52 protein-coding genes and 1 tRNA gene (1 of these 53 cut by a window edge) are annotated in these 56,403 nt (G+C 68.0%); 35 read left to right on the plus strand and 18 right to left on the minus strand.

Features of this window, described 5'->3' with window-relative positions:
- On the plus strand, positions 1 to 567 hold a 567-nt coding region (locus J7I44_RS04685), incomplete at its 5' end, for an adenine phosphoribosyltransferase (protein WP_425599742.1).
- On the opposite strand, the gene J7I44_RS04690 is transcribed toward J7I44_RS04685, so the two are convergent.
- On the minus strand, positions 561 to 1,292 hold the full coding sequence (locus J7I44_RS04690) for a lysophospholipid acyltransferase family protein (RefSeq protein WP_209616588.1): 732 nt from the start codon (positions 1,290 to 1,292) through the stop codon (positions 561 to 563). The genes J7I44_RS04685 and J7I44_RS04690 overlap by 7 nt on opposite strands.
- Before the next feature lie 175 nt (positions 1,293 to 1,467).
- Here J7I44_RS04690 and clpB point away from each other — a divergent pair, with 175 nt between their 5' ends.
- Positions 1,468 to 4,059 carry an ATP-dependent chaperone ClpB gene (gene clpB, locus J7I44_RS04695; protein WP_209616590.1) on the plus strand — a complete coding sequence of 864 codons (2,592 nt, stop codon included), beginning with the start codon at positions 1,468 to 1,470 and terminating at the stop codon, positions 4,057 to 4,059.
- Positions 4,060 to 4,253: 194 nt separating this feature from the next.
- Here clpB and J7I44_RS04700 read toward each other — a convergent pair whose 3' ends face one another.
- Positions 4,254 to 6,677: a TonB-dependent receptor plug domain-containing protein gene (locus tag J7I44_RS04700; protein ID WP_209616592.1), complete on the minus strand. Its 2,424-nt coding sequence runs from the start codon at positions 6,675 to 6,677 to the stop codon at positions 4,254 to 4,256.
- Positions 6,678 to 6,914: 237 nt separating this feature from the next.
- Between J7I44_RS04700 and J7I44_RS04705 the strand changes: the two genes are divergently transcribed.
- The 20 genes from J7I44_RS04705 (at position 6,915) to J7I44_RS04800 (ending at position 24,963) form a co-directional block, all read left to right on the plus strand.
- Entirely contained in the window at positions 6,915 to 7,205 is a 291-nt protein-coding gene (locus tag J7I44_RS04705; protein WP_209616595.1) for an FmdB family zinc ribbon protein, read from the plus strand.
- A gap of 152 nt (positions 7,206 to 7,357) precedes the next feature.
- Positions 7,358 to 9,112, plus strand: a complete 1,755-nt coding sequence (gene aspS / locus J7I44_RS04710; protein ID WP_209616599.1) for an aspartate--tRNA ligase — start codon at positions 7,358 to 7,360, stop codon at positions 9,110 to 9,112.
- Positions 9,113 to 9,216: 104 nt separating this feature from the next.
- Positions 9,217 to 9,891: an alpha/beta hydrolase gene (locus J7I44_RS04715; RefSeq protein ID WP_209616604.1), complete on the plus strand. Its 675-nt coding sequence runs from the start codon at positions 9,217 to 9,219 to the stop codon at positions 9,889 to 9,891.
- Between the two features lie 122 nt (positions 9,892 to 10,013).
- Entirely contained in the window at positions 10,014 to 10,727 is a 714-nt protein-coding gene (locus J7I44_RS04720) for a YebC/PmpR family DNA-binding transcriptional regulator (RefSeq protein ID WP_209616607.1), read from the plus strand.
- An 89-nt stretch (positions 10,728 to 10,816) separates the two neighbouring features.
- Complete coding sequence (ruvC, locus tag J7I44_RS04725; RefSeq protein WP_342451869.1) at positions 10,817 to 11,368, plus strand: crossover junction endodeoxyribonuclease RuvC; 552 nt, start codon at positions 10,817 to 10,819, stop codon at positions 11,366 to 11,368.
- The gene (ruvA, locus tag J7I44_RS04730; protein WP_209616610.1) at positions 11,365 to 11,964 is read left to right on the plus strand and encodes a Holliday junction branch migration protein RuvA; all 600 of its coding nucleotides are present in this window, start codon (positions 11,365 to 11,367) and stop codon (positions 11,962 to 11,964) included. The genes ruvC and ruvA overlap by 4 nt, the downstream gene beginning before the upstream one ends.
- A gap of 25 nt (positions 11,965 to 11,989) precedes the next feature.
- The gene (locus J7I44_RS04735; protein ID WP_209616613.1) at positions 11,990 to 13,912 is read left to right on the plus strand and encodes a potassium transporter Kup; all 1,923 of its coding nucleotides are present in this window, start codon (positions 11,990 to 11,992) and stop codon (positions 13,910 to 13,912) included.
- A gap of 274 nt (positions 13,913 to 14,186) precedes the next feature.
- Positions 14,187 to 15,227 carry a Holliday junction branch migration DNA helicase RuvB gene (ruvB, locus tag J7I44_RS04740; protein ID WP_209616616.1) on the plus strand — a complete coding sequence of 347 codons (1,041 nt, stop codon included), beginning with the start codon at positions 14,187 to 14,189 and terminating at the stop codon, positions 15,225 to 15,227.
- Positions 15,228 to 15,316: 89 nt separating this feature from the next.
- Positions 15,317 to 15,727, plus strand: a complete 411-nt coding sequence (ybgC, locus tag J7I44_RS04745; RefSeq protein ID WP_209616619.1) for a tol-pal system-associated acyl-CoA thioesterase — start codon at positions 15,317 to 15,319, stop codon at positions 15,725 to 15,727.
- 48 nt (positions 15,728 to 15,775) lie between these two features.
- Entirely contained in the window at positions 15,776 to 16,462 is a 687-nt protein-coding gene (gene tolQ / locus J7I44_RS04750) for a protein TolQ (RefSeq protein WP_209616623.1), read from the plus strand.
- Between the two features lie 19 nt (positions 16,463 to 16,481).
- Positions 16,482 to 16,931, plus strand: a complete 450-nt coding sequence (gene tolR / locus J7I44_RS04755) for a protein TolR (protein ID WP_245187942.1) — start codon at positions 16,482 to 16,484, stop codon at positions 16,929 to 16,931.
- Positions 16,918 to 17,856, plus strand: coding sequence for a cell envelope integrity protein TolA (tolA, locus tag J7I44_RS04760; protein WP_209616631.1), 939 nt, complete (start codon positions 16,918 to 16,920; stop codon positions 17,854 to 17,856). The genes tolR and tolA overlap by 14 nt, the downstream gene beginning before the upstream one ends.
- A 7-nt stretch (positions 17,857 to 17,863) precedes the next feature.
- On the plus strand, positions 17,864 to 19,177 hold the full coding sequence (gene tolB / locus J7I44_RS04765) for a Tol-Pal system beta propeller repeat protein TolB (RefSeq protein ID WP_209616633.1): 1,314 nt from the start codon (positions 17,864 to 17,866) through the stop codon (positions 19,175 to 19,177).
- A 256-nt stretch (positions 19,178 to 19,433) separates the two neighbouring features.
- On the plus strand, positions 19,434 to 19,940 hold the full coding sequence (pal, locus tag J7I44_RS04770) for a peptidoglycan-associated lipoprotein Pal (RefSeq protein ID WP_209616636.1): 507 nt from the start codon (positions 19,434 to 19,436) through the stop codon (positions 19,938 to 19,940).
- A gap of 65 nt (positions 19,941 to 20,005) precedes the next feature.
- Complete coding sequence (ybgF, locus tag J7I44_RS04775; RefSeq protein WP_209616639.1) at positions 20,006 to 20,800, plus strand: tol-pal system protein YbgF; 795 nt, start codon at positions 20,006 to 20,008, stop codon at positions 20,798 to 20,800.
- A 279-nt stretch (positions 20,801 to 21,079) separates the two neighbouring features.
- A complete protein-coding gene (gene queE, locus J7I44_RS04780; protein ID WP_209616642.1) occupies positions 21,080 to 21,763 on the plus strand; it encodes a 7-carboxy-7-deazaguanine synthase QueE in 684 nt (227 codons plus the stop codon).
- Positions 21,764 to 21,936: 173 nt separating this feature from the next.
- Positions 21,937 to 22,617 carry a 7-cyano-7-deazaguanine synthase QueC gene (gene queC, locus J7I44_RS04785; RefSeq protein ID WP_209616645.1) on the plus strand — a complete coding sequence of 227 codons (681 nt, stop codon included), beginning with the start codon at positions 21,937 to 21,939 and terminating at the stop codon, positions 22,615 to 22,617.
- 139 nt (positions 22,618 to 22,756) lie between these two features.
- Positions 22,757 to 22,832, plus strand: a tRNA-Lys gene (locus tag J7I44_RS04790).
- Positions 22,833 to 22,921: 89 nt separating this feature from the next.
- Positions 22,922 to 23,947, plus strand: coding sequence for a low-specificity L-threonine aldolase (ltaE, locus tag J7I44_RS04795; protein ID WP_209616648.1), 1,026 nt, complete (start codon positions 22,922 to 22,924; stop codon positions 23,945 to 23,947).
- A 41-nt stretch (positions 23,948 to 23,988) separates the two neighbouring features.
- Positions 23,989 to 24,963 carry a glycoside hydrolase family 43 protein gene (locus J7I44_RS04800; RefSeq protein ID WP_209616651.1) on the plus strand — a complete coding sequence of 325 codons (975 nt, stop codon included), beginning with the start codon at positions 23,989 to 23,991 and terminating at the stop codon, positions 24,961 to 24,963.
- On the opposite strand, the gene J7I44_RS04805 is transcribed toward J7I44_RS04800, so the two are convergent.
- The 3 genes from J7I44_RS04805 to J7I44_RS04815 form a co-directional block, all read right to left on the minus strand.
- Entirely contained in the window at positions 24,948 to 26,225 is a 1,278-nt protein-coding gene (locus J7I44_RS04805) for a polyhydroxyalkanoate depolymerase (protein ID WP_209616654.1), read from the minus strand. The genes J7I44_RS04800 and J7I44_RS04805 overlap by 16 nt on opposite strands.
- Positions 26,226 to 26,422: 197 nt before the next feature.
- Entirely contained in the window at positions 26,423 to 27,169 is a 747-nt protein-coding gene (locus J7I44_RS04810; RefSeq protein ID WP_209616657.1) for a class I SAM-dependent methyltransferase, read from the minus strand.
- 127 nt (positions 27,170 to 27,296) lie between these two features.
- Positions 27,297 to 27,797, minus strand: coding sequence for an RDD family protein (locus tag J7I44_RS04815; protein WP_209616660.1), 501 nt, complete (start codon positions 27,795 to 27,797; stop codon positions 27,297 to 27,299).
- Between the two features lie 46 nt (positions 27,798 to 27,843).
- On the opposite strand from J7I44_RS04815, the gene xerD reads away from it, so the two are divergent.
- The 6 genes from xerD (at position 27,844) to J7I44_RS04845 (ending at position 36,895) form a co-directional block, all read left to right on the plus strand.
- A complete protein-coding gene (gene xerD / locus J7I44_RS04820; protein WP_209616663.1) occupies positions 27,844 to 28,755 on the plus strand; it encodes a site-specific tyrosine recombinase XerD in 912 nt (303 codons plus the stop codon).
- A gap of 150 nt (positions 28,756 to 28,905) precedes the next feature.
- The gene (locus tag J7I44_RS04825) at positions 28,906 to 29,700 is read left to right on the plus strand and encodes a DsbC family protein (protein ID WP_209616666.1); all 795 of its coding nucleotides are present in this window, start codon (positions 28,906 to 28,908) and stop codon (positions 29,698 to 29,700) included.
- A 137-nt stretch (positions 29,701 to 29,837) separates the two neighbouring features.
- Positions 29,838 to 33,698 (plus strand): phosphoribosylformylglycinamidine synthase, encoded by a 3,861-nt coding sequence (purL, locus tag J7I44_RS04830; protein WP_209616669.1) that lies wholly within the window; start codon positions 29,838 to 29,840, stop codon positions 33,696 to 33,698.
- 141 nt (positions 33,699 to 33,839) lie between these two features.
- The gene (locus J7I44_RS04835; RefSeq protein WP_209616672.1) at positions 33,840 to 34,535 is read left to right on the plus strand and encodes a hypothetical protein; all 696 of its coding nucleotides are present in this window, start codon (positions 33,840 to 33,842) and stop codon (positions 34,533 to 34,535) included.
- Between the two features lie 520 nt (positions 34,536 to 35,055).
- Positions 35,056 to 35,913: a glycosyltransferase family 2 protein gene (locus tag J7I44_RS04840; protein WP_209616673.1), complete on the plus strand. Its 858-nt coding sequence runs from the start codon at positions 35,056 to 35,058 to the stop codon at positions 35,911 to 35,913.
- 85 nt (positions 35,914 to 35,998) lie between these two features.
- Positions 35,999 to 36,895, plus strand: coding sequence for a DMT family transporter (locus J7I44_RS04845; RefSeq protein WP_209616676.1), 897 nt, complete (start codon positions 35,999 to 36,001; stop codon positions 36,893 to 36,895).
- A 49-nt stretch (positions 36,896 to 36,944) separates the two neighbouring features.
- On the opposite strand, the gene J7I44_RS04850 is transcribed toward J7I44_RS04845, so the two are convergent.
- Positions 36,945 to 37,139 (minus strand): YbdD/YjiX family protein, encoded by a 195-nt coding sequence (locus J7I44_RS04850; protein ID WP_209616679.1) that lies wholly within the window; start codon positions 37,137 to 37,139, stop codon positions 36,945 to 36,947.
- Positions 37,136 to 39,220, minus strand: coding sequence for a carbon starvation CstA family protein (locus J7I44_RS04855; protein WP_209616682.1), 2,085 nt, complete (start codon positions 39,218 to 39,220; stop codon positions 37,136 to 37,138). The genes J7I44_RS04850 and J7I44_RS04855 overlap by 4 nt, the downstream gene beginning before the upstream one ends.
- Before the next feature lie 258 nt (positions 39,221 to 39,478).
- Here J7I44_RS04855 and J7I44_RS04860 point away from each other — a divergent pair, with 258 nt between their 5' ends.
- From J7I44_RS04860 to J7I44_RS04885, 6 genes are all read left to right on the plus strand, one after another.
- Complete coding sequence (locus J7I44_RS04860; RefSeq protein ID WP_209616685.1) at positions 39,479 to 40,255, plus strand: DUF4197 domain-containing protein; 777 nt, start codon at positions 39,479 to 39,481, stop codon at positions 40,253 to 40,255.
- Positions 40,256 to 40,387: 132 nt separating this feature from the next.
- The gene (def, locus tag J7I44_RS04865) at positions 40,388 to 40,924 is read left to right on the plus strand and encodes a peptide deformylase (RefSeq protein ID WP_209616688.1); all 537 of its coding nucleotides are present in this window, start codon (positions 40,388 to 40,390) and stop codon (positions 40,922 to 40,924) included.
- Positions 40,925 to 41,100: 176 nt separating this feature from the next.
- Positions 41,101 to 41,865 carry a queuosine precursor transporter gene (locus tag J7I44_RS04870; RefSeq protein WP_209616692.1) on the plus strand — a complete coding sequence of 255 codons (765 nt, stop codon included), beginning with the start codon at positions 41,101 to 41,103 and terminating at the stop codon, positions 41,863 to 41,865.
- A 30-nt stretch (positions 41,866 to 41,895) separates the two neighbouring features.
- On the plus strand, positions 41,896 to 42,849 hold the full coding sequence (locus tag J7I44_RS04875) for a GGDEF domain-containing protein (protein WP_209616695.1): 954 nt from the start codon (positions 41,896 to 41,898) through the stop codon (positions 42,847 to 42,849).
- A complete protein-coding gene (locus J7I44_RS04880) occupies positions 42,842 to 44,011 on the plus strand; it encodes an acyltransferase family protein (protein ID WP_209616698.1) in 1,170 nt (389 codons plus the stop codon). Before J7I44_RS04875 ends, J7I44_RS04880 begins: the two co-directional genes overlap by 8 nt.
- Before the next feature lie 449 nt (positions 44,012 to 44,460).
- Positions 44,461 to 45,066, plus strand: a complete 606-nt coding sequence (locus tag J7I44_RS04885; protein WP_209616701.1) for a flavodoxin family protein — start codon at positions 44,461 to 44,463, stop codon at positions 45,064 to 45,066.
- 59 nt (positions 45,067 to 45,125) lie between these two features.
- Here J7I44_RS04885 and J7I44_RS04890 read toward each other — a convergent pair whose 3' ends face one another.
- The 4 genes from J7I44_RS04890 to J7I44_RS04905 all read right to left on the minus strand — a co-directional run bounded on the left by J7I44_RS04890 (position 45,126) and on the right by J7I44_RS04905 (position 47,181).
- A complete protein-coding gene (locus tag J7I44_RS04890) occupies positions 45,126 to 45,611 on the minus strand; it encodes a GNAT family N-acetyltransferase (RefSeq protein WP_209616703.1) in 486 nt (161 codons plus the stop codon).
- Between the two features lie 64 nt (positions 45,612 to 45,675).
- Positions 45,676 to 46,053 carry a DUF4087 domain-containing protein gene (locus tag J7I44_RS04895; RefSeq protein WP_209616706.1) on the minus strand — a complete coding sequence of 126 codons (378 nt, stop codon included), beginning with the start codon at positions 46,051 to 46,053 and terminating at the stop codon, positions 45,676 to 45,678.
- A gap of 453 nt (positions 46,054 to 46,506) precedes the next feature.
- The gene (locus J7I44_RS04900; protein WP_209616709.1) at positions 46,507 to 46,923 is read right to left on the minus strand and encodes a GFA family protein; all 417 of its coding nucleotides are present in this window, start codon (positions 46,921 to 46,923) and stop codon (positions 46,507 to 46,509) included.
- 96 nt (positions 46,924 to 47,019) lie between these two features.
- Complete coding sequence (locus J7I44_RS04905) at positions 47,020 to 47,181, minus strand: hypothetical protein (RefSeq protein WP_209616712.1); 162 nt, start codon at positions 47,179 to 47,181, stop codon at positions 47,020 to 47,022.
- Positions 47,182 to 47,346: 165 nt separating this feature from the next.
- On the opposite strand from J7I44_RS04905, the gene J7I44_RS04910 reads away from it, so the two are divergent.
- A complete protein-coding gene (locus J7I44_RS04910; protein ID WP_209616714.1) occupies positions 47,347 to 47,568 on the plus strand; it encodes a hypothetical protein in 222 nt (73 codons plus the stop codon).
- A 1,018-nt stretch (positions 47,569 to 48,586) separates the two neighbouring features.
- Here J7I44_RS04910 and J7I44_RS04915 read toward each other — a convergent pair.
- From J7I44_RS04915 to J7I44_RS04945, 7 genes are all read right to left on the minus strand, one after another.
- Positions 48,587 to 49,132 (minus strand): hypothetical protein, encoded by a 546-nt coding sequence (locus J7I44_RS04915; RefSeq protein WP_209616716.1) that lies wholly within the window; start codon positions 49,130 to 49,132, stop codon positions 48,587 to 48,589.
- Positions 49,133 to 49,752: 620 nt separating this feature from the next.
- Positions 49,753 to 52,005, minus strand: a complete 2,253-nt coding sequence (locus J7I44_RS04920; RefSeq protein ID WP_209616718.1) for a xanthine dehydrogenase family protein molybdopterin-binding subunit — start codon at positions 52,003 to 52,005, stop codon at positions 49,753 to 49,755.
- Positions 52,002 to 52,529, minus strand: coding sequence for a (2Fe-2S)-binding protein (locus J7I44_RS04925; protein ID WP_209616720.1), 528 nt, complete (start codon positions 52,527 to 52,529; stop codon positions 52,002 to 52,004). The genes J7I44_RS04920 and J7I44_RS04925 overlap by 4 nt, the downstream gene beginning before the upstream one ends.
- Before the next feature lie 281 nt (positions 52,530 to 52,810).
- Positions 52,811 to 54,430, minus strand: a complete 1,620-nt coding sequence (locus tag J7I44_RS04930) for a methyl-accepting chemotaxis protein (RefSeq protein WP_209616722.1) — start codon at positions 54,428 to 54,430, stop codon at positions 52,811 to 52,813.
- Between the two features lie 60 nt (positions 54,431 to 54,490).
- Complete coding sequence (locus J7I44_RS04935; protein ID WP_209616723.1) at positions 54,491 to 54,919, minus strand: hypothetical protein; 429 nt, start codon at positions 54,917 to 54,919, stop codon at positions 54,491 to 54,493.
- A 14-nt stretch (positions 54,920 to 54,933) separates the two neighbouring features.
- Positions 54,934 to 56,142: a hypothetical protein gene (locus tag J7I44_RS04940; RefSeq protein WP_209616725.1), complete on the minus strand. Its 1,209-nt coding sequence runs from the start codon at positions 56,140 to 56,142 to the stop codon at positions 54,934 to 54,936.
- A gap of 98 nt (positions 56,143 to 56,240) precedes the next feature.
- Positions 56,241 to 56,403, minus strand: partial view of an APC family permease gene (locus tag J7I44_RS04945; RefSeq protein ID WP_209616728.1) — the final stretch only. The gene runs 1,157 nt beyond the window's last position; the window shows 163 of its 1,320 coding nt (coding positions 1,158-1,320); its start codon lies beyond the right edge, outside the window; it ends in the stop codon at positions 56,241 to 56,243.

Raw genomic sequence — 56,403 nt, forward strand, 5'->3', positions numbered from 1 at the left:
TCGCGCACAAGGTGCGCTCCTGCAGCATCTACACTCCGTGGGATGACGATGGACGAATTCGAAATGCTGATCCGCGCCGTGCCCGACTTCCCGCAGCCGGGCGTCGTGTTCCGCGATGTCACGCCGCTGCTGGCCGATGCCGGTGCCTTCGCGCGCTGCATCGATGCCCTTGCCGAGCCCTGGCTGGGCGAGGGCGTGCGGGCGGTGTGCGGGATCGAGTCGCGCGGCTTCATCTTCGGCGCCGCACTCGCGCAGAAGCTCGACGCGGGCTTCGTGCCGCTGCGCAAGCCGGGCAAGCTGCCGCCGCCGGTGGTCGGCATCGACTACGCGCTGGAGTACGGCCACGACCGGCTGGAAGTGCGCTCCGATGCATTGGTGCGCGGCGAACGCGCGCTGCTGATCGACGACGTGCTCGCCACCGGCGGCACGCTGGCCGCGGCGCAGGCGCTGCTCGAACGGCTCGGCGTCGAACTGGTGGGGGCGGCCGTGGTGATCGAACTGGAGGCGCTCGCGGGCAGGGCGCGCTGGCAGGGCAAGGCGCCGCTGCGCGCGCTACTGCGCTACTGAGCAGCGCCTTCGGCCAGCAACGCGACCACCGCCTCGCGCGCCTGCCCGGCCAGCGCACTGCGCTCGTGGGGCACCAGCCCCTGGCTGGACAGCGGCTCGCCGATGCGCACCACGATGCGTCCCGGACGCACGCGAAAGCCCGCCGCCGGCAATACCCGGCCACTGCCCTCGATCGCCACCGGCACCACCGCCACGCCGGCCTCGATCGCCAACTGGAAGGCGCCGCCCTTGAATGGGCCCACACGGCCGCGGCTGCGGGTGCCTTCCGGGAACGCACAAACGCTGGCCCCACCCCGCACGACCTCGACCGCCGCACGCAGCCGGCGCGCCGAACTGCGCGCGCTGGCGCGCTCGATGAACACCATGCCCATGGCCCGTGCATACCAGCCCACGAACGGCACCTTCGCCAGCTCCTGCTTCAGCACGAAACGCAACGGCACCGGCACCGCGCGGAACAGCGCACAGACGTCGATCATCGACTGGTGATTGGCCACGATGACGTGCGGCCGCGACCAGTCGACCCGCTCCAGTCCGTGCACTTCCAGCCGCGCGCCGGCGCCGCGCAGCAGCCCGGGCGCCCAGCAGCGCGAGGCCATCCGCAGCGGCCAGTGGCGCCCGCCGGTGAGCAGGCGCACCAGCAGCGCCAGGGCAATCCAGGCGGCAGTCCAGAGCAGGGTGAACAGCAATTGCAGCGCGTTGAACAACGCCCACGCGAAGCGGCTCATACACGCGATCCGGAAGGTTTCATCACACGGCGTCCCTGCGGGCTGAACCGAAAATGATACGGGCCGGACCCCGGACTCGAACAGGTGTGCCCGCCGTCTTGAAGGCCACTGAGACGCCCCTATTTCATGCGCATCGCGGCGGGGGCCGCCCTGTGATTTCCGAAGGATCCACACCATGCGGATGGACAAACTCACCTCGCGTTTCCAGCAGGCGCTGGCCGACGCCCAGTCGCTGGCCGTGGGCCGCGACAACAACATCCTGGAACCGGCGCATGTCATGGCCGCGCTGCTCGACCAGCAGGGCGGCTCGACCGCGCCGCTGCTGACCCAGGCGCACGTCAACGTGCCGGCGCTGCGCGAGCGCGTCGGCGAGATCCTCGGCCGGCTGCCGCAGGTGCGCGGACAGGAGGGCAACATCAGCGTCGGCAACGACCTGACCCGCCTGCTCAACCTCACCGACAAGCTGGCGCAGCAGCGCGGCGACCAGTTCATCGCCAGCGAGCTGTTCGTGCTGGCGGCGCTGGAGGACAAGGGCGAGGTCGGCGCGGCGCTGAAGGCCGCCGGCGCCACCAAGGCCAACCTGGAGGCCGCGATCGAGAAGGTCCGCGGCGGCGAAAAGGTGCAGAGCGAGAACGCCGAGGACCAGCGCCAGGCGCTGGAGAAGTACTGCGTCGACCTCACCTCGCGTGCCGAGAGCGGCAAGCTCGATCCGGTGATCGGCCGCGACGAGGAGATTCGCCGCACCATCCAGGTGCTGCAGCGGCGCACCAAGAACAATCCGGTGCTGATCGGCGAGCCGGGCGTGGGCAAGACCGCGATCGTCGAGGGGCTGGCCCAGCGCATCGTCAAGGGCGAGGTGCCGGAAGGGCTGCGCGACCGCCGCGTGCTGGCGCTGGACATGGGCGCGCTTATTGCCGGCGCCAAGTTCCGCGGCGAGTTCGAAGAACGCCTCAAGGCGGTGCTGAACGACCTGGCCAAGCAGGAAGGTCGAGTGATCCTGTTCATCGACGAGCTGCACACCATGGTCGGCGCCGGCAAGGCCGAGGGCGCGATGGATGCGGGCAACATGCTCAAGCCTGCGCTCGCGCGCGGCGAGCTGCACTGCATCGGCGCCACCACGCTGGACGAGTACCGCAAGTACATCGAGAAGGACGCCGCACTGGAGCGCCGCTTCCAGAAGGTGTTCGTCGGCGAGCCGAGCGTGGAGGACACCATCGCCATCCTGCGCGGCCTCAAGGAGCGCTATGCGGTGCACCACGGCGTGGAGATCACCGACCCGGCGATCGTCGCCGCCGCCACGCTGTCCAATCGCTACATCACCGACCGCCAGCTGCCGGACAAGGCGATCGACCTGATGGACGAGGCCGCCTCGCGCATCCGCATGGAGATCGACTCCAAGCCGGAGGAACTGGATCGCCTGGAGCGGCGCCTGACGCAGCTGAAGATCCAGCGCGAGATGCTCAAGAAGGAAACCGACGAGGCGTCCAAGAAGCGCCTGGCGGACCTGGAAAGCGACATCGAGAAGCTCGAGCGCGAGTTCTCCGACCTCAACGAAGTGTGGAAGTCCGAGAAGGCCGCGCTGCAGGGCGCGACCAAGATCAAGGAGCAGATCGAGGCGGCGCGGCTGGAGCTCGAAGCGGCCCAGCGCCGGCAGGACTACGCCCGGATGAGCGAGATCCAGTACGGCCAGTTGCCGGAACTGGAAAAGCAGCTCGCCGCCGCGCAGGCGGCCGAGAAGCAGGAATTCAAGCTGGTGCAGGACCGCGTCACCGACGAGGAAATCGCTGAAGTGGTCTCGCGCTGGACCGGCATCCCCGTGTCCAAGATGCTCGAGGGCGAGCGCGAGAAGCTGCTCCAAATGGAAAGCGCGCTGCACAAGCGCGTGGTCGGCCAGGACGAGGCGGTGCGCGCGGTATCCGATGCGATCCGCCGCGCGCGCGCCGGCCTGTCCGATCCGAACCGGCCCTACGGCTCGTTCCTGTTCTTAGGTCCCACCGGCGTGGGCAAGACCGAGCTTTGCAAGGCGCTGGCCGAGTTCCTGTTCGACACGCAGGAGGCGATGGTGCGCATCGACATGAGCGAGTTCATGGAGAAGCACTCGGTCGCCCGCCTGATCGGCGCGCCCCCCGGCTACGTCGGCTACGAGGAAGGCGGTTATCTGACCGAGGCGGTGCGTCGCCGGCCGTACGCGGTGATCCTGCTGGACGAGGTGGAGAAGGCGCACCCGGACGTGTTCAACATCCTGCTGCAGGTGCTGGACGACGGCCGCCTGACCGACGGGCAAGGCCGCACGGTCGACTTCCGCAACACCGTCATCGTGATGACCTCGAACCTTGGCTCGCAGATGATCCAGGATGCGGCCGACACCGGCGGTGATCAGGAGGAGCAGTACACCAAGATGAAGGCGGCGGTGATGGGCGTGGTGCAGGCGCACTTCCGGCCCGAGTTCATCAACCGCCTGGACGAACTGGTGGTGTTCCGGCCGCTGGAGAAGGACCAGATCCGCGCCATCGCGAAGATCCAGCTGGCCTACCTGGAGAAGCGCCTGGCCGAGCGCGACCTCAGGCTGGAAATCGGCGACAACGCCCTGGCCCTGCTGGGCAACGTGGGCTTCGACCCGGTCTATGGCGCGCGGCCGCTCAAGCGGGCGATCCAGCAGCAGCTGGAGAACCCGCTGGCCAGGGAGATCCTGGAAGGGCGCTTTGCACCGGGCACCACGATCCACGTGGATGCCGAGGGCGGGCACCTGACCTTCAAGGCCACCTGACGCCGCCTGGCTCCTCTCCCCTCCGGGAAGAGGGGGCTGGGGTGAGGGGTCGATTGTCGCGAGTAGCGCTCGTCCAGCGCGTTCTGCTTTTCTCGTCTCAGGTGCCGCCTGATCGACCTTTGCCGCAAGAGTGACCCCTCACCCCAACCCTCTCCCCAGAAGGGAGAGGGGGCTGGCTCGTGGCTTCGTGCCGACTACCAGCTGTAGCGCACCTTCCCGTACACGTAGGCGCCGTTGAAACCGAACGGCGAGAACACGCTGTACGGCATCGCGCCGTTGTTGTCGCTCGCCTGGATCACCCGGTCCGGATAGCTGTCGAACACGTTGTCCGCACCTACCGTGAACATCCACCGGTCCAGCGAGTAGTTGAGCGCCAGGTCGAACAGCCACTTCGAATCGAAGGTCTGATCCAGCGCCGGGTTGGTCGAGTTGTACGAGGTGAAACTGCCGTAGCGCGTCAGCGTGCTGTCCAGGCTCCAGCGGCCGTTGGTGTAGAGCCAGTTGAAGATCAGCTTGCTGCGCGGCGTGGTGTCGGCCAGCAGACCGTACTGGTCGCGGCGGTCGATGCGCTTGAAACTCACGCCGAGCGCGTCGAGCACGGCCGGGTTCGGCCGCACGTCGGTCACTTCGTTCTTGTTGTAGTTGAAGCTGACGGTGGTGTGCAGCGAGGCGCCGTCGCCCACGTCGAAGAGGTAGCTGGCGACCAGGTCGATGCCGCGGGTGCGGGTGTTCACCGCGTTGGTGAAGTAGGAGATGCCGCTGAAATTGGTGTTGGTGATGCCATTGGCGGCGAGGTAGTCGCGCACCGCCGGCGAGGTGGTGGAAATCGTGCTGGAGAGCGTGACACGGTCGCGGATCTTGATTTGGTAGAGATCCGCGCTGAGGTCCAGTCCGTCGACCGGGCTCCACACGGCACCGAAGGTGAGGTTGCGCGATTTCTCCGGCTTCAATGGCTCGCCGCCCAGCAGCGTGGCGATGGCGCTGGTGGAGGACACCAGTCCGGTGTTGTAGATGCCTGCCGGCAGGCCCAGCGAATTGCCCTCGCCGAAGTACAGCGAGGAGGTGTAGGAGTAGTACTGCTGCGCCAGTGACGGCGCACGGAAGCCGGTCGAGGCGCTGCCGCGCAGGGCGAAGCGGTCGGTGAAGTCGAAGCGGGCGGCCAGCGCGCCGGAGGTGGTGGTGCCGAAGTCCGAGTAGTCCTCGTGGCGCACCGCGAGGGACGTGCCCAGGCGGTCGGTCAGATTGGTCTCCACGCTCACGTACTCGGCCACGTCGTGCCGGTCGTGCGAGCCGGCGTTGGCTGGCTGGTAGCCGCCGAAGCCCTGCGCGCCGCCGGAGAAACCCGACGTGCCGGTGTAGTAGGAGGGCAGGTCGCCGGCGCGGATCTGATAGCTCTGGCGCAGGTATTCGGCGCCGAAGGCGAGCGTAACGTCGTTGGGCAGCCAGCCGACTGACAGGTCCTTGGCGATGTCCACGTCCAGCGACTGCTGCGCGGCATCCAGGATGCCGTCGTGGAAGCGCGTAGGCGTGTTGCCGAAGTCGTTGAGGTAGGCGCGGTTGAGTGTGTTGAACGTTGCGTAGGACACCCGGTTGCCGCCGTAGTTGCCCGAGACGTCCCAGCGCCAGCCACCGTCGGTCTTGCCGTGGATGCCCACCACCAGCGAGCGGTCGGTGGCCCTGGCGTTCTCCAGAGGAAGATAACCGTTGGGGTAGAGCGAAGGCACCGCGTTGGCGTTGCTCAGGTTGCGGAAGAACGCCGGCGACACCGAGTCGCGCTTGCCGTAATGGCCGAAGGCGTACAGCTGCGCGCCGCCGACGTCGTACTGCCCGTTGAGCATCAGATTGCGGTCGGTCACCTCCGGATCGCCGTAGCGCTGGGTGACGCCTTCCTGTGGGCGCGTGCGGTTGGGGCCGGCGCGATTGGTGTAGTCCTGGTGGCCGGCTTGCGCGGTGAAGCGGATCCAGCCGGCATCGGACAGCGGGATGCCTGCGCTGGCCGAGCCCTGCCACTTGCGCCCGTCGCCGGCCGAGTACTGGCCGCCCGACAGCGCCACGTCCCCGCCCTCGGCGCCTTTCTTGAGCACGATGTTGATCACGCCGGCGATGGCGTCGGAGCCGTATTGCGCCGAGGCGCCGTCGCGCAATACCTCGATATGGTCGATGGCGTCGATCGGAATGGTGTTGAGGTCGACCGCCTGCGAGCCGCGGCCCAGCACGCCGTTGGTCAGGATGATCGCGCCCGGGTGCCAGCGCTTGCCGTCGACCAGCACCAGCACCTGGTCGGGCGACAGGCCGCGCAGCTGCGCGGGCCGCTGCGAATCGGCGGTATCGGCGGCGGAGGGGCGTGGGAAGGTCAGCGAGGGAATCACGCGAGCCAGCGCGGTGGAGAGCTCGGTGGTGCCGGTCTGCTTGAGCAGTTGCGCCGAAACCACGTCCACCGGCGTGAGCGAACTGCTTTCGGTGCGGTTGTCCGCGCGCGTACCGGTGACGATCACGGTGCCCAGGTTCTTCGCGCTCTTGGTGCCCAGGGAGGTGTCCTGCGCGTGGGTTGCGGAGCAGGCGAACAGCACCGCCGCGGGGAGCAGCGCCAGGCGGAGGAAACGGTGGGGATGATTCACGGGGAACTCCTGTCACGGGTGTGGCGATGCGCAGCCGATGGTGGCATCGGGATCGACGGACGTATCGACGTCCACAGGGGCGCGCGCAGGCGTGGTGTCGCGTGGAATCCATGCGCGCCTGGAGGCAGGCTACTCCCGGCGCCACGCCCGCGCCAAGGCGCGCGGCATTGAAATCGCGACCGGCGACTCGATAATGCGCACCAGCATTTCAGGGCTGCCTGCCCGGAGTTGTCACCCATGCCGATCTACGAATTCGAATGTGCCCAGTGCGGTCACCGTTTCGACCGCCTGCAGAAACTGTCCGACCCGGACCCGTCCGCCTGCCCGTCCTGCGAGGCGCCGCGCGTGCAGCGCAAGCTGAGCGCGCCCGCGTTCCGCCTCGCCGGAAGTGGCTGGTACGAAACGGACTTCAAGAAGGATGGGGACAAGAAACGCAACCTGGCCGGTGACGGCGACGCCAAGGCGGCCGCGCCGGCGCCCGCGCCCGCCCCGGCTGCCGAGAGCAAGCCCGCCTCCAGCGGGGACTGACCCGGCGAACATCCTGCAGGAGCGCACCTGGGCGCGAACCGGACGCATCCGGTCGCTCGCAGGCGCGCGCCTGCAGGTTCGTGGCCGGCGCGGATGCTAAAATCGCCCGTTCGCACGCCTCGAACGGCGCCATCCCCGGAGTTTCCCTTCCTATGCGCACGCATTACTGCGGCCTCATCGACGAGTCGCTGGTTGGCCAGACCGTCACCCTGTGCGGCTGGGTCAACACGATCCGCCTGCAGAGCCACGTCGCCTTCATCGACCTGCGCGACCACGAGGGCATCGCCCAGGTCGTCGTGGAGCGCGAGAACGCGGATGCGTTCGCGGTGGCGGGCGAGGTCGGCAACGAATACTGCCTGAAGGTCATCGGCACGATCCGCAAGCGCCTGTCGGTCAACGACAAGCTCAAGACGGGCACGGTGGAACTGGTCGCCGACACGGTCGAGGTGCTCAATGCGGCGAAGGACCTGCCCTTCGCGATGCACGAGAATCCCAACGAGGACCTGCGGATGACCTACCGCTACCTCGACCTGCGCCGCCCGGAAATGCAGACCATGATGCGCCGGCGCATCAAGCTGGTGCAGGCGCTGCGCCGTTATCTGGACGCGCGCGGCTTCCAGGACATCGAGACGCCGATCCTGACCAAGGCCACGCCCGAGGGCGCGCGCGACTACCTGGTGCCCAGCCGCGTGCATCCGGGCCAGTTCTATGCGCTGCCGCAGTCGCCGCAGCTGTTCAAGCAGATCCTGATGATGGCCGGCTTCGACCGCTACTACCAGATCGCGCGCTGCTTCCGCGACGAGGACCTGCGCGCCGACCGCCAGCCGGAATTCACCCAGCTCGACCTGGAGTTCGCGTTCGTCGAAGAGCAGGACGTGCAGGACTTCGTCGAAGGGCTGATCCGCCACGTGTTCAAGGAAGTGGTCGACGTCGAGCTGGACGCCACGTTCCCCCGCATGACCTACGCCGAGGCGATGCGCCGCTTCGGTTCGGACAAGCCGGACCTGCGCATCGCGCTGGAACTGGTGGACGTGGCCGAGGCGCTCAAGGGCGTCGAGTTCAAGGTATTCGCCGAGCCGGCCAACGACCCGGCCGGCCGCGTGGCCGCGCTGCGCGTTCCGGGTGGCGTGGCGCTCTCGCGCAAGGACATCGACGGGCTGACCGAGTACGTCGCCCGGTACGGCGCCAAGGGGCTGGCCTGGATCAAGGTCGAGGACCGCGCCAAGGGCCGCGAGGGCATCAGCTCGCCGGTGGCCAAGTTCCTCGACGACGCGGCGCTGGAGGCCGCGCTGACCGCCACCGGTGCGCAGAGCGGCGACATCGTGTTCGTCGGCGCCGGCAAGTGGAAGACCGTGACCGACTTCATGGGGGCCTTGCGCCTGAAGGTCGGCAAGGACCGCGGCCTGGTCGAGGCGGGCTGGAAGCCGCTGTGGGTCACCGACTTCCCGATGTTCGAGTACAATGAGGAGGAGCAGCGTTACGTCGCGCTGCACCACCCGTTCACCGCGCCCAAGGTCGATGACATCGCCGACCTGAAGGCCAATGCGTCTACCGCGGTGAGCCGTGGCTACGATATGGTGCTCAATGGCAACGAGATCGGCGGCGGCTCGATCCGTATCCATCGGCCGGAGATGCAGAGCGCGGTGTTCGAGTTGCTCGGCATCGGCGCGGAGGAGGCCGAGGCCAAGTTCGGCTTCCTGCTCAAGGCGCTCAAGTTCGGCGCGCCGCCGCACGGCGGCCTGGCCTTCGGCATCGACCGTATCGCCGCGCTGATGGCCGGTACCGAGTCGATCCGCGACGTGATCGCCTTCCCCAAGACCACCAGCGCGCAGGACCTGATGACCGATGCGCCCTCGCCGGTGGCCGAGGCGCAGCTGAAGGAGCTGCACGTCAACGTCGCAGGCTGACCTGATCCCGTAGGGTGGGCTTCAGCCCACCTGGCCACCACGCCCCGCACGCCCCGAGATGGGCTTCACGTCCACCCAGCGACGTCCGGTTCGCCAGGTCTGCCATGTCCCCAGAACCGCCCGAATCCTCCATCCCGAATCCCGAATCCCGGCCCCCTGAGCAGATCGTCCTGCTGCACGGCCTGTGGATGCGCGGCTTCGCGCTGGGCCTGCTGCACAAGCGGCTGGCCGATGCCGGCTTCGCCGTCGACCGCTTCGACTACATGAGCGTGGTCTCCTCGCAGGAACGCATCGTCGAGCGCCTGCACCTGCGCATGCAGCGCTTTGCGCCCGGGCCGGTGCATCTGGTCGGCCACAGCCTGGGCGGCCTGCTGGCGTTGCAGGCCTGCCGCGAAGCGGCCGACCTGCCGCCGGGCCGGATCGTCTGCCTGGGTTCCCCGCTGCAGGGCAGTGCCGCGGCGCGCGGCTTCGCCGGCTTCGGGCAGGGTGGCGAAGCACTGCTGGGCCACAACCGCGAACTGCTCGAACACGGCATGGAGCGCTGGGACGGCACGCGCGAGGTGGGCGTCATCGCCGGGCGCGTGCCGATCGGCCTCGGGGCGATGCTCGCGCATATCGAAGGCGAGCACGATGGCACCGTGGCGGTCGCCGAGACCCGGTTGCCGGGCCTCACCGACCACTGCGTGGTCGAGACCAGCCACACCGGGCTGGTGCTTTCGGCCGATGCCGCGCACCAGGTGGTGCAGTTCCTGCAGAACGGTCGTTTTGACTCCCTGTAGGAGCGCCCTTGGGCGCGACCGCCGGGCCGGTCGCGCCCAAGGGCGCTCCTGCAGGGGGTTTGTCGGCGCGGCCACCGGTTGGAGTAAAATCGGCCGCTTGTCCATTGTTCAGGTTTCCCGCCATGGGTAGAGGCCCGTCCATCGAAGGCCGCAAGAACGCCGAAGACGCCAAGCGCGCCAAGGTGTTCACCAAGCTGATCCGCGAGATCACCGTCGCCACCCGCGCCGGCGTCGCCGACCCGGCCGCCAACCCGCGCCTGCGCGCCGCGGTGGACAAGGCGCTGTCGGCCAACATGACCAAGGACACCATCGAGCGCGCGATCAAGCGCGGCTCGGGTGCCGAGGGCGGCGGCGAGGAACTGCGCTATGAGGGCTACGGCCCGGGCGGCGTCGCGATGATCATCGAATGCTTCACCGACAACCCCACCCGCACCGTCGCCGACGTGCGCCACGCGCTGACCAGGCACGGCGGCAACCTGGGCACCTCCGGCTCGGTGGCGTTCCAGTTCACCCGTTGCGGCGAGCTGACGTTCGCCACCGGCGGTGACGAGGCGGCCGAGGAAAAGGTGCTGGAGGCGGCGCTGGAAGCCGGCGCCGACGACGTGATCAACGAGCACGGCGAGAGCACCGTGATCTGCACACCGGAAAACTTCGAAGCGGTGCAGCAGGCGCTGGCCGACGCCGGCCTGGAATCGCTGCACGCGGGCGTGGGCATGCGCGCGAACAACCGCGTGGCCGTTCCCGAGGACGTGCTCGAACCGCTGACCGACCTGCTCGAGCGCCTCGATGCGCTGGACGACGTGAGCGAGGTCTATCACAACGCGCAGCTGCCATGAGGCCGGGAATGGGGAATGGGGAATGGGAAATCGTTGGGTCGCGGAAGCGTACGCAGCGCTCCCGTGGCTGAGCGTGTGCCGGATCTGCCGTGGCTCTGAACCATTCCCCATTGACCATTCCCCATTGCCGGATCATCGGCATCGACCCCGGCAGCCAGCGCACCGGCTTCGGGATCATCGATGTCGATGCGGTGGGCAAGCTCACGCACGTGCACCACGGTGCGCTGGCGGTAGCCGGCGAGGACACCTTCCCGCTGCGCCTGAAACGCATCTTTGACGAGCTCACCCTCATCATCGGCGACCATCAGCCGGCCGAGTGCGGTATCGAACGCGTGTTCATGGCGCGCAATCCGGATTCGGCGCTGAAACTCGGCCAGGCGCGCGGCGCAGCGATCTGCGCGGTGGCGGCAAGGGGCCTGGCGGTGCACGAGTACGCGCCCACCGAGATCAAGCAGGCGGTGGTCGGCAGCGGCCGCGGCGACAAGACGCAGGTGCAGCACATGGTCGGCATCCTGCTCGGCCTGAAGGGGCCGCTGCAGCCGGACGCGGCCGACGCGCTGGCGATCGCGGTCACCCATGCGCACACGCGCGCGAGCCTCGCGCGCGTGGGCATTCCCCGTACGGCCTGGAGGCGGCGATGATCGGACGACTGCGCGGCACCCTGGTTTCCAAGCAGCCGCCCTGGCTGCTGGTGGAGGTCGGCGGCGTCGGCTACGAGCTCGAAGCGCCGATGTCGACCATCTACGACCTGCCGCAGACCGGCAAGGAAGTGACCCTGCTCACCCACTACGCGGTGAAGGAGGACAGCGTCGCGCTGTACGGCTTCCTGCGCGAGGACGAGCGCGCGCTGTTCCGCAACCTGCAGAAGGTCTCGGGCATCGGCGCGAAGATCTCGCTGGCGGTGCTGTCGGGCGTGTCCACCGCCGATTTCGCGCGACTGGTGCAGGCCGGCGACGTGGTGGCGCTGACCAAGATCCCGGGTATCGGCAAGAAGACCGCCGAGCGCATCGTGGTGGAGCTGCGCGACCGCGTGGAAGGCTTGGGCGCAAGCCTGCCGGGCGCGTCCGGCAAGGGCGCCGGCGTCCCGCTGGATCCGGCGGGAGAAGCCACCGTGGCGTTGCAGCAATTGGGCTACAAGCCTGCTGAAGTTACCCGCCTCGTGCAAAAAGTCGCCGCCGAAGGCGACGATGCCGAAGCGATCATCCGCAAGGCGCTGCGCGCCGCACTGGGCCACTAATGGCCCGGGTGCACGAGCGAGAGATATGAACGACGCAACCCGCAACGCGCCACCGCCGGCCGAGTCCGAGCCCGACGAAAAGTTGCACGGCACCAAGACGGCACTGGTCCTGGGCGCCATCGGCGTGGTGTTCGGCGACATCGGCACCAGCCCGCTGTACACGCTGGCGGAGGTGTTTCGCCCCGAGTACGGCCTGCACCCCTCCGAAAGCACCGTGCTGGGCGTGCTCTCGCTGGTCACCTGGGCGCTGATCATCGTGGTGGCGATCAAGTACGTCACGCTGGTGATGCGCGCGGACAACCGCGGCGAAGGCGGCATCATGGCGCTGATGACGCTGGCCCAGCGCGCGGTCGGCGGATCGCCGATGGCGCGGCGGGTGGTGATGCTGATGGCATTGCTCGGCGCGGCATTGTTCTTCGGCGACGGCGTGATCACACCGTCGATCTCGGTGCTTTCGGCGGTCGAGGGCCTGGAAGTGGTGGCGCCGTCGCTGGATCACTGGGTGGTGCCGCTGGCGGTGGCGGTGCTGCTGGGCCTGTTCTGGCTGCAGAAGCACGGCACGGCCAAGGTCGGCGCGCTGTTCGGGCCGGTCATGGCGATCTGGTTTCTGACCCTCGCCGTCATCGGCGTGTGGAACATCATCCAGGCGCCGGAGGTCCTCAAGGCGCTCTCGCCCTGGTACGCGGTGCGCTTCTTCGCCTCGCACGGGACCATCTCCTTCGTCGCGCTCGGTGCCGTGGTGCTGTGCGTGACCGGCGCCGAAGCGCTGTATACCGACATGGGTCACTTCGGCCGTTTCCCCATCCGCACCGCCTGGTTCTTCTTCGTGCTGCCCTCGTTGCTGCTCAACTACTACGGCCAGGGCGGATTGCTGTTGCGGGAACCGGAAGCGGCGGTCAATCCGTTCTTCCATGCGGTGCCCGAGTGGGCGGGCTATCCGATGATCGCGCTGGCTACCGCGGCGGCGGTGATCGCCTCGCAGGCGGTGATCTCCGGCGCGTTCTCGGTGACTCGCCAGGCGATCCAGCTCGGCTTCGTGCCGCGCATGCAGGTGGTGCATACCTCGCGCGAGGCGATCGGCCACATCTTCCTGCCGTGGGTGAACCGCGCGCTGATGGTGATGGTGATCCTGACCGTGGTCGGGTTTGGCTCGTCCAAGGCACTGGGCGGCGCCTACGGCATAGCGGTGACCGGCACCATGGCGATCGACACGCTGCTGGTGATGCTGGTGGCGTGGCGTCGCTGGAACTGGAGCCTGGCCGCAGTGATTCCGCTGACCATCGGCCTGCTGTGCGTGGATCTGTCGTTCTTCGGCGCCAACACGCTCAAGATCCCCGACGGCGGCTGGTTCCCGCTGGTGCTGGGCCTGTTCCTGTTCGCCGTGATGACCACCTGGCGTCGCGGCCGCGAGCTGGTGGTGCGCGAGATCAAGCAGGGCGGACTGGCGCTGGCCCCGTTCATCGAGAACATGGCCGAGCACCCGCCGCTGCGCGTGCCGGGTACGGCGGTGTTCCTCACCGCCAACCAGTACGCGGTTCCGCACGCGCTGCTGCACAACCTCAAGCACAACAAGGTGCTGCACGAGCGCAACGTCATGCTGACCGTGCAGATCCTGGAAACGCCGGTGGCCGAGGCCGACGAGCGCATCGAGATCACGCCGATGGATGGCGGCTTCTACGGGCTGGAGCTGCGCTTCGGCTTCGCGGAGGACCCCAACATCCCGCACGCGCTGTCGCTGTGCGGTCGCGAGGGGCTGACCTTCGACCTGATGGACACCACCTTCTTCCTCTCGCGCGAAACCATCGTCGCCGACGCAAGACGCCCCGGCATGGCGCTGTGGCGCGACAAGCTGTTCGCCTTCCTCGCCCGCAACGCGCTGCCGGCGACCGCCTTCTTCCAGATCCCCGGCAACCGGCTGATCGAGCTGGGCGCGCAGGTGGAGATCTGATGCTCCCCTCCCCTGGCGCAGCCAGCTGATCGAGCTGGGCGCGCAGGTGGAGATCTGAAGCTCCCTCTCCCCCGGCGCAGCCGGGGGAGAGGGTTGGGGAGAGGGGGAGGCCTTTGCTCTTTGCCCGCAGTCGTTTGCGTCCCACGGCGCAACCACGGAGTAACAACGTCCGCACGAACCGCCTTTCGCCAGGCCAGCGAAAAGCCCCCTCTCCCCGCCCCTCTCCCCCGGCTGCGCCGGGGGAGAGGGGGCAAAGCGGTGCCATAATGGCCGCATGACCGAAGCGCGCATCATCACCCCGGCCGCCCAGCTTGACGACGAGGCGCTGGAAGCCTCGATCCGCCCCAAGCGCCTGGACGAATACCTGGGCCAGCAGGCGGTGCGCGAGCAGTTGTCGATCTATATCGAGGCGGCCAGGAAGCGCGGCGGCGCGCTCGACCATGTGCTGATCTTCGGGCCGCCGGGCCTGGGCAAGACCACGCTGTCGCACGTGATCGCCAACGAGCTGGGCGTCAATGTGCGCTCGACTTCCGGGCCGGTGCTCGAGCGTGCCGGCGACCTGGCGGCACTGCTGACCAATCTCGAGAAGCACGACGTGCTGTTCGTCGACGAGATCCACCGTCTGTCGCCGGTGGTCGAGGAAGTGCTGTACCCGGCGATGGAGGACTTCCAGATCGACATCATGATCGGCGAAGGCCCGGCTGCACGTTCGATCAAGCTGGACCTGCCGCCGTTCACGCTGATCGGCGCGACCACGCGCGCCGGCCTGCTCACCGCTCCCTTGCGCGACCGTTTCGGCATCGTGCAGCGGCTGGAGTTCTACTCGCCCGAGGAGCTGACCTCGATCGTGCGGCGCTCGGCACGCATCCTGGGCATCGAGTGCGAGACCGAGGGCGCCGCGGAGATCGCCCGCCGCTCGCGCGGCACGCCGCGCATCGCCAACCGGCTGCTGCGTCGGGTTCGCGACTACGCGGAGGTCCGCGCGGGCGGCAACATCACGCTGGCGGCGGCGCAGGCGGCGATGACCATGCTGAAGGTCGACGCCGAGGGGTTCGACGACCTGGACCGGCGCATGCTCGCCACGATCATCGAGAGTTTCGACGGCGGTCCGGTCGGGGTCGAATCGCTCGCCGCGGCGCTGTCCGAGGACCGGGGCACGCTGGAGGACGTGGTCGAGCCGTACCTGATCCAGCAAGGCTTCCTGATCCGCACGGCCCGCGGACGCATGGCGTCGGCCAAGGCCTGGCGTCACATGGGCCGCAACCCGCCACCGCGGCAGGCGATGATGGGCGACATGTTCGACGGGGAAAGCTGACCTGCAAGGGTGGTGGACATGGACGCCGGTTTGATCCTGGCGCCCCCAGCACGCATGCTCTTGCGCTGGCTGACCCAAGAGCTCCCTGCATGCCCCCGACCGATCCCTTCACCTGGCCTGTCCGCGTCTACTGGGAAGACACCGACGCCGGCGGCGTGGTCTACCACGCCAGCTACCTGCGCTTCCTGGAGCGCGCCCGCAGCGAGTGGCTGCGCGCGCAGGGCGTGGACCAGCGCGCCTTCAAGGAAGCCACCGGGCTGGCGTTCCTGGTGCGCGAGATGCACCTGGACTTCCTGCGTCCGGCCCTGCTGGATGATGAATTGTCGGTGACGGTCGCCGTCAAAGAATCGCGCGCAGCCAGTATCCTGTTCAGCCAGGCGATCAGCCGGGCGGACGGCACGGAGCTGGTCCGCGCCCAGGTGCGGGTTGCCTGCGTGGACATCGGCCGCATGCGGCCGGCGCCGATCCCGGCCGACCTCATTCCCGGCCTCGCCCCCTGACGAATCACCCCGCTTTCCAAGCAGCACGCCCCGGAGAACCCCCAAGCCATGAATGGTGGATTGAACATTTTCAAGCTGGTCGCCGAGGCCAGCCTGCCCGTGCAGCTGGTCATGCTGCTGCTGCTGGTGTTCTCGTTCCTGTCCTGGGTGATCATCCTTCGCAAGTATTCGCAGATGAAGGCGGCGATGGAGAACGCCGAGGCGTTCGAGGAGCGCTTCTGGTCCGGCGGCGACCTGGCCGGCCTGTTCCGCGAGGTCAGCGGCCGCAACGCCGACAACGGCGGCATGGAGACGATCTTCGAGTCGGGCTTCCGCGAGTTCGCCCGCCAGCGCCAGCGCAAGACCTACGACGTGCGCATCGTGATGGAAGGCACCGAGCGCGCCATGCGCGTGGCCGGCACCCGCGAGATCGGCCTGCTGGAGCGCAACCTGGAGTTCCTCGCCAACGTCGGCTCGATCAGCCCGTACGTGGGCCTGTTCGGAACCGTGTGGGGCATCATGGGTGCCTTCCAGGGCCTGGGCGAGGTCAAGGACGTCACCATCGCCGTGGTCGCCCCGCACATCTCCGAGGCGCTGATCGCCACCGCCATGGGCCTGTTCGCGGCCATTCCCGCGGTGTGGGCGTACAACCGCTACGCCAACAAGGTCGAGCGCGTGGCTTCCCGCTACGAAGTCTTCCAGGAAGAGTTCTCCTCGGTCCTGCAGCGGCAGATCCAGACCGACGAAGTGGCCTGACGGGGGCAAGCCGATGGCCATGCGAAACGCCGCGCGCCACAAGCGCATGAAGCTCAAGTCCGAGATCAACGTCGTGCCGTACATCGACGTGATGCTGGTGCTGCTGATCATCTTCATGGTCACCGCCCCGATGATGAACGCCAACGTCGACGTCAACCTGCCCCAGGCCAACGCCAAGTCGCTGGCCGACAAGAAGAATCCGGTGATCGTCTCGGTCAATGCCGACGGCAACCTGTTCCTGACCCTGGAAGGCGCCAAGAAGGAGCCGGTCGACGTGGCCACCATGCAGGCCAAGGTCGGCGCCTTCGTCAAGGCCAACCCGGACATCAGCGTGCTGGTGGCCGGCGACCGCGAAGGCAAGTACGAGGGCGTCTACCAGGTGCTGGCCGACCTGCAGCAGGCCGGTGTCAGCAAGGTCGGCCTGATGAGCCAGCCGCAGGGGTCGGACGCGGGCAATGCGCGAAAATAAGGGCACCTCCACGGCGGTCCTGCTTTCCGCCGTCCTGCACCTTGGCATCGTCGGCTTCCTCGCGCTGGCGATCGTGCCGTGCTCGTTCTACGAAAGCCTGTTCAGCACCCTGCACCTGCCGGCGAGCTGGAACCCGATCACCTGTTCCAAGCCGCTGGAGCTCCAGGGCCCGGTGATCGAGGCGACGCTGATCGGCCCCACCGGCGCGCCGCCGCCGAAGGCAGAGAAGAAGGCCAAGCCGGTGCCGACCATCCCGCCGCCGCCCACGGTGACGCCGCCGGACGTCAAGACGCCGCCGCCGGAGATCAAGACCCTGCCGCCGCCGGAGCATCCGGACACGATCGACCAGGAAAAGATCGTGGCCGACGCGCTGGAAAAGGCCGAGGAGGCCAAGAAGGAGCAGGAAGAGAAGCAGCGCCAGCGCCAGGCCGAACTGGACGCCCAGGCAGCCAAGAAGAAGGAAGAGCAGAAGAAACAGCTGGACGAGCTGTTCGCCAAGATGGACGCGGCCGCCGCGGCGCGCCAGAAGGCGGAAAACCGCGCCAAGCAGGCCAAGCAGCAGCTGGAAGATCTCAAGGACGCCAAGGACGAGGGCCTGTCCGACGTGCCGCACGCGGCCCAGCGCCAGACCGGCAACAACGCCCAGAACAGCTCCCTGGCCGACCAGTATGCAGCGGCCATTCAGAATGCGGTCACGCCCAACTGGTTACGTCCGGATAACATGCCGGATGTTCCGTGCAAGGTGCATATCGTCCAGCTGGTAGGGGGCGATGTGATGAGTGCGAAGGTCGATTCGAGCTGCCCCTACGACGATGCGGGCAAGCGCTCGATCGAAAACGCCGTGCTCAGGACCAAGACCTTGCCGTACAAGGGGTTCGAGAGCGTCTTCAGCCGCGAACTGACCCTTACCTTCAGGCCGCAGTGAGACCTTCATGCCCAACTTGAAATCGCTCTTCGCCCTTGCCGTGCTGTGTCTGGCCGCCCTCGTCGCCGGACCCGCGGGTGCGCAGGCGCTCAACGTGGACATCGTCGGCGGCGTCAAGACGGCCACGCCGATCGTGGTCGTGCCATTCGCCCAGAACGGCGCACCGTTGCCGACCGACGTGGCGGACGTCATTCGCAACGATTTCAACCGCTCCGGCAAGTTCCGTGCGCTGGCCCGGAGCGAGATCGTCGAGTCGCCCTCGCGCGGCGCCGACATCAAGTTCGCCACCTGGCGGCTGCTCAAGCAGGACTACATCACCGTCGGCCGCATCAGCGACGCCGGCGGCGGCCTGCTGCGGGTGGAATACGAGCTGTGGGACGTCAACAAGCAGCAGAGCCTGCTGGCCCAGGCGTTCACCGCACCGGCCGGGGACCTGCGCGGCGTCGCCCACCAGATCGCCGACCAGATCTACGAGAAAATCACCGGCGTGCGCGGCGCGTTCTGGACCCGCATCGCCTACATCACCGCCGTGGGCCTGGGCAACAACACCACCTATTCGCTGATCGTGGCCGACTCGGACGGCTACAACCCGCAGGTGGTGGCCCGCTCGCGCGAATCGCTGCTGTCGCCTTCGTGGTCGCCGGACGGCACCAAGATCGCCTACGTCTCCTTCGAGAGCGGCAACTCGCAGGTCTACGTGCAGGACATCACCACCGGTTCGCGCCAACTGGTCGCCGCGCACAAGAAGGGCATCAACGGCGCGCCGGCCTGGTCGCCCGACGGCAGCAAGCTGGCGGTGTCGCTGTCGTTCGTGGGCAATCCCGAGATCTTCGTGATCGACATGGCTTCGCGCCATGAGACGCGTCTGACCAACAGCCTGTCGATCGATACCGAGCCGACCTGGTCGGCCGACGGGCAGAGCCTCTACTTCACCTCCGACCGCTCTGGCCGGCCGCAGATCTACCAGATGTCCGCCACCGGCGGCTCGCCCACCCGCATCAGCTTCGAGGGGCAGAATAACGCCAACGCCGACGTCAGCTTCGACGGCAAGCTGATCGCCATGGTGCAGGGCAATGGGAACGTGTATCGTATTGCCATCATGGATCGCAGTCTGGGTGGGCAGGTGCGTTTCATCTCCCCCGGCCCGATTGACGACTCCCCGAGTTTCGCACCGAACGCCAGCATGCTGTTGTACGCGGCCACGGAAGGGCGCCGCGGCGTGCTGTATGCCGTTTCGGCCGATGGCCAGGTCCGCCAGCGCCTCGTGCTGTCCGACGGGGACGTCCGCGAGCCGGCCTGGGGGCCGTACCGGAAGCGTTGAGTTTTTTGTCCGTTGGGGCGCGAAAGCGCGCCGGCGGAATGCCCATGGAATGGGCCGAAACGGCGCCTTGGCGCCATTTCGCTTAAGGCAGGGCGCAGCCGAACGCGTCCCGCCAACGGTTGCCAGGCGCGACGAGTGACTGGCCCGCGGTAGCACCAAGCGTCACACAATAAGCCGGACCACCGGCGTCACTGTCCCAACACCGCAATCGTCATTGACTGTCGGATCTCAAACCCGTTTTGAAGGAACGTCACCCATGAATAAGACCGCACGCGTCGCCCTGGTCGCCCTGCTCTGCATCGGCGCAGCCGCTTGCTCGAAGAAGCAGGAAGTCAAGCCGCAGCCCCAGCCGGAGCCGCAGCCGACGACCCAGCCGGCCCCGGAGAGCAACAAGTACACCCCGGCCGACCTCGACACCGACGCCTGCCTGCGCCAGCGCGTCGTGTACTTCGATTTCGACAAGACCGAGATCAAGCCGGAGTTCCAGCAGATCATGGCGTGCCACGCCAAGTACCTGCAGGACCGTCCGGAATCGCACGTCCGCCTGGAAGGCAACACCGACGAGCGCGGCACCCGCGAGTACAACCTGGGCCTGGGCGAGCGCCGCGGCAATGCCGTGTCCGACGCGCTGCAGGCCAACGGTGGCTCGGCCAGCCAGATCGAAGTGATCTCCTACGGCAAGGAAAAGCCGGTGTGCCGTGAGCACAACGAGGACTGCTGGAGCAAGAACCGTCGCGTCGAGATCGTCTACACGGCGAAGTAATGAAGAGCGCACTGGCTAAGCGTTTCTCGGCCAGGCTCGGCATGGCGGGCGCGTTTGCGTCCGCCATGCTCGTTGTCGCTCCGGCCTTCGCACAGAATTCCCGCCTCAGCCTCGCCGACCGCGTGTCGCGGCTGGAGCAGCAGGCGCAGGCCCAGAACCAGGGCGGTACCAGCCTGGTCAACCAGGTCCAGCAGCTGCAGTCCCAGGTGCAGCAGTTGCAGGGTCAGGTCGAGGAGCTGCAACACACCATCGGCCAGCTCGAAGAGAAGAACAAGGCGCAGTACATCGACCTCGACTCGCGGCTGGGCCGCCTCGAGGGCAACGGCGCCGGCACGAATTCCACGCCCGCAGGCAACGCCCCGGCCTCCGCCGGTTCGGCCGCCGCCACGGCGACCCCGGGCACTGCCGCGCAGACACCCCCCGCTGCACCCGCCAGCGGCAGCAGCGCGCCCGCCGCGGCGCCCGATGCCAACGCGCAGGCCGCCTACGACACCGCTTTCCAGGCGCTGCGTGGCGGTGACTACGCGCAGGCCTCGCGCGGCTTCCGCAGCTTCATCCAGAAGTATCCGGACAACACGCTTACGCCCAACGCCTGGTACTGGCTGGGCGAGTCCTACTACGTGACCATGAACTACCCGGTGGCGCTGGAAGCCTTCCAGCGGCTGCTCAGCCAGTTCCCGCAGAGCGAGAAGGCATCGGACGCACTGCTCAAGGTTGGCTACAGCCAGCTCGAGCTCAAGCAGACGGACGCCGGCAAGGCCACGCTGCAGCAGGTCACCAGCAAGTACCCCAACTCGCGCGCCGCCAGCCTGGCGCAGGAACGCCTGCGCCGACTGCAGCTGCAATCGGCGATCCGCTGAGATTTCAGAGCCTGCTCATGAGCTCCGGATGCCCCGCGCCAAAGGCTGTTTGCGCGCAGATCAGGCAAAAACGAAGGAGTGGACGTCCGTCCACGACTGAGTGATGGCGCGGGTGTGCGGGCAAACAGCCCCGGCCCGTCAGGGTTGTCATCGAGTGACCGCCATGCGGCGGCGCGTGCCTTGGCCCGCCAGCCAGGCAGGCCGGCACCACGCCCTACCACCTGACGGTCACTCGATGGCAACGCGAGGTACCCATAGATCATGAGCAGGCTCTCAAATATGGGCAGTGACACGGGCGAGGCGCCCGTCGCGCCGGCGGTGGCCGAACGCCTGCGCATCACCGAGATCTTCCACTCGATCCAGGGCGAAGCCGATGCGATCGGCTGGCGCACCGTGTTCGTTCGATTGACCGGCTGCCCGCTGCGCTGCGTCTGGTGCGACACCGAGTATTCCTTCCATGGTGGGCAGTGGCACGCGATCGACGACATCCTGGCCGAGGTGGCGCGCCACGGTGCGCACCACGTCTGCGTCACCGGCGGCGAGCCCCTGGCGCAGAAGCGTTGCCTGATCCTGCTACGTCGTCTGTGCGAGGCCGGCTATGAGGTCTCGCTGGAAACCTCCGGCGCGCTCGACGTGTCGGCGGTCGATCCGCGCGTGCGCAAGGTGATGGACCTGAAGGCACCCGACTCGGGCGAGAGCGCACGCAACCTGTGGAGCAACCTCGAGCATCTGTTGCCACACGACCAGGTCAAGATCGTCATCGCCAGCCGCGTCGACTACGAGTGGGCGCGCGACGTGGTGGCCGAGCATGCGCTCGACCGGCGCTGCATGGTGTTGTTCTCGCCGGTCCACGGCGCGGTGCAGCCGCGCGACCTGGCCGAGTGGATCATCGCCGATCGCCTGCCGGTGCGCTTCCAGCTACAGCTGCACAAGTTGCTCTGGAACGACGCAGCCGGGCACTGAATTTTTTTCTCCTTTCCCTGCGTACAGGGCGAGGTCGGGAGGGTTTCCCCCTTCGCAAGCGCGGGGCCATCCCTCCAACCCTACCCTGCAGGCAGGGGAGGGAGTTCATGCGCCGTGGCCTGTGACGCCGCGAGCGATTTCCGGCCGGTGACCGGCCGCACCAAGGAAACCCCATGTCCCAGCCCACCCCTCGCAAGGCCGTCGTGCTCGTCTCCGGCGGCATGGACTCGGCCGTCACCCTGGCCATCGCACGTGAACAGGGCTTCGCGGTCCACGCACTGAGCGTCGCCTATGGCCAGCGCCACGGCTCCGAGCTGGAGGCTGCCGAGCGGGTTGCCCGCACGATGGGCGCACTCGCGCACAAGACCGTGCAGGTCGACCTGCGCAGCATCGGTGGCTCCGCGCTGACCGCGGATATCGACGTACCCGAGCAGGGCGGCGAGGGCATTCCGGTGACCTACGTACCGGCTCGCAACACCATCATGCTGTCGATCGCACTGGGTTGGGCCGAAGTGCTCGGCGCCAACGACATCTTCTGCGGCGTGAACGCGGTCGACTATTCCGGCTATCCGGATTGCCGCCCCGCTTTCATCGACGCCTTCGAGCAGCTGGCCAACGTCGCTACCAAGGCGGGCGTGGAAGGTGCGGGACTACGCATCCACGCGCCGCTGATGCGCATGAGCAAGGCCGACATCGCACGCGAGGGTGCACGCCTGGACGTGGACTTCGCGCAGACCGTCAGCTGCTACCAGGCCGACGCCCAGGGTCGCGCCTGCGGTCATTGCGACGCCTGCCATCTCCGTGCCGAAGGCTTCCGCGCCGCGGGCCTGGCCGACCCCACCCGTTACGCCTGACGCCAACCCCCTGCAGGAGCCTTCGTGTGGGCGATGCTTTCTGGCGGACGCAACCAGAGCATCGCCACCGATGGTCCTGCAAGGTCATGCGGGATTGTGCGACCCGCACGCAAACCTTAAAATCGCCCGTTCGCTTGATGGGTCGTTAGCTCAGTTGGTAGAGCAGTAGACTTTTAATCTATTGGTCCCGAGTTCGAGTCTCGGACGACCCACCATCTTCACCCGCGCCCGTCGCGGGTTTTTTGTGCCCGCTTGCCTCGCGCCGGATCGCGCGCGAAGCTGCTTCCTTTGCCGGGAGCACAACGTGGACTGGGTCGACCTGCGCAGCGATACCGTAACCACACCCACGGCCGCGATGCGCGCGGCCATGCTGGATGTCCCGGTGGGGGACGACGTCTACGGCGAGGACCCGACCGTCAATGCCCTGCAGCAGCGCCTGGCCGACGAGCTCGGCTTCGAGGCCGCGCTGTTCGTGCCCAGTGGCACGCAATCGAACCTGCTGGCGTTGATGTCGCATTGCGAACGCGGCGACGAATACCTCGTCGGCATGGACGCGCACACCTACAAGTTCGAAGGCGGTGGTGCGGCGGTGCTCGGCTCGATCCAGCCCCAGCCGATCGTGCAGGACGCCGACGGCTCGCTTCCGCTGGACCGGGTGGCCGCCGCGATCAAGCCGGTCGATCCGCACTTCGCCCGCACGCGCCTGCTCGCGTTGGAAAATACCTGGCACGGTCGCGTGTTGCCCATGGACTACCTGGAAGCCGCACGCGAATTCGCGCGCGAACGCGGCCTCGCGTTCCACCTGGACGGCGCCCGCCTGTACAACGCGGCGGTGGCTGCGGGCGTGCCCGCGCGCGAGATCGCCCGGCACTTCGATAGCGTGTCGGTTTGCCTCTCCAAGGGGCTGGGCGCGCCGGTGGGGTCGGTGCTGGTGGGCTCGTTGGCTCTGATCGACAAGGCGCGGCGCTGGCGCAAGGTCACCGGCGGCGGCTGGCGCCAGGCCGGCATGCTGGCCGCGGCCGGCCTGCACGCCCTCGATCACCACGTCGCGCGGCTGGCCGACGACCACGCCCGCGCCGCCACCTTGGCACGGCAGCTCGACGCCGTGCCGGGCCTGCGCCTGCTCGGCCAGCACACCAACATGGTCTTCGTCGAGGTGCCGGCCGAGCGCCTGCGCGAGCTGGACGCGCATCTGCGCCAGGCTGGCATCCGCATCAGCATCGGCTACCTGCCCACGCTGCGGTTGGTGACCCACCTGGACGTCGACGACGCCGGTATCGCCCGCACGGTCGAGGCGTTTGCCCGGTTCTTCGGCGAACAGGCAGCGTGATCCGTCGGGGGGCGACGCCTCGGCTGCGGGGCAGGCTGCTGATGGCGGCCTTGCTGACCCTCCTGCCGGCCTGCCCGGCTGTTGCGGGTGAAGCGGCCGGGGGCGCACGGACGCACGCCGGCAACCCGGTCATTCCCGGCTGGTACGCGGACCCGGAGGCGGCGATCTTCGGCACGACCTACTGGATCTACCCGACCTGGTCGGACGACTACGACCGCCAGCTGTTCATCGATGCGTTTTCCTCGCCGGACCTGGTCAGCTGGACACGCCATCCGCACGTGCTCGACGTGCGCGCGATTCACTGGGCCAGACGCGCGATGTGGGGGCCGGCCGTGGTCGCCAAGGATGGGCGCTACTACCTGTTCTTTGCCGCCAACGACATCCAGAGCGACCGCGAGGTAGGCGGCATCGGCGTGGCGGTGGCCGACCATCCGCAGGGCCCGTTCCGCGACCTGCTCGGCAAGCCGCTGGTGGGCGCCTTCCACAACGGCGCGCAACCCATCGACCAGTCGGTGTTCCGCGACGACGACGGGACGTACTACCTGATCTACGGCGGCTGGAAGCACGCCAACATCGCGCGCCTGAAGGACGACTTCACCGGATTCCTGCCCTTCGCGGACGGCAGGGTGTTCAGACAGATCACGCCCGAGCATTACGTCGAGGGCCCGATGATGTTCAAGCGCGATGGCCGCTATTACCTGATGTGGTCCGAGGGCGGTTGGACTGGCCCGGACTACTCGGTGGCTTATGCGATCGGCGATTCGCCGCTGGGCCCGTTCCGCCGCATCGGCAAGATCCTCCAGCAGGACCCGTCGATTGCCACGGGCGCCGGCCACCACTCACTGCTGCACACGCCGGACGATCGCTGGTACATCGTCTACCACCGGCGCCCCAGGGGCGAAACGGCCGCCAACCACCGCGTGGTGTGCATCGATCGGCTGGAGTTCGACGCCCGCGGCCATATCCTGCCGGTGAGGATGACGCGGCAGGGCGTCGAGGCTCACCCCTTGCGCTGAGGCGCCCGGCGCGGCGGCGGTGCCGCGTGTTGACGGATGAAGTGGCGCACCTGCGGATAGACCGTTTCGCGCCACCGCCGGCCGCTGAAGATGCCGTAGTGGCCGGCGCCTTCGATCACGCGGTGCGCGCGCCGCTTCGCTGCGATGCCGGTGCACAGCGCGTGCGCCGCTTCGGTCTGGCCCAGGCCCGAGATGTCGTCCAGCTCGCCCTCGATGGTGAGCAGCGCGCTGCGCGTGATGGCGGCAGGATCGACCCGCTCGCCGGCCACGTCCCACAGGCCGCGCGGCAGCAGGCATTGCTGGAAGACCGTGCTGATCGTGTCCAGGTAATAACCCGCAGGCATGTCCAGCACGGCGTTGTATTCGTCGTAAAAGCGCCGATGGGCCTCGGCGTCGTCGAGGTCGCCGCGCAGCAGGTCGAGGTAGAAGTCCCAGTGCGAGGACAGATGCCGGCCGGGATTCATCGCGACGAAACCGGCGTGCTGCAGGAAGCCGGGATAGACCTTGCGTCCGCGCCCCGGATAGTTGGCCGGCACGGTGTGGATCAGGTTGCCTTCGAACCAGGACAACGGCTGCCTGGTGGCCAGGTCGTTGACGCCGGTGGGATTGCGGCGCGGGTCGATCGGACCGCCCATCATCACCAGGCTGCGCGGCGTCTGTTCGCCGCGCGCGGCCATCAGGGACACCGCCGCCAGCACCGGCACGGTCGGCTGGCACACCGAGACGACATGCAGCGCGCTCGCCCCGATGTGGCGGATGAAGCGTTCGACATACGCGACGTAGTCGTCCAGCCGGAACATGCCGGCCTCGGCCGGCACCATGCGCGCGTCGACCCAGTCGGTCACGTAGACCTTGTGGTCGCGCAGCAGCGTGCGCACGGTGTCGCGCAGCAGCGTGGCGTGATGGCCCGACAGCGGCGCCACCACCAGCACCACCGGCTGGCGGTGCATCGCCTCGATCACCTCGGGCTTGTCGCTGTAGCGCTTGAAGCGCTTCAACTGACAGAACGGCAGCTCCAGCGCGCTCTGCTCCACCACCGCCACGGTGTGTCCGCCGGCCTGGACCTCGTGGATGCCGAAGGACGGCTTCTCGTAGTCCTTCCCCAGCCGGTACATCAGCTCGCAGCCGGCCGCCCAGCGCGCCGCGCCCGGCCACTGCGCGAGCAGGCTGCCCGGCTCGCTGAACATCTTCGCGCTGGCCTGCGCGAAGTAGCTCATCGGGCCCATGAAGGCGCGCTGCCATTCGTGGAGTTGGTAGAGCATGGCGACCGGGTCAGGCAGGACAAAGCCGCATTCTAGCGGCTTTGCGCCTGGGATGTTGCGGTGCGGCAAAGAGGGGCCGTTCGACTTCGCCGCTGCTGGCCTGCGCTCAGGTCGAACGGTTGACGGGCGTCCGGCGTGGTGACGAGAGAACCGTTCGCGTTGAGCGTAGCCCGAAGGGCGAAGTCGAAACGCCTGCCTCAGCCCCCAAGCCGCCGACACACCAGCAGCACCTCATCCACGCCATCCACCTCAGGCAGCCCATCGCGCCACTGCAAGGGCTTCTGGAACCTCAACCCCAGCGGCATGAACACGTGGTTGTACCACCACATCGCCCGCTCGCGCCGATGGGTGAGGAACCACTGCCCCAGGTCCAGCAAGCGCGAGGATTTGGGCTGCATGCCGTAGATTGCGCTGCCTTCCAGCGCAAACCCGTGCGCGGCAAGCTTGGCCTTGATGGCCTCCGGCTCGTAGCGCCGGCAATGCCCGACGAACTCGTCGAACGCGGTCCATGCGTCCGCGTGCAGGGGCACCGACAGCAGCAGCGTCGCACCCGGCGCCGCCACCCGCGCCAGCTCGCGCAGGGCGCCTTCGTCGTCGGCGACATGCTCGAGGATGTCGAACGCGCATACCAGGTCGAACCGCGCATCGGCGCAGGGCAGCGCACCGATCATCCCGTGCATGGCACTGGCACCGCGCGCGTGCAACTGGCGCAGCGCCGCGTGGCTTAGGTCGACGAAACAGGTGTCTTCCAGCGGCAGGCGCGGACGCAGGCCGGGGGCGACCTCGAGCCGGCGCGGCGCCGCCGCGGCCAGCTCGCGCAACAGCGGCCAGGTGTTGAAGCGGTCGGGATCGATCAACCTGGCCTGCGCCCACAGCGCTTCATAGAAGCCGCGGTTGACGCGGAGCAGTTCGGCATCGCTGCGGACGGGGGAGGAGGCGGCCATGCATCCTTTTACAGCAAGCGCGGCCGCGGCGGGTGTGAACGCCGATCCATTGGCGGGAGCTCGCGTGGGGGCGATGTCCAGGGCGCGTTTTAGAACACCGCCTGCACGCGGGCTCCTGCAGCGGTCGTCAGATCTGACGGATTTCGGTACCGGCGGCAAGATCGTGGATGGCTCGCCGTCGCCGATCGACCAACGCCGGCGCAAACCACAGCGCCCAACCGACCAACGTCGCCCAGATCGCGACCCGTAACCCGAGCGGTGGCGCCAGCGCCAGCAACAGCAACGGCAGCGCGGCGACGACCACCCGCCGCAACGCCTGCCCCGGTCGCAGCTTTCCGCCATCGGCCGCGACCACCCGGATACGCCACGGCCGCATGCCGAGCGTCTGCCCGCCGCGCAGCCACGAAATCACGAAGTACGCGCCCACGACCAGGCCCTGCAGCGGCTGGTACCACCACGCGATCGCCGGATGCGTGCCGGCGGCCACCAGCTGGCCGCCGGTGGCCAGCTGGCACAGCAGGCCCACCACCATCACGATGGCCACCACCGCGAGCAGGTCGTAGACCAGGGCGGTGAGGCGACGCCATAGCGGGCAGGGAAGGGCGGCGGGGTCGTGCGATCGGGTCATCGGCGTTTCGCTTGCGTGCGCCGCGAACCGCGGCGAGCATCTGCGCATGCAGGAAAAGAGCGCAAGTATCGCCGAAGCCGACCAGCGCAGCATCGCCACGTTCCTCGAGCGGGTCTGGTCGGAAGACGGCCTGGCCGACCGCACCCTGGAGGCCTACCGGCAGGACCTGGAGGGACTGGCGCGCTGGCTCGCCTCGCGCGGGCGCGGCCTGCAGACGGCGCGGCGCGAGGACCTGTCGGCGTTCCACGGCAGCCAGCCGGCGGCGGTGCGTTCGATGGCGCGGCGCCAGTCGGCGTTCCGCCGGTATTACGGCCAGCTCGCGCGCGACACGCCGGGGTTCGAGGACCCGACCCTGCTGATCGAACGCCCGCGCATGCCGCGCAGCCTGCCCAAGGCGCTGGCCGAGCGCGAGATCGAGGCGCTGCTGGCCGCACCGGACCTTGGCTCCACGCTGGGACTGCGCGACCGCGCGATGCTCGAACTGATGTACGCCTCCGGCCTGCGCGTGTCCGAACTGGTGGAACTCCCGCTGGCCGCGCTCAACATGCGCCAGGGCGTGCTGCGGATTACCGGCAAGGGCGGCAAGGATCGCCTGGTGCCGGTCGGCGAAGTCGCGCTCGAGCGCATCGAGGCCTATCTCGCCGACGCCAGGCCGCAGCTGGCGAAGGGCCGCCAGCCGGCGGCGCTGTTCCTCAGCCAGCGCGGCGAGGGCATGACGCGGCAGATGTTCTGGACCCTGGTCAAGCGCCACGCGCTGGCGGTCGGCATCGAGGGCAAGCGCATCTCCCCGCACGTCTTGCGCCACTCCTTCGCCACCCATCTGCTCAACCACGGCGCTGACCTGCGCGCGCTGCAGTTGCTGCTGGGGCATGCCTCGCTCAGCACCACGCAGATCTACACGCTGGTGGCGAAGGAAGGCCTCAAGCGTCTGCACGCGAAACACCACCCTCGCGGGTAGCGCCCCCGGCAGATCAGCAGCCTCGCCGGTGGTGCCCGCTCTCCCTCGCCGTGCCGTGGAGAGCGAGCAGGCGTGTCAGCCTCCGCTTATGCCCGCTGTGCCAGAATCGGCCCGATCGCCGCTTTCCCCGTGCGGCCACGAGGTTTCCCGATGCTCAAGAAGCTTTCCGCCGCGCTGCTCGCCAGTGCCTTCGCGCTCGCCGCCTGCGCCGCCGATCGCCAGGATGCCGCCGCCGCCGCGCCCGCCCATGCCCCCGCTGGCAGCGCCGTCGATCCGGCTGCCGAGCAGGTGGTCCGCGCGGCGCTGAAGAAGCTCGCCCCCGGAGTGCAGATCGACCAGATCGCAGCCGCGCCGCTGCCGGGCTTCTACCAGGTGATCGCTTCGGGCCAGCTGGTCTACGTCAGCGCCGACGGCAAGTACATGATCAACGGCGACGTCGTCGACCTGGCCGCCAGGGAAAACCTGAGCGAACGCGCCTGGGCCGGTTTCCGCAAGGCCGAGCTGGCCAAGGTGCCGGCGGCCCAGCGCATCGTGTTCGCACCGCCGCACCCGAAGTACACGGTGACGGTGTTCTCCGACGTCAACTGCGGCTACTGCCGCATGTTCCATTCGCACATCAAGCAGTTCAACGACGAAGGCATCGCGGTGGAATACCTGGCCTGGCCGCGCGAGGGCGTGACCGATACCGCCGGCGAGCCGACCGACACGTACAAGGAAATGGTCTCGGTCTGGTGCGCCGCCGACCGCAAGGCCGCGTTCACCGCCGCCAAGCAGGGCAAGGCACCGAAGTCGGCTGATTGCCCCAATCCGGTCAAGGACGAGTTCGACCTCGGCGTGAAGCTGGGTGTCACCGGCACGCCGATGGTGCTGGGACCCGACGGCATGGTGCTGGGCGGCTACGTCACGCCGGACAAGCTGCTGAAGCTGCTCGAAAAAGGCGGCTGACACGCGTTGAGCCCGCTCCTTCCGGGGAAAGGGCTGGGGGAGGGGGGAAGGGCTCGCGGGAAATCCCGGGCTGGATGGGCCGCCGGGCCGCATCGGGTAGAATAGGGCGCTTCCCTTTCAGCGCCGAATCCCCCCGCATGATCGCTTTCGACGGGCAGAGCGCCCTTTCGCCGTTTCGCCTGGACCGCCTGAACGCCCGCCTCGACGCGGCGCACCACGGTGCGCGCGTGCAGGCGGCATGGTTTGTCTACGTGCTGGACGCTGGCCACGCGCCTGAAGGCGCCGAGCGCAAGCGCCTGCTCGAAGTGCTGGAAGGCAAGGACGCCGCGCCGGAAACCGCCACCCTGTGGACGGTGCCACGACTGGGCACCATCTCGCCGTGGTCGAGCAAGGCCACCGACATCCTGCATGGCGCCGGCTTCGACGTGCGCCGGGTCGAGCGCGGCGTGGCCTGGCAGGTGGCCGGCCTGCCGGATGCCGGCACGTCTGCGCACGCCGCGGTGCTGGCCGTGCTGCACGACCCGATGACCGAGTCGGTGCTGACCGACCTCGCCCAGGCGCAGGGCCTGTTCCTGGCCGGCACGCCGGGCGATCTGGTGCACATCGAACTCGGCGGCGATGCGCGCGCGGCGCTGGCTGCCGCCAACGCCCGGCTGGGCCTGGCGCTCGCCGACGACGAGATCGACTACCTCGCTGCGCGCTATGCCGAGCTCGGCCGCGACCCGACCGACGCCGAACTGTTCATGTTCGCCCAGGCGAACTCCGAGCACTGCCGCCACAAGGTGTTCAACGCGAGCTGGACGATCGACGGCGAGGCACAGGACAAGAGCCTGTTCGCCATGATCAAGCACACCCACCAGTGCTCGCCGGCGCACACGCTGTCGGCCTACAAGGACAACGCGGCGGTGATCGAAGGCCACACGGCCAACCGCTTCTTCACCGATGGCGAAGGCACCTGGCGCAAGCACGACGAGCAGGTCGACTACGCGATCAAGGTCGAGACGCACAACCACCCCACCGCGATCGCGCCCTGGCCGGGCGCCGCGACCGGCGCGGGCGGCGAGATCCGCGACGAAGGCGCCACCGGCCGCGGCGCCAAACCCAAGGCCGGCCTGACCGGTTTCTCGGTATCCGACCTGCGCATCCCAGGCGCGCCGCAGCCGTGGGAAGTCGACCGCCCGCTGCCGCCGCGCATGGCGAGCGCCTTCGAGATCATGCGCGACGGCCCGCTCGGCGCCGCCGCGTTCAACAACGAATTCGGCCGCCCGTGCCTGGGCGGCTACTTCCGCACCTACGAACACGAGACCGGCGAGGCCGGCGTGCGCCGCGGCTACGACAAGCCGATCATGATTGCCGGCGGCCTGGCCAACATCCGCCACGACCACGTGCAGAAGCGCGACATCCAGCCCGGCCACGCGGTGATCGTGCTGGGTGGCCCGGCGATGCTGATCGGCCTGGGCGGCGGCGCGGCGTCCTCGGTGGCTTCCGGCGCCTCCAGCGCGGAGCTCGACTTCGCTTCGGTGCAGCGCGACAACGCGGAAATGGAGCGCCGCTGCCAGCAGGTGATCGACAGTTGCTGGATGCGTGGCGAGAAGAACCCGATCGTCAGCATCCATGACGTCGGCGCCGGCGGCCTGTCCAACGCGATCCCGGAGTTGCTCAACGACGCCGGCGTCGGCGGCGAGATCGATCTTTCCAAGGTGCCTTGCGACGACCCGTCGCTCTCGCCCATGCAGGTGTGGAGCAACGAATCGCAGGAGCGCTACGTGCTCGGCATCGCACCGCAGGATCTCGCCGAGTTCGAGGCCTACTGCAAGCGCGAGCGCTGCCCCTATGCGGTGGTGGGCACTGCCACTGCCGAGCGCACGCTGCGCGTGACCGACCCGCGACGCGGGCTCACGGTCATCGACCTGCCGATGGACGTTTTGTTCGGCAAGGCGCCGCGCATGCACCGCGACGCGCAGCGGATCAAGCCGCGCGTGGACCTGCTGCCGGACCTGTCCGGCATCGGCATGGACGAGGCGGTGCAGCGCGTGCTGCATCTGCCGACCGTCGGCAGCAAGAACTTCCTGATCACGATCGGCGACCGCACCGTCGGCGGCCTCAACCATCGCGATCCGATGGTCGGGCCGTGGCAGGTGCCCGTGGCCGACTGCGCCGTCACGCTGACCGACTTCGACGGCTACCAGGGCGAGGCGATGGCGATGGCCGAGCGCGCGCCCGTCGCGTTGCTCAACAGCGCCGATGCCGCGCGGCTGGCCGTGGGCGAGGCGATCACCAACCTGGCCGCCGCGCCGATCGCATCGCTGGGCGAGATCCGCCTGTCGGCCAACTGGATGGCCGCGGTCAACCATCCGGGCGAGGACGCGGCGCTGTTCGAGGCGGTCAAGGCGGTCGGCATGGAGCTGTGCCCGGCGCTGGACATCGCCATCCCGGTTGGCAAGGACTCGCTCTCCATGCAGACCGTGTGGCAGGACGGCGAGCAGCCGCAGCGCACGGTCGCGCCGGTGTCGCTGGTCATCACCGGCTTCGCGCGTGTCGACGATGTGCGCCGCACGCTCACCCCGCAGATCAAGCTCGACCGCGGCGACTCGGAGCTGTGGCTGATCGATCTTGGCGCCGGCCGCGACCGCCTGGGTGGCTCCGCGCTGACCCAGGTGTTCAACCGCGCCGGTGGCGTGCCGCCGGACCTGGACGATCCCAAGCGCCTGCGCGCGCTGTTCGAGCTGGTGCAGGAAGCCAACCGGGCTGGGCTCGTGCTGGCGTATCACGACCGCTCCGACGGCGGCGCGCTGGTCACCCTGCTGGAGATGGCCTTCGCGGGCCACTGCGGCCTGGAGATCCACCTCGACGGCTGGGCCGAGGCGACCTTGCGCGCGTTGTTCAACGAAGAACTCGGCGCCGTGCTGCAGGTGGCCAGCGCCAACCGCGAGGCGTTCGAGGCGCTGTTGGTCAAGCACGGCCTGGCCGGCATGAGCCATCGCATCGGCCGTCCCAAAGAGAAGCTCGGCATCAAGCTCTTCCTCGGCAACGAGGCGGTGTTCAAGTGGAACTGGACGCAGCTGTTCGGCGCCTGGAACCAGACCAGCCACGCCATGCAGCGCCTGCGCGACAACCCCGCCAGCGCCGATGCCGAGTGCGAATGGCGACTGGATGACGCCGATCCAGGCGTCAGCCCCAAGCTCACGTTCAATTCGGCCGAGGACGTCGCCGCGCCGTACATCGTTCGCGGCGCGCGCCCGCGCGTGGCGATCCTGCGCGAGCAGGGCGTCAACGGCCAGGTCGAGATGGCCGCGGCGTTCACCCGCGCCGGCTTCGATGCGGTCGACGTGCACATGTCCGACCTCGCGGCCGGTCGCCACAAACTGGCCGACTTCCGCGGCTTCGCTGCTTGCGGCGGTTTCTCCTACGGCGACGTGCTCGGCGCCGGTCGCGGCTGGGCCACCTCGATCCTCTACAACGAGGCGATGCGCGCGCAGTTCGAGGCGTTCTTCAACGATCCGTCGAAGTTCGCCCTCGGCGCCTGCAACGGCTGCCAGATGCTCTCGCAACTGAAGGACATCATCCCCGGCGCCAGGCACTGGCCGAAGTTCGTGCGCAACGCGTCGGAGCAGTACGAGGCGCGCCTGGCCACGCTCGAGGTGCTCGACTCGCCCAGCCTGTTCTTCAAGGGCATGGCCGGCTCGCGCATTCCGGTGGCGGTGGCGCACGGCGAAGGCCGGGTCAGCTTTCCCTACGCCTGCAGTCCGTCCAAGGCGCAGGCGGCGGTGCGCTTCGTCGACAACCGTGGCAGGCCGACCGAGAACTACCCGCTCAACCCGAACGGCTCACCCGGCGGCCTGGCCGGCTTCACCGCCGCCGACGGGCGCGTGACCATCCTGATGCCGCATCCGGAGCGCGTGTTCCGCAGCGTGCAGTTGAGCTGGCATCCGGAGAGCTGGGGCGAGGATTCGCCGTGGATGCGCATGTTCCGCAATGCGCGGGTTTGGTGCGGCTGAGGCGCGCGGGCCGGCCCGTTCGCGTAGCGGGCCACTGACGTCGCGGATCCCTCGCGCGCGGTAAGGTCGGCGCATGTCTGATAGGGCCGCCCGTCTCCCTATTGATCTCCCTCCCGGCGCTGCCGGGGGAGCGGGGGTGGCGTGACCGGATCGCCCACACGTTGGCTCCTCGCACCAGCCTGGCTGTCGCTGCTGGCGTCGCTGCCGTGGTGGCTGGGGCTGCCGTTATTGCTGTCGATTGCGGCCGTGCTGCTGTTTGGCAGCGATCGCCTGGAAAGCCATGCGCCCGTGTTGCGCCTGGCGTTGCGCTGGGGTTTGCCGGGCGTGCTGTTCGCGGGGCAGCGCGCCCTGGGCGGCGACGCTTTCGCCTGGGCGATGGCGCTGCTGGGAGCACTGGCGGGTTTCACCCTGCTGGCCGGGTTGGAGGCCTGGCTCGATCGCGGGCGGCGGGAAAAGGTCGCGCAGCCGGAGTTACGTGACTGGCCGAGCCTGGCGTTGGCGCCGATCGGGCCGAAGGCGGTGATGGTCGAGTTGGTGCCGCCCGCGTGGTCGGAGGGTACGTCCCCGGACCCGCGCGGGGGCGAGGTGCGCTGGGAGGCGGGCCGCTTCGTGCTGGCCGATGCGACGGTGGAGCGGGTGCGGGCGCACGCGTCGTTCAGTCCTGACGGGCGCTGGTTCGTTGCGCGCACGTCGCGCGGCCTGGTGCTGCTCGACCGCGACCAAGGGCGCCTTCATCGCCTGCGTGGCTGGGAGCTGTGCGGCTGGCACGACGGTCCATGGCTGGCACGCGAAGCGGGGCCGGCGATGGCCTGGCGGGAAGTGCTTGGTCGCCGCTGAGTGAGCTCCCTCTCCGTCCAGGAGGGGGGCGGGAAGGGGCCGGGATGAGGCTCGTTGCTCGCCCAGAGCTTCTCAAGCAAGAGCTTGCGGACGCCTTTGGCGCCCGAGTCACTTTCTCTTGCTTGCCCAAGAGAACGTAACCAAAGAGAAGCGCACTTCGATGGCGCGCCCTTCGGGTGCGCGTGCGGGCGGCGGAGTTTTTCGACGGGGCTCCAGCCCCGACGAAAAACTGGCCGGCGTCCTGCCGGCCACCCTCGGGCTGATCCGCCACCCGCCCGCCGCGCCATAGGGGAGTTTGGGAAAAGCAGCGCGCTTCCTGCGCGCACTTTTTAGAGGAGCCAAGACGAGAGCGGAAAGGCCGAAGCGAAAGGCCTGGGCCTGCCGCGGACCGGCTCCCTCTCCCCGCCGGGGAGAGGGTTGGGGTGAGGGGTCGGGGCTCGCGGGAAACTCCCAGGCAGTTCTCCCGCCTCCTCACCTCCCGCATACTTGCGGGGTGTCTACCCCCATCCCCCTAGCTCGGATGCTGCCCGTCAGCGTGATCGTGGTGTCTGCCGACAGCGGCCCGTCCCTGCGCGACTGCGCGCGGCGGGCGCTCGACAGCGCGGTGCCGCTGGAACTTATCCTGATCGACAACGGCTCGACCGACGGCATGCCGCAGTCGATCGAGCGCGATCACGCCGACGAACCGCGGCTGAAGGTGATCTACAACCACGCCAACCTCGGCTTCGGCCCGGCGGTGAATCGCGCTGCCGCGGCGGCGAAGGGCGAGCATCTGCTGGTCCTCAACCCCGACTGCCTGCTGGAGCCGGACACGCTGACGCGCATGCTCGACATCCTCGACGAGTACCCGGAGGCAGGCATCGTCGGCGCGGTGGTGTGCGCCGCCGACGGCACGCCGGATCCGGCCTCGTACCGTCGCGACCCGCTGCTGCGCCCGGCGCTGGCGACGCTGTTCGGGACGCGTGGCGGGATGAACATCGACGGCGACATTCCTGCCCGCGTGGTGAGCGCCGAGGCGGTGTCCGGCGCGCTCATGCTGTTGCCGCGCAAGGTCTTCGAGCAGCTGGGCGGTTTCGACGAGGCCTACTTCCTGCATTGCGAGGACCTGGACCTGTGCCGTCGCGCCCGCGATGCCGGCCATGCCGTGCTGCTGGCCGGCGACGTGCGCGTGCTGCACGGCAAGGGCGGTTCGAGCCGGCACCGGCCGGTGTTCGTCAGCCGTCACAAGCACCGGGGGATGTGGCGCTGGTTCCGCAAGTTCGATCCGGCCGCCCGCAACCCGCTGGTGGCAGGGCTGGTCTGGCTGGGCATCTGGACGCACTTCGCCTCGCAGATTCCCGGCCAGCTGTTGCGACTTCCCCGGCGCCGCTCTCCGTAGGAGCCCGCTTGCGGGCGATGCTTTTCCCGCTCACCGCCACTGGAGCATCGCCCGCAAGCGGGCCTACAAGGAACGCCGACCGCACATGACGACCCGACCGCGCACCTTCGCCGCCACCCTTGGCCTGCTCGCCCTCACTGCCGTGTGGGGCTCGACCTTCGTGCTGATCAAGGACGTGGTCGAGCGCATGCGGGTGGTGGATTTCCTGGCCGTGCGCTTTGCCATCGCGGCGCTGGCGATGCTGGTGCTGTTCGCGCGCCCGGTGTGGCGGCTGCCGCGAGGGCAGGTGGGCCGCGCGTTGCTGCTGGGTGTCGTCTACGGCATCGCCCAGCTGCTGCAGACCTGGGGGCTGAAGCTGATCGCGCCCAGCGTCAGCGGTTTCGTCACCGGCATGTATGTGGTGTTCACGCCGATCCTGGCCTGGCTGCTGCTGCGCGAGCGCATCGCCGGCGTGGTGTGGCTGGCGGTGACGATGGCCACCGCCGGGCTGGCTGTGCTTTCGTTGCGCGGGGTGTCGGTGGACCCGGGCGTATGGCTGACGCTGGCCTCGGCCGCGCTCTACGCGTTGCACATCGTGGGCCTGGGCCGCTGGTCACGCGAGCAGGACGCGTTCGGCATGTCGGCAGTGCAGGTGGTGGCGATTGCGATCATCTGTCTGCTGGCCACCGCGCCGCGGGGGCCGGCGCTGCCCCCCGATGGCTCGGCCTGGCTGGCGGTGCTGTACATGGCGCTGGTCGCCGGCGCCGGCGCGATGCTGGTGCAGACCTGGGCGCAGGCGCACCTGCCGCCCGCGCGCGCGGCGATCGTGATGACCACCGAGCCGGTCTTCGCCGCCGGCTTCGCGGTGGCGCTGGGCGTGGATGCGCTCAGCTGGCGCATGCTGGCCGGCGGCGCGCTGGTGCTGGGGGCGATGTACCTGGTGGAACTGGCGCCCCGGCGCAGCGTGGCGCTGGAAGCCGAGGCGCTGCACCACGAGGTCTAGCGACCCTTGCAGGGGCGCACGCCGGTGCGCTGCTGAAGCGTAGGGTGGGTCAGCAGCAGCGCCCGCCGGTGCCCCTGTAGCGCGCCTCCTGCCGCTCGCGGAAGAACGCCGCGTAGCTCGGCACCGGGCGATCGGGATGATGCGCGCGCAGGTGACGCACGTAGACGTCGTAGTCGGGCACGCCGCAGCACAGCCGCGCGGTCTGCACGGCGCGCGACCAGGCCGTGCGAAGCCAGCGCTTCATGGTGCGCTCTGGGCGACGGCATCGAGTGGCACGTAGGGCTCTTCGTTCGCGGTCGGGTGATTGATCCGCCACGCGCGCACGATCGTGCGCAGCGCGAACGCCACCATCGCCAGCACCAGCACCATGAACAGGCCGGTCAGCGCCGCGTCCACGTAGTTGTTGGTGACGATGCGCTGCATCTCCTCGACGTTCCGGGCCGGCGCGAGCAACCGGCCATCGGCCGCGGCAGCGGCGTACTTGCGCGCGGCCGCGGTAAAGCTGATCGGCCCGGCCAGCTTCTCGTACCCGGCCGCCAGCGTGCACACGATCAGCCACAACGCGGGAATGCCGGGCACCCACACGAATCGCTCGCGCTTCAACTTCACCACCACGACGGTGGCAAGCAGCAGCGCGATGGCCGCCAGCATCTGGTTGGCGATGCCGAACAGCGGCCACAGCGTGTTGATGCCGCCCAGTGGATCGACCGCGCCCTGGTAGAGAAAGTAACCCCACAGTCCCACGCAGATCGCCGTGGCCAGCAGGTTGCCCGTCCACGATTCGGTCTGCTGCAACGGCTTGTGGATGAGGCCGGCGATCTCCTGGATCATGAACCGGCCCACGCGCGTGCCGGCGTCGACCGTAGTAAGGATGAACAGCGCCTCGAACAGGATCGCGTAGTGGTACCAGAACGCCATCATGCCGCCGCCGGGAAGGATCTCGTGCAGCAGCCGCGCCATGCCCACCGCGAGCGTGGGCGCACCGCCGGCGCGTGAGAGCACGCTCGCTTCGCCGATGTCGCGCGCGGTCTGCGTGAGCTGGTCCGGCGTGACCACGAAGCCCCACTGGCTGATGGTCTGCGCAGCGTGCTCGGCGGTGGTGCCGATGAGTGCCGCCGGCGAATTCATCGCGAAGTACACGCCCGGGTGCAGCGAGGCGGCCGCCACCAGCGCCATGATCGCCACGAACGCCTCCATCAGCATGCCGCCGTAACCGACCAGTCGCGCCTCGCCTTCGTTGGCCAGCAGTTTCGGCGTGGTGCCCGAGGCGATGATCGAGTGCCAGCCCGACACCGCCCCGCAGGCGATGGTGATGAACAGGAACGGGAACAGGTTGCCCTGGAACACCGGCCCGGTGCCGTCGATGAAGCGCGTGACCGCGGCCATCTGCAGCACCGGCGCGGCCAGGAAGATCGCCAGCGCCAGCAGCGCGATGGTGCCGATCTTGAGGAAGGTCGACAGGTAATCGCGCGGCGCCAGCAGCAGCCACACCGGCAGCACCGAGGCGCAGAAGCCGTAGGCGATCAGCAGCCACGCCAGCGCCTTGGCGTCGAAGTCGAACAGTGGCGCCAGCGTGGCCGATTCGGCCACGAAGCGGCCCAGCCAGATCGAGCCCAGCAGCAGCACCAGCCCGATGATCGACACTTCGAGAATGCGGCCCGGGCGCAGCCAGCGCAGGTAGACGCCCATCAGCAGCGCGATCGGGATCGTCGCGGCCACGGTGAAGGTGCCCCACGGGCTGTGCGTGAGCGCCTTGACCACCACCAGCGCCAGCACCGCCAGCACGATCATCATCAGCACCAGCACGCCGAACATCGCCACCACGCCGGGCAGCGGCCCGAGCTCCTCGCGCAGCATGTGGCCGAGCGAGCGACCGTCGCGGCGCAGCGACAGTGCCAGGATCATGAAGTCCTGCACCGCGCCGGCAAACACCACGCCGATGAGGATCCACAACGTGCCCGGCAGGTAACCCATCTGCGCCGCCAGCACCGGACCCACCAGCGGACCGGCGCCGGCGATGGCGGCGAAGTGGTGGCCGAACACCACCCACTTGTCGGTCGGCACGTAGTCGAGCCCGTCCGGATGGCGCATGGCCGGCGTGGCGCGGCTGGGGTCCAGCTGCAGGACGTGACGCTCGACGAAGCGGCCGTAGAAACGGTAGCCGATCACGAATACGGCGATCGCCGCGGCGACGAGCCATATCGCGTTGATCGGCTCGCCGCGGCGCAGCGCCACCACGCCCAGGCAGAACGCGCCGACGAGGGCGATCGCGGCCCACAGGATCTTCGACGCGGGGCTGGTCGGGACGGAGGCTTGGGTGTGCATGGGCTTCTCCTCGACGGTCGGGCAAGAGTCGTCCCGGGAAGGGCGGCCGGTCAATGCCGGGTGCGCGTTGGCGCTTTTCCCGGGCGTTGCCGGGAAAAAGGCCGTGACACAAACCGCACAGGCCAGTTCCCTCGCGAGCCCCGACCCCTCACCCCGACCCTCTCCCCGGAGGGGAGAGGGAGCCGGGCGGCCTGCGATCACGGCGCGCGCGCCAGGGCCCGCGTACACTCCGCGCCGGAGCCCCACGGAGGTGCCGTCATGCGCCCGCAAACTGCCTGTCTCGGTTTCCTGTTGGCCATCGCCGCGCTGCCCGCTGCCGCCGGCGGCCAGTTCGACGACCTGCTCAAGCAACTCAAGCAGGGCAGCCACGCCACCAACACCACGCGCGCGGCCAACCTGCCCAGCAGCGACATCGCCGCGGGTCTCAAGGAAGCGCTCGCCAAGGGCACGACACACGCGATCAACGAGCTTGGCCGCACCGACGGCTTCTGGGGCAACGCCAAGGTACGCATCCCGCTGCCGGGCAAGCTCAAGCAGGTGGGCGACCTGGCCCGGCAGCTCGGGCAGGGCGACAAGGTCGATGCGTTCGAGCTCAGCATGAACCGCGCTGCGGAGAAAGCCGTGCCGCAGGTCGCCGACATCTTCGGCGACGCCATCCGCAAGATGACCCTGCAGGATGCGCGCGGCATCCTCACCGGCGGCGACCATGCCGCCACCGACTTCTTCCGCCGCGTCGCCGGCGACGCGCTGACCGCCCGCATCCATCCCATCGTGGCTGAGGCGACCGACCGCGTCGGCGTCACGCAGAAATACAAGGCGCTTACCGCGGCCGGTGGTGGCAGTGGGCTTGGCAACGTCCTGGGTGCGCTGGGCAACGGCGGGGACAAGCGCAACCCGCTCGACCTGGACGACTACGTCACCGAACAGACGCTCGACGGCCTTTTCACCATGATCGGCGAACAGGAGCAGGCGATTCGCAAGAACCCCGCCGCACGCACCACCGACCTGCTGAAGAAGGTCTTCGGCAGCCGCTGAACTTCGTAGGGTGGGCTTCAGCCCACCACCGGGCGTACCGACATTGTGGGCTGGAGCCAACCCTATGGCGTCATCTTGTAATCACCCGACCGCGCCCGCAGACCTGTACCGGTATCCACCCCGAGGCCCCAGATGATCCGCGACATCCTCAAGATGGGCGATCCCCGCCTGATGCGCATCGCTTCCCCCGCGCCCGCGGGGATGATCGGCAGCGCCGAACTGGACCAGCTGATCCAGGACATGTTCGACACCATGGAAGCCGCCGGCGGCGTCGGCCTGGCCGCACCGCAGATCGGCGTGGACCTGCAACTGGTGATCTTCGGTTTCGACCGCTCCGACCGCTACCCCGACGCCCCGTCGGTCCCGCGCACGATCCTGCTCAATCCAGTGGTGACGCCGGCCTCGCAGGACATGGAGGAAGGCTGGGAAGGCTGCCTTTCGGTCCCCGGACTGCGCGGCGCGGTGAACCGCTTCACGCTGATCCGCTACCAGGGCATCGATCCCAAGGGCCAGCCGATCGACCGCACGGCCGAGGGCTTCCACGCGCGCGTGGTACAGCACGAATGCGACCACCTGATCGGGCGCCTGTATCCCTCGCGCATCACCGACTTCTCCCGGTTCGGGTTCATCGACGTGCTGTTCCCCGGCATGGACCCCGCTGCCGACTAGCCGTGCCTTGCTCCCTCTCCCCGCCGGGAAGAGGGCCGGGGTGAGGGGCCGGGGCTCGTGAGCCGGTCAGCCCGTGCCGGGCCGGAGCTGCTCCTTTTGCTGCTCCCCGGGAGAGTGAGCCAGGAGCCCCCCGCTCGCGACCCGGTTATCCTCTGCCTCCACGCCAAGGGGGCTCCATGCACGCATCCTCATCCGCCGCGCCGATGCGCGGCTTCCGCTACTACGACCTGCTGGTCGGCGGCATGGTCGCCGTGCTGCTGTGCTCCAACCTGATCGGTCCGGCCAAGGTCTGCACGGTCACGCTGCCGGTGCTCGGCGCGGTGTCCTTCGGCGCCGGCAACCTGTTCTTCCCGGCCAGCTACATCTTCGGCGACGTGCTGACCGAGGTGTACGGCTATGCCCGCGCGCGCCGCGCGATCTGGGCTGGCTTCGGCGCGATGCTGTTCGCCACGGCGATGTCGCAGGCGATCATCCACATGCCGCCGAGTCCGACCGAGCCGTTCAACGCGCAATTGCAGCCGGCGCTGGAGATCGTCTTCGGCGGCACCTGGCGCATCGCGCTGGCCTCCATCGTCGCCTACTGGCTGGGCGACTTCGCCAACTCGTTCGTGCTGGCGCGCATGAAGCTGTGGACGCGCGGCCGCATGCTGTGGACGCGCACCATCGGCTCGACGCTGGTCGGGCAGGGCGTGGACAGCCTGACCTTCTACCCGATCGCCTTCATCGGTATCTGGGAGGGCCAGACCATCCTCGCGGTGATCGCCTTCAACTGGGCGATGAAGGTGGCCGTGGAGGTGGTGTTCACCCCGCTGACGTACGCGGTGGTCGGGTTCCTCAAGTCGCGCGAGGGCGTGGATACTTACGACGAGCACACCCACTTCACCCCGTTCAGCCTCAAGGACGAAGGGGAAGTGCGGGCGCCAGGGCGGGCGCAAGGGTAAAGTCGCGCCAACGTCCTGCAGGGGGAGACCATGGGTGCGTATCTGGAAGTGGAAAGCGCCGTCTACAAGACGCTGCTCGAATCCACCCGCGCCATTCCCTGGAAGATCGACTGGGCGGCGGCGCGTTTTGCCTACATCGGCCCGCAGATCGAGGGCCTGCTGGGCTGGTCGCAGGCGAGCTGGGCGACCGTGCAGGACTGGGTCGACCGCATCCATCCGGACGATCGCGAACGCGTAGTGCAGTTCTGCATCGCGCAGTCGCAGGCGGGCGTCGACCACGAGGCGGACTATCGCGCGCTGACCTGCGAGGGCGACTACGTGTGGATCCGCGACGTCGTCCACGTCGTGCGCAATGAAGAAGGCGCCGTCGATTCCCTGGTCGGGTTCATGTTCGACATCAGCGAACGCAAGCGAGCGGAGGAACGGATGCTGCAGTTGCAGGGCGAACTGACCGAGCTGTCCTTCCGCGACGGTCTCACCGGGGTGGCCAACCGCCGGCGGCTGGATGCGTTCCTCGATGCCGAATGGGCGGTCGCCTGCCGCGAACGCAAACCGCTCTCGCTGGTGCTGGCGGACATCGATTGCTTCAAGCAATACAACGACCACTACGGACATCTCGCCGGCGACGCCTGCCTCAGGCGGGTGGCCGGGCTGCTCGACACGGCGGCCGTTCGCGGGCTGGAATTGCTTGGCCGCTTCGGCGGCGAGGAGTTCCTGATGGTGCTCCCCGGCACCGACGCGGCCGGTGCGCTCGAGCGCGCCACCCTCTGCCTGGCGCGACTGGCGGAGGCGGACATCCCGCACGGTGCTTCCGCCGTGGCCGGCACGTTGACCGCCAGCTTCGGCGTCGCCACCCTCCTGCCCGGCCCGGGCGACGACCTGCTGGCACTGCTCGAGACGGTGGACCGTTGCCTGTACCGGGCCAAGCAGCAGGGCCGCAACCAGGTCGTGGCTTCGCAAAGCCCGCTGCCATCCCATGCCTGAGCTGGCGGGGTCCTCACACGGCGGTCAGCGCAACGCCGGCATCGACCTGCTGCGCGGGCTGGCGATCGTGTTCGTGCTGCTCAACCACCTGGGCCTGCCAATGCGCATCCCGCTGAAAGCCACGGCGCTGGCGGACGTGCTGCCGGTGCGGATGCTGCAGGCGCTCAACTACAACGGTTACGAAGCGGTGTTCGTGTTCTTCGTGATCTCCGGTTTCCTGATCGCCGGCAACGCGCTGGAACGCTGGGGCAGCCTGGCGCGGATCGACGTCAAGGCCTTCTACGCCCGTCGCTTCGCCCGCATCGTGCCCTGCCTGGTGGCACTGCTGGCGGTGCTGGCCGTGCTGCACGGATGGGGCGTGGCGGACTACACCATCCATCGCCCGGGCCAGTCGCTGGGCGGTGCGATGCTCGCCGCGCTCGGCCTGCACCTGAACTGGTACGAAGGCCATACCGGCTACCTGCCGGGGAGTTGGGACGTACTCTGGTCGCTGTCGATCGAGGAGGCGTTCTACCTGGGTTTTCCAGTGGCCTGCCTGCTGGTCCGGCGCACCTGGGTGCTGGTGCCGCTGCTGCTCGCGCTGTCGCTGTCGCTGCCATGGACCCGCGCGGCGCTGGACGGCAACGAGATCTGGCAGGAGAAGGCGTACCTGCCGGGCATGGCGGCCATCGCCACCGGCGTACTGGGCGCGTTGTGGTTCGGGCGGCTCGCGCCCATCCCGCCGCGCGCCGCGCGATTCCTGCGTTGGGGCGGCGCGCTCGGCCTTGCCAGCGCGACGTTGGGCGGCCACTGGCTGTGGTCGCTGCTGCACGAGGGCGTGATGCTGTTGCTCACCGGCTCCACGCTGACGTTGCTGCTCGCCTTCCGCGCAGCGCCCCCTCGCGTGCCGCGCGGCCTGCGCTGGCTGTGCAGCTGGGGCCGACTCAGCTACGAGATCTATCTCAGCCACATGTTCGTGGTGTTTGCGCTCGTGCGGCTATACCGCTGGAGCGGTGCCGACGCGCGCGCTGGTTTCCTGTGGTATCTGCCGGCGTTCGTGGCGTGCTGGGGGCTCGGCCTGTTGATCGCACGTTGCTGGTCCATGCCATGCGACCGCTGGCTGCGCGACCGCTGGTTGCGTCGCGTGTCAGCGCCCGCCGAGGCCGTTTCGTCGGCGGGCTGACCTGGCTTGCACGCCGGCGGGTGCAGGCTTGCGACACGCCGCAGCCGGTGCTCCTGCCAGGGAGGCAGTGTGCACCGGGGAGCCACCATGCCCAACACCCTCATCGATCGAGCCATTCGCGAAAGGAAACCCGTGCGCTTCGTCTACCACGGCAAGCTGCGTGTCGTGGAACCGCAATGCCACGGCCGGGGGACCCGCGGCACCGAATTGCTACGTGGCCGGCAGGTCAACGGGAACGAGCCGTCCGAGCGGTTGTTCGACGTTGCGCACATGGTCGACCTTGCCCTATTGGACGGGCACTTCGACGGCCCGGACCGCACTACCGGCAAAACGACTCGGCGATGGTGGAAGTTTTCTGTCGGTTGTGAAGGGGCCGGGCGCGCCCTGCCGACCCTAGCTAGACAGGCCCCGGCGCACTCTCGAAAACCCACTTCCCCCTGGGATCCGCCATGCTCTCTGCCTTCGGCCTCAACTGCACGCTCAAGCGCGACAACCAGCCCTCGTCGACCCAGAAGCTGCTCGACCAGGTGCTGCGCGCGCTCGATGGCTATGGCGTCAGCACCGCGTACGAGCGCGCGGTCGACCACGACATCAAGCCCGGCGTCAAAACCGACGAAGGCCCGGGCGATGCGTGGCCGGCGATCCGCAAGCGTATCGACCAAGCCAACATCTTCGTCCTCGCCACCCCGATCTGGATGGGGCAGCCCTGCAGCGTCGCCAAGCGTGTGTTGGAGCGGCTCGACGCCGTCTTCGGCGAGATCGACGAGCACGGCATCTATCCCACCTTCGGCAAGGTCGCCATCGTCAGCGTCGTCGGCAACGAAGACGGTGCCCACCACGTCACTGCTGAGCTCTACCAGGCGCTGGCCGACGTCGGCTTCAGCATCCCGGGCGGCAGCTCCACCTATTGGGTGGGCGAGGCCATGCACAAGAAGAACTATATCGACCTCGACCAGACGCCGAAGGCGCTGGCTGGCGCCATCCAGACCCAGGCATGCAACGCGGCGCATCTGGCCGCGCTGTTGCGTGACAAGCCCTATCCCTCGACGCGCTGAGATCAGCGCGGCGAGCGTGGCTCGCGTTCAACCATTTGGACGTCCGCCTGAGCGGGCAGTTAGGCGCTCGTCTCGACGATTGGCTTGATCATGTTGAAACTCGCAACTCTATATCCGACCGACTCATACAAGGCCTGCGCGCCGGGGTTGTGGCTGAAGACCTGGAGCGCCATGCCGGAAAGCCCGAGTTTCCGTGCGTACTGCTCGATGCAACCCAGTGCTGCGCGAGCGTGACCTTGGCGCCGCGCCTCGGCACGGATCTTCAACTGAATGACGAATGCCACCTTGGCATGGCCCATCGGCATTGCAGCAACCCAGGCGTAGCCAACCGGCTCTAGCCCGCCTGCGGCGAAGATTTCAAAGAGATGGTGGTCAGGAGTTTCAAGCCCTTGTGACAGCAAGCGCTCTGTTTCCTCCCTTGAAAGGCCGGACGCCTCCTCGGCACGCCAGCAGCCGGCCGCGACATTCTCTTCTGCATAGAAGGCGAAGGCTTCCTCGAAGAAGGCCGAATACGCCTCGGCACGCATGGGGGCAAGAGTCGTCATCAAATGTCCATTCGGCTGGAGGTAAGCGACACCGCTACGCAGTATCGGCCTGCGACGGGCTGGACTAGCCCTCCGGCTCCTTCAGTGCCGGATCCTTCCGGCAAGCGCTCAGGGGCCGCGCGTTCGCGGAAGAGATGCTGACGATCTGCCTGGTCATCGTATTCACGACAGCCTTGATACAGGCACATCCATACCCATACGACCGATTGACCGACATCCACTGTGAATCGTTGAACCGGGGCCAGTCACCCTGCGCCTCGTACTCCCCCTGAATGGCAATCGTCCATTCTCCATCGCGATCATGGAGCCAGACGTTGCCTGGAGTCGGGTTATCAAACCAGCCACACCTGGTTTCAGACTTCGCCGCCGCTGCTGCATGAACGCTGCTCACGAGCATCCATAGACAGGAGATGATCGGCAGCGCGATTTTTGGAATGTGCATGAGATGAAGAAAAGTTCGATCGATGGGTTTGCTGGACCGGCGTTCAGGCCGTCCGCCTTGTTTAGACCAAGGCCAGTACGCCCCGAGCTCGCAGTGCACGGTAGATGAGCGACGCCCCCGCTGCCAGTGGTCCGGTACCGATGAACCCGCCAAGGGCACATAAGCCCTCTGCCGTGGGCGAGCAGAAAGCCCACGCTCCTGTGAAAGCGGCCGGTAGGTAGCAAACCACGGCGAGCAGCAGGGAATTAAGGAGGTAGCGAAACGCGCTCCGTAAATCAACTCGCGACGCAATTTGGACCAGACGCCACAAGGTCATCACGACGCCAAGCCAAAAGACGATCAGTCCGGCGCCGTAGACGAGTGCGAAAAAATTTTCCATGGGGCCAGCGCCGGAGCTAAGCCGCGCCTAGAAATGGCGTCGGCTTGGGCGAACTGCCAGGCAGCAAACCCTGCCTACTCATGCTGAGGCGACTGCGGATAGTGCGGGATATCCCCACTTAGCTGCACCCACGGCTGCGCGCTCGACGTCCAGATGTCCACCATGGGCCTGAAGCCGGCCTGGTCATCGAGAGAGGCAAAGCGAATGGACATCAGCTCCGGGACCAGTTCGCCACGGGTGAAGAGAGGCGTGCCGCACTGCGTGCAGAAGCTTCGAGTTGTGGAACCCCCACGACTGCCACGGACAGAGTACGTGCCGGGGCTGCCTGATACCTCTGTCTCATCAACTCGGACGACAACGCCCGAGGCAAACGGTGCTCCACTCGACTGCTGGCAGTCACGGCAATGGCAATTCAGCATGGCAATGGGGTTGCCGATGCAAACATAGCGGATGGAGCCACAGGCGCAACCGCCGGAGAAGCTTTGAGTCATTGCGTACTTCCTTCTGTCGCCGGTCGCGGGAGCTAAGCGGCGGCGAAGCCGTCCACCTTGAATAACCTGTTGGGCAACGATATCCGGACGATGGCTTTACACACCAGTAGCACCATCGAAGAAGCCGGCGACGAAGCTGCTTATATGGTTAGCGCCTACCCAAACAGCCGCGAGCGCAAGGAGAAGTAGTGCGAGACGTACCTCCTTCCGACGCCGCACTAAGTGATGGGCAGTAGCGATTTTGATGGTGTTGAACATGTTCGTTCCTTGATCGCGGAGCGCTGGCGTTCGCTGCCTAACGCTGGAGTTAAGCGGCGGCGAAGCCGTCCGCCGTGAATGAATAAAAAGAGACTTCCTCTCCTTTGGGCCTCGAGGGCCCATGATGGTATTGCGACACAACGGTCAGCAGAAGAGGAAGTCTCCATGAGCACTATAACCATCGGCGTGGACTTGGCGAAGCACGTGTTTTCGGTGTGCGAGATGAATGGTGGCGGCGCCGTACTGCACCGTCAGGAAATCAGGCGGGAGGCGTTCGGCGTGTGGTTGGCGCAGCTGCCTGCGGGTACGGTGGTGCAGGGTGCGGTTCATGCCCTGGTCGGGGCTGGCACCATCGCCGAACAAGACCGATTACGGAAAGCAGCCTGACAACTGTTGAACCTGCGATGGCGAAACGCACGACGTTGAGCGAGGCACCATCGATGACTCCGCGGCGGCCCGGAGCGAAGGGCAACCTCACGCGCCCGGAGTTGACTGGAAGTCTCTTACGGAGTTGTTAGGCCGACATGCCCGAGAGGCGGTACGCCATAACAGCCAGCCATGCTGCAGCAGTGAGCACTAAAGCCTTGCGGGACCAACGTGAATCGCCGCCGGTAGCTGACCACAAGCCTAGAGCCAAGAACCCAAGGTAGCCGTCCGCCGCAGCGAGCGAGTTGCTCTGAGCCCATGGCGCGCGTTCAAAAAGCATGCCTATGGCGGCAGCTCCCCAAAGTACACGCAGAGCAATCTTTGGTGATAACCAAAAAGTTGAAACGGCCACGTCCTCTCTCCCTGAGGCCTAACGCTGGAATTGAGCGGCGCGGAGCCGTCCGCCTCGAATGAGTTGTTAGCCAGACGATGCCACCCACGGTTCAATGGGGATGCATGACAACCTTGATTGGTTTGGACCAAGAAGAGAAGACGTCGATCGCATGGTTCTTGCGCTGCGCCTCGGTAGCAATTTGCCCAAGGAGGAGCGCAGAAACATGGTATGTGCCCGGAACCGACATGCATAGGTCTTTTTGAGACAGGCGTTGCGTGAAGTGCATGGTCTGGCCCGGTCGTAGCCACACCCAATCTTCTTCGCCTCGCAGTTTCGGCAGGGGCGGCGGTGGATCTGAGATGAAGCAGGAGAGAATACGCCCCGAGGTGCTTTCAACATTGTAATGAAGGGGGGCAAATTACGTCGCGGCCCAAGTACCGCGGCATTGCGGAAGCGTTGGTTACCGCGATATTTATCGTTACAGGTTCGCCAGAGCTCACCTCTGTCGAGCTGGGCGCGAGCGAAATAGTTATTGCGTCATCGACTTGAGCCGTCGCGACTCCCGTACCCAACGCAAGTACTAATGCCACTATTACGATTGGTCGCATGTTTTGCACGGCTAACGCTGGAGTTAAGCGGCGCGCGTTAGCGCGTCCGCTTGGACGAAATGTTAGACCGGTCGCTGAGCAACATTTGATACGAGCGAGGGCATGCTACGAAACCAATCCACGCCATGCACAGCGACGAGGAAAAGTAGAAGGCGGAAACGCAAACTAGGCCAATCTTGCTGCGAGCTGCCCAAGCTGCCATTGCCGCAGCCTTGGTTGTAGAAGTTGCGTCTACTTTTGCCAGCGTGCCGTAGCCAATCAACGCCATGGCGATGCAAGAGAACAACACAAAGCCAAGCACGGCTGCAGGAATGTCGGATTGGTTGGCGTTTGCTTTGAGTTTGACTGGGGCAACTTTAGAGAACGCAAATAGAGCGGGCAGGAATGTTGCCCACATCGCATCGACATTGAATGCTACGACAGAAGGGATGCTCGATAACGCAGCTAGCGACCTGCTGAAAGGCAGGCTTGGCTCATAGGACGTCGGTGCCACAAAAACAAATAGCACGCACAGCATCAAATAGCTTGCCAACACTGAGTAGGCGGCGTACCAGCTTCGGTTGTTGGTTGAGATAATTGCCATGCGTCTAACGCTGGAGTTAAGCGGCGGCGTAGCCGTCCGCCTTGAACGAGTTGTTAGGCCAGCACCAACGTGGCCACGTAAGCAAGGGGTGCGACCAACGTGGCGCCGGCCCACACTGACAGTAAGTGCTTCTTTTGCGTACTTGAGGCCAACAAGCCCGCGCATGGCACGCAAAGCCAAATTGCGACGAGCAACCAGAACGATATGCCTGCACGTGCGTTGAGAGCTGACCAGCTACTGAGGTTGCCAACACCGCTCTTGTCCATAGCGGCATCGGCAGCGTGCGCGAACCAAAGAAATGCGCCGAGTGGAACGGCAAGAGCGACGGCTGCGATGTTGGCTGAACGAGCAAGTCCCATGTTTGGCCTGCCTAACGCTTAGTAGACCCCGGATCGGGGCATATGCACTGGATGGTCCGTCGGGCTTGGGCTGAGGTCAAGGGGCGAAATCCCTTTGGCGATCAACGGGATCGGCCTGACAGGCACCTTTGGGGGCGCGAGGCGCACCCCGTGCATATCACGCGAATCGGGGTGCTATTGCTTATGGCTCCGGAAGTGGAGGAATAAACCGTATGGTGGGCGCGGGCGGTCTGCTCCGCGCCGGCGGGCGGTTGCCTTGGCTCAGAGCAGCCGCAGCAGCTCCTTCATCATGGGCAGCCGCCGTACGCGTACGGCGCTGGCGCGGAAGACGGCGTTGGCCAGGGCGGGGGCGGCGGTGGGCATGGCCAGGAAGCTGGCGCCGGTGGGGGCGCGGTCGTTGGGGACGAGGATGACTTCCACGTCATTGGGCAGCTGGGCCATGCTGGCGAGCGGGTAGTCCTTGAAGCCCTGCTGCTGGACCTGGCCGTTCCTGAAGGTGATCGCCGGGTTCAGGGCGTTGGAGAGGGCATCGAGGGTGGCGCCGGCGACCTGGCCCTGGAGGCCCAGCGGGTTGATCACGCGGCCGACGTCGACGGCGCAGACCACGCGCACGATTTCCAGTTTCTCGCCGTGCACGGCCGCTTCGATCGCGTGGGCGACGTAGGCGCCGTCGATATGCCAGCAGGCCACGCCCATGCCGTTGACGTTGTGCAGCCAGTTCTTCCACTCGATGCGGTCGGTGACCAGCTTGAGCACGTTGAGCAGTCGCCCGACGTCGAGCATGCCGCCACCGGGCAGCGCAAGCTGCCGGGGTTTGCCGAGCAGGCGCAGGCGGGTGTCCAGCGGGTTCTCGCGCAGGGTGTGGGCGATCTCGTCGATGAAGCTCTCGACGGCGAAGGCGTTGGTGACGTGCGGCTCGCCGCGGAAGGGGCCCCGTGGCATCCCCGAGGCGAGGCTGTACCAGTCGTTGCGGTAGGCGGGAACCAGGCCGGCGGGCAGCTGGTCGGCAGCGACTTCGGAGGTCCACAGGCGGTCGGCGGCGACTCCGCGGCCGGTGAGCGCCGAGGCGCTGGCCATGCGCTGGTCCCAGCCGATGAGCGTGCGCTTGCGGCCGATGATCGCCTTGATCTTGTGCACCGTGCCGGAGCGGTAGTAATCGTGGGTCAGGCCCTGTTCGCGCGTCCACATGAGCCGCACGGGCTTGTCGACGGCCTTGGCCAGCATCACTGCTTCGGCGACGTAGTCGTGGTCGAGCCGACGACCGTAGCCGCCGCCCACGCGGGGCACTTCGATGGCAATCCGGTCCGGCGCCAGGCCGGTCAGGCGCTGCACCACGGACCAGGCCTGTTTCGGCGCCTGGGTCGGCACCACCAGCGTGGCCTGGTCCTTGTCCAGACGCACCAGGCAGTTCATCGGCTCGGGTGTGGCGTGGGCGAGCCACGGCTGGACGTAAGTAGCCTCGACGCGGCGCGCGGCTTTGCGGCTGGCGGCCTTGAGGTCGCCCTCATCCCGAATGCGCGTGGTCGGTGCGCTGTCGGTGTCGAGCAGGGCCAGGGCCTGGGCTTCGAGCTTGCCGCTGTCCTGCTCGGCGCTGTGGGCGCCAGGTTTCCATTCGAGCTTGAGTTCGGCCAGGCCGCGCAGCGCCGCCCAGGTGTTCTCGGCGAGCACGGCAACGGCCGGGGCGATCGCGGTCTCGCCCGGGGCCACGTCCGTTTCGGGATTGATCGGCATCACCTTGACCACGCCCTTGATGGCCAGGGCGGGCGCAGTCTCGATGCTGGCCAGGCTGCCGTCGGGCCAGGGGCACTGCGCGAGGACGGCGACGAGCGCGTCGGCGTAGTGCGCGTCCAGCGCATAGCGGGTCTGGCCGGTGACGATGTTGCGCGCGTCGACATCGCCAGCCGGTCGCCCGATCAGCGTGTAGCGTTGGGGCGGCTTCAGCGGCAGCGGGGCGTTGGGCGGATCGATCTTGCCGGCCGCCTCGACCAGGCTGCCGTAGGGGAAGCGGCGGCCGTCCGGCGTGACCACCATGCCGGCTTCGCAACGCAGGCGGTCGGCGGCGATGCCCAGGCGTCGGGCGGCGGCCTGGGTAATCAGCCAGCGCGCCAGTGCACCGGCCTGGCGCAGGTCGGCCCACGCGGCGGGGATCGAGTCGCCGGTGCCGCTGCGCTGGTGGCCGTAGGTCCACACCGGCTTGCCGTTCTTCGCTTCCACGCCCAGGCCCAGCGGCACGACGGTGACGCGGGTCCAGTCGGCGTCCAGTTCCTCCGCGATGATGCGCGGCAACGCGGTGGCGGTGCCGGTACCGGTATCCGGGTCGCGCGCACCGATCAGCACGTTGCCGTCGCGGTCGATGCGCACATAGGCACCGAGGCGCCCGAAGTCGTCACCGAGCATCGCCGGCGGGATCGGTACCTCGGCATCGGCATAGCCCACGCCGACGACCAGCGCGCCGGCGGTGCCGGCGAGCACCTGCAGGAAGCGACGGCGCGAGAACTGCAGTCCGGTGCTCATGCCTTGACTCCCGCGGCGCGCTTGATGGCGCGGCGCACGCGCGTCTGCACGCCGCAGCGGCAGCGGTTGGGCAGCTTGTCGATGTCCTCGTCGGTCGGCTTGGGTTTGCGGGTGAGCAGGTCGATACCGGCGATCAGCCAGCCGGGCGTGCAGTAGCCGCAGCCGATCGCGTCCTCGTCGATGAAGGCCTGCTGCAGGGGATGCAGGCTGCCGTCGGCGTGGGCCAGGCCCTCGACGGTGGTGACGCGGGCGCCGACCAGCTTGGCCATCGGGCGCTTGATCGCCGAGACCGCCTTGCCGTTGACCAGCACCAGGTCGTAGCCGTCCTCGCCGTGCGCGTCGCCCAGCTTGGTGCCGGTCAAACGCAAGACGTCGCGCAGGTACCACAGCAGCGGCATCAAGGGATCGCCGGTGTGCCGGAAGCGCTCGCCGTTGACGATCAGGTCGATGCCCTCGCGCACCGGTTCCGGCGTGATGTCGCCGGTGGTGGCGGGCGGCAGGCCCTGGGCTTGCGCTTGCTGCATCGGGGCGGCTCCTTGCGAGGGTCGCCTATTGTGGCATCGCGCAGGTGATGAGGCAGCCGGGGGCGGGCGGGGTGTTCAGTTGGGGCTCCTGGCGGTTTGCCCCCTTCCGCCCTTCGGGCACCTTCCCCCGTGGAACGGGGGAAGGATCGGGTATTGGGCGGTCCCGGCGACCGAGCCTTGCCCCGCACGAGGGGAGGGCCGTGGCGGAAGCCTGGTTTGCCGAGCCTTCCCCCGTTCAACGGGGGAGGTGCCGACAGGCGAATGGGGAAGCCTTGCGGAACTCAGAATTCCTGCCACCCGCCGGCCACGGCGAGGCTGGCGATCGGCTGAGCCGCTTCGGCACGATGCGGCGCCGGGATGGGCGCAGGTACGGCGGGTGCAGCGCCTCCCTCACCCAACTGGAAGAACGCCACCTCGTGCAGCAGCGAGCGCGCCTGCTCCTGCATCGCCCGGCTGGCTGCGGCCGCTTCCTCAACCAGCGCGGCGTTCTGCTGGGTGCTTTCGTCCATGGCGGTGACGGTGGCGCTCACCTGCAGGATGCCGGCGGACTGCTCGCGGCTGGCGGCGGCGATCTCGGCGACGATGTCGGTCACCTTCTTCACGCTGGCCACGATCGCCTCGAGCGACTGGCCGGAACGGCCCACCAGCGCGCTGCCGGTCTGCACCTTCTCCACACTGTCGGCGATCAGGCCCTTGATCTCGCGCGCCGCGGCGGCCGAGCGCTGGGCAAGGCTGCGCACCTCGGCGGCGACCACGGCGAAGCCGCGGCCCTGCTCGCCGGCGCGCGCGGCCTCGACCGCGGCGTTGAGCGAGAGCAGGTTGGTCTGGAAGGCGATCTCGTCGATTAGGCCCACGATGTCGGCGATGCGCTGGCTGGAGGCATTGATCGCCTGCATCGAGGCGTTGGTCTCGCCCATCACCGCGCCGCCCTGTTCGGCCTGCGTGCGTGCCTCGCGGGCGAGCTGATCGGCGCGGTCGGCGTTGGCGGCGTTCTGGCGCACGGTGGCGGTCATCTGCGCCATCGAGAGCGAGGTCTGCTCCAGGCTGGCGGCCTGGACCTGGGTGCGGCGGGAAAGGTCGTCGTTGCCCTGGGCGATCTGCGCGGAGGCATCGCCCACCTCCAGCGACACGCCGCGGATCGCGCCGACGATGCTGGCCAGCTGCGCGGCCATCGCCTGCAGACGGCCGAGCACGGCGTCCTCGTGGACGGTGCCGGCGTCGTCGACCGCAAGGTCGCCGGCGGCGATACGCGCGACCACGGTGCGCAGCTGTTCGGGTTCGGCGCCCAGGTCGCGGGCGATGGCGCGCAGCATCTGCCAGGCGCCGAGCAGTAGCACCAGCACGATCAGCACGCCGGACACGGCATTGCTGACCATCATGCGCTGGACGCCTGCATGCGAGGCATCCAGCCGCTCGCGCACGGTCGCGGTGGCGGCCGTGATGTCGTCGGCCAGTTGCTTTTCGAGCGCCTGCTGCGACTGCTGCATGGCGGCGACGGCAGCGGCGGTGGTGTCCGAGGGCGGGCCGAGCATGGTTTCGGCAGCGTGCGTGGCCGTGCCGACGTAACCGTCGTAGGCCTTGCCCAACGCATCGGCGGCGGTGCGATGGTCGCCGAGCGCGCGCAGGGCGGTGAGCGTGGTCTGGGCCTCGGTAGCGATGGCGCGGGCGTCGTCGAGCTTCGCCTTGTCGCCTTCGGCGACAGCGTTCTGCACGGTCTGGGTGGTGTGCTTGAACTGCTGGTCGAACTGCTTGAGTCCTTCCAGGTAGGGGTAATCCACCGCCCCAAGCGAGGCGACGGCATTGCCGGTGCGCGTGGCGACGGCGGAACTGGCCAGCCAGCCGGCCAGGAACAGCGCCAGCGTGATCGCAGGCGCCAGCAGGATGCGGGTCTTGAACTTCATGGTTACTACTCCGGGGGAACACGCGCGCCCCCGGCCATCCCTGGCCGGCAGTTGCGCGGCTTACGGCAGCTTGACGGCGGCCTTGACCGAGCCGTCGAGCGCGCTTTCGTCGACGTAGCCGACGGCGGTCGGGTCGGCGGCCACGGCCTTGACCACGGCGGCGTCGTTGGCCAGTTCGCGCGGCGGCAGTGCGCGGCCGCTGAACACCAGGCGCGACCACACCGCCTTAACCTGGCTGGCCGACTTGCCGGCCACGGCCTGGTAGAAGCGCTCGCGCGCCGGGTTGCTGTCGGGCAGGTCGTACAGCTTGGCGCTGCCACCGCCGGGCAGCGCGGTGGTCTTGCCGAGGTAAAGCGAGGCGGCGGTGGCCTTGTCCAGTGCGCCGGCCGGGCTCTTGGCGCTGACGATCACGGCGATGCCGGCGAAGGCGGGCGTGGTCGCGAGCACGAGGGCGGCAGCGAGGACGGTTTTGCGGATGATCGATCGCATGACGGTGCCTCCGCTTAGAACACGAAGTCGGCAGCGACCGACACCACGTTCACGGGGTGACCGTTGTAGCCGGGCTGGATCTTGGTGAAGGTGCCGCCCGCCACGGACGGACGGACGTGGTCGAACTGCGCCTTGATCGCCAGCTTGCTGGCCGCGTCCCAGCGCACGCCCAACGACGCGGTGTGCTGGTCGTTGCCGGCGGCGAGCTGCGAGACGCCCATCGACAGCGGCAGCAGCGGACCGACCGGCGGCACGGCGTAGAGGTCGCTGTCGTCCTGCTTGGAGTAACCGGCCCAGGTCGCGTAGGGCATCCAGTCGCCGTGGCGCCAGCCGAGCGTGCCGTACCAGCCCTGCGCGACGCCGAGCAGGCCGCTGGAGCGCAGCTTGCCGTACTCGCCGGTGGCCATGATGTTGTGTGCGTCGTAGGTGCCGCCCAGGCTCAGGAAGGTGGCGCGGTTGTTCTGCGGCAGCAGCCTGGTGGCCACTGCGCCGTAGCCGGCCATGCCCAGGCCGGCGGCCAGCATGTCGGTGTTCTGCGAAACGTAGGTGGCCTTGCCGGTGCTCAGGCCGCCGCGCACGCGCAGGTTGCCGATCTCGTAGGTCGCATAGGCGCCGCTGAGCTGGTTGACCTTGATGCGCGCGTTGCGTTCGGTGCTTTCCGGCAGCGGGCTGGAGGCGTGGCCTTCGAGCAGCTGCAGGGTGAACACGCCGTCGGCCAGGTCATGCGACCAGCGCAGATCGGCGCCTTCGTAACGGTCGAGCGCAGCGAGGTTGTAGACCTCCAGCGGCGCGCGCAGCCACGGGTTGGCGTAACCGACGTAGCGATAGTCGGATACCAGGTAGGCCGGCCAGCCGAGGCGGCCCAGGCGCACGGTCACGTTGTCGCTGGCCTTGTAGCTGACGAAGCCCCACTCCAGCTGCGGGCGGAAGCGGCCGCGGGCGTCCTGCATGGCGATCGCCTGCACGGTCGCGCCGAGCTTGGGGGTAAAGCTGAAGTCGATCTGGCCGCCGACGCGCGAATCGACCAGCGCCGAGCCGCCCTTCCGGGCGCCCTTGAGCTGGCCGGGGTTGGTGAACAGCACATCGTCGCTGTTGGTCGCCGCGTAGCCGGCGGTGCCGAAACCGGAAAAGCGCCAGGAGAAACCATCATCGCTGGCGTGTGCCGCGCAGGCGGCCGAAAGCGCGGTCGCCAGGACGGCGGCGCGCAGGAAGATACGGGACATGGGGGGACTACCTCGGGGGGATAACTGCTTGTTGTGTCCCGGTTATCGGCTGCCACGGGGTCCACTTGAATGCGCGGCGGCGGTCGTTCAGCAAGGGGCTAACGGATGGTGCGCGCCGCCATCCACCGCCAGAGGTAATACACCGGCACGCCAGCCAGCATGATCAGCACGCCAATGCCGGCGTTGCGCGGGTTGTCGCGCATGGTCGCGACCACCACCGCGCCGATCGCGGCGACGAACAGCAGCGGCAGCAGCGGGTAG

This window comes from Frateuria flava (assembly GCF_017837635.1).
Taxonomy (GTDB): domain Bacteria; phylum Pseudomonadota; class Gammaproteobacteria; order Xanthomonadales; family Rhodanobacteraceae; genus Frateuria_A; species Frateuria_A flava.

Excerpts from the sequence above, each read along its gene's own strand:
- tolR (WP_245187942.1), top strand. The coding sequence starts at position 16,482 with ATGCGAAACGCCGCGCGCCACAAGCGCATGAAGCTCAAGTCCGAGATC.
- J7I44_RS04885 (WP_209616701.1), top strand. The coding sequence starts at position 44,461 with ATGCTCTCTGCCTTCGGCCTCAACTGCACGCTCAAGCGCGACAACCAG.
- ybgF (WP_209616639.1), top strand. The coding sequence starts at position 20,006 with ATGCTCGTTGTCGCTCCGGCCTTCGCACAGAATTCCCGCCTCAGCCTC.
- ybgC (WP_209616619.1), top strand. The coding sequence starts at position 15,317 with ATGCCCCCGACCGATCCCTTCACCTGGCCTGTCCGCGTCTACTGGGAA.
- J7I44_RS04720 (WP_209616607.1), top strand. The coding sequence starts at position 10,014 with ATGGGTAGAGGCCCGTCCATCGAAGGCCGCAAGAACGCCGAAGACGCC.
- J7I44_RS04815 (WP_209616660.1), bottom strand. The coding sequence starts at position 27,797 with ATGACCCGATCGCACGACCCCGCCGCCCTTCCCTGCCCGCTATGGCGT.
- aspS (WP_209616599.1), top strand. The coding sequence starts at position 7,358 with ATGCGCACGCATTACTGCGGCCTCATCGACGAGTCGCTGGTTGGCCAG.
- J7I44_RS04870 (WP_209616692.1), top strand. The coding sequence starts at position 41,101 with ATGCACGCATCCTCATCCGCCGCGCCGATGCGCGGCTTCCGCTACTAC.
- J7I44_RS04925 (WP_209616720.1), bottom strand. The coding sequence starts at position 52,529 with ATGCAGCAAGCGCAAGCCCAGGGCCTGCCGCCCGCCACCACCGGCGAC.
- tolQ (WP_209616623.1), top strand. The coding sequence starts at position 15,776 with ATGAATGGTGGATTGAACATTTTCAAGCTGGTCGCCGAGGCCAGCCTG.
- J7I44_RS04845 (WP_209616676.1), top strand. The coding sequence starts at position 35,999 with ATGACGACCCGACCGCGCACCTTCGCCGCCACCCTTGGCCTGCTCGCC.
- J7I44_RS04905 (WP_209616712.1), bottom strand. The coding sequence starts at position 47,181 with ATGTTCAACACCATCAAAATCGCTACTGCCCATCACTTAGTGCGGCGT.
- J7I44_RS04840 (WP_209616673.1), top strand. The coding sequence starts at position 35,056 with ATGCTGCCCGTCAGCGTGATCGTGGTGTCTGCCGACAGCGGCCCGTCC.
- J7I44_RS04915 (WP_209616716.1), bottom strand. The coding sequence starts at position 49,132 with ATGGCAATTATCTCAACCAACAACCGAAGCTGGTACGCCGCCTACTCA.
- J7I44_RS04920 (WP_209616718.1), bottom strand. The coding sequence starts at position 52,005 with ATGAGCACCGGACTGCAGTTCTCGCGCCGTCGCTTCCTGCAGGTGCTC.
- J7I44_RS04860 (WP_209616685.1), top strand. The coding sequence starts at position 39,479 with ATGCGCCCGCAAACTGCCTGTCTCGGTTTCCTGTTGGCCATCGCCGCG.
- J7I44_RS04800 (WP_209616651.1), top strand. The coding sequence starts at position 23,989 with ATGGCGGCCTTGCTGACCCTCCTGCCGGCCTGCCCGGCTGTTGCGGGT.
- J7I44_RS04810 (WP_209616657.1), bottom strand. The coding sequence starts at position 27,169 with ATGGCCGCCTCCTCCCCCGTCCGCAGCGATGCCGAACTGCTCCGCGTC.
- tolA (WP_209616631.1), top strand. The coding sequence starts at position 16,918 with ATGCGCGAAAATAAGGGCACCTCCACGGCGGTCCTGCTTTCCGCCGTC.
- J7I44_RS04715 (WP_209616604.1), top strand. The coding sequence starts at position 9,217 with ATGTCCCCAGAACCGCCCGAATCCTCCATCCCGAATCCCGAATCCCGG.
- J7I44_RS04935 (WP_209616723.1), bottom strand. The coding sequence starts at position 54,919 with ATGCGATCGATCATCCGCAAAACCGTCCTCGCTGCCGCCCTCGTGCTC.
- J7I44_RS04895 (WP_209616706.1), bottom strand. The coding sequence starts at position 46,053 with ATGCACATTCCAAAAATCGCGCTGCCGATCATCTCCTGTCTATGGATG.
- pal (WP_209616636.1), top strand. The coding sequence starts at position 19,434 with ATGAATAAGACCGCACGCGTCGCCCTGGTCGCCCTGCTCTGCATCGGC.
- ruvA (WP_209616610.1), top strand. The coding sequence starts at position 11,365 with ATGATCGGACGACTGCGCGGCACCCTGGTTTCCAAGCAGCCGCCCTGG.
- J7I44_RS04930 (WP_209616722.1), bottom strand. The coding sequence starts at position 54,430 with ATGAAGTTCAAGACCCGCATCCTGCTGGCGCCTGCGATCACGCTGGCG.
- J7I44_RS04850 (WP_209616679.1), bottom strand. The coding sequence starts at position 37,139 with ATGAAGCGCTGGCTTCGCACGGCCTGGTCGCGCGCCGTGCAGACCGCG.
- queC (WP_209616645.1), top strand. The coding sequence starts at position 21,937 with ATGTCCCAGCCCACCCCTCGCAAGGCCGTCGTGCTCGTCTCCGGCGGC.
- J7I44_RS04900 (WP_209616709.1), bottom strand. The coding sequence starts at position 46,923 with ATGACTCAAAGCTTCTCCGGCGGTTGCGCCTGTGGCTCCATCCGCTAT.
- J7I44_RS04705 (WP_209616595.1), top strand. The coding sequence starts at position 6,915 with ATGCCGATCTACGAATTCGAATGTGCCCAGTGCGGTCACCGTTTCGAC.
- clpB (WP_209616590.1), top strand. The coding sequence starts at position 1,468 with ATGCGGATGGACAAACTCACCTCGCGTTTCCAGCAGGCGCTGGCCGAC.
- J7I44_RS04690 (WP_209616588.1), bottom strand. The coding sequence starts at position 1,292 with ATGAGCCGCTTCGCGTGGGCGTTGTTCAACGCGCTGCAATTGCTGTTC.
- J7I44_RS04890 (WP_209616703.1), bottom strand. The coding sequence starts at position 45,611 with ATGACGACTCTTGCCCCCATGCGTGCCGAGGCGTATTCGGCCTTCTTC.
- tolB (WP_209616633.1), top strand. The coding sequence starts at position 17,864 with ATGCCCAACTTGAAATCGCTCTTCGCCCTTGCCGTGCTGTGTCTGGCC.
- purL (WP_209616669.1), top strand. The coding sequence starts at position 29,838 with ATGATCGCTTTCGACGGGCAGAGCGCCCTTTCGCCGTTTCGCCTGGAC.
- queE (WP_209616642.1), top strand. The coding sequence starts at position 21,080 with ATGGGCAGTGACACGGGCGAGGCGCCCGTCGCGCCGGCGGTGGCCGAA.
- J7I44_RS04855 (WP_209616682.1), bottom strand. The coding sequence starts at position 39,220 with ATGCACACCCAAGCCTCCGTCCCGACCAGCCCCGCGTCGAAGATCCTG.
- J7I44_RS04735 (WP_209616613.1), top strand. The coding sequence starts at position 11,990 with ATGAACGACGCAACCCGCAACGCGCCACCGCCGGCCGAGTCCGAGCCC.
- def (WP_209616688.1), top strand. The coding sequence starts at position 40,388 with ATGATCCGCGACATCCTCAAGATGGGCGATCCCCGCCTGATGCGCATC.
- J7I44_RS04910 (WP_209616714.1), top strand. The coding sequence starts at position 47,347 with ATGAGCACTATAACCATCGGCGTGGACTTGGCGAAGCACGTGTTTTCG.
- ruvB (WP_209616616.1), top strand. The coding sequence starts at position 14,187 with ATGACCGAAGCGCGCATCATCACCCCGGCCGCCCAGCTTGACGACGAG.
- J7I44_RS04875 (WP_209616695.1), top strand. The coding sequence starts at position 41,896 with ATGGGTGCGTATCTGGAAGTGGAAAGCGCCGTCTACAAGACGCTGCTC.
- J7I44_RS04940 (WP_209616725.1), bottom strand. The coding sequence starts at position 56,142 with ATGTCCCGTATCTTCCTGCGCGCCGCCGTCCTGGCGACCGCGCTTTCG.
- J7I44_RS04880 (WP_209616698.1), top strand. The coding sequence starts at position 42,842 with ATGCCTGAGCTGGCGGGGTCCTCACACGGCGGTCAGCGCAACGCCGGC.
- J7I44_RS04825 (WP_209616666.1), top strand. The coding sequence starts at position 28,906 with ATGCTCAAGAAGCTTTCCGCCGCGCTGCTCGCCAGTGCCTTCGCGCTC.
- J7I44_RS04805 (WP_209616654.1), bottom strand. The coding sequence starts at position 26,225 with ATGCTCTACCAACTCCACGAATGGCAGCGCGCCTTCATGGGCCCGATG.
- xerD (WP_209616663.1), top strand. The coding sequence starts at position 27,844 with ATGCAGGAAAAGAGCGCAAGTATCGCCGAAGCCGACCAGCGCAGCATC.